57 protein-coding genes and 1 other RNA gene (2 of these 58 running past the window's edge) are annotated in these 55356 nt (G+C 58.4%); 18 read left to right on the top strand and 40 right to left on the bottom strand.

Annotated features, from left to right (window positions below):
* Positions 1–211: the 3' end of an ammonium transporter gene (gene amt, locus FIL88_RS00305; RefSeq protein ID WP_185960794.1), read on the top strand. Its footprint begins 1100 nt before the window's first position; 211 of the gene's 1311 nt are visible here — the last part of the coding sequence; its start codon lies off the left edge, out of view; the stop codon is at positions 209–211.
* Positions 212–374: 163 nt separating this feature from the next.
* Here the strand turns inward: amt and FIL88_RS00310 are convergent, their stop codons facing one another.
* The 10 genes from FIL88_RS00310 to mbfA form a co-directional block, all read right to left on the bottom strand.
* On the bottom strand, positions 375–683 hold the full coding sequence (locus tag FIL88_RS00310; RefSeq protein WP_142851831.1) for a hypothetical protein: 309 nt from the start codon (positions 681–683) through the stop codon (positions 375–377).
* A 175-nt stretch (positions 684–858) separates the two neighbouring features.
* Positions 859–2043, bottom strand: coding sequence for an amino acid aminotransferase (locus FIL88_RS00315; RefSeq protein WP_142851832.1), 1185 nt, complete (start codon positions 2041–2043; stop codon positions 859–861).
* A gap of 3 nt (positions 2044–2046) precedes the next feature.
* A complete protein-coding gene (gene sseA, locus FIL88_RS00320) occupies positions 2047–2901 on the bottom strand; it encodes a 3-mercaptopyruvate sulfurtransferase (RefSeq protein ID WP_142851833.1) in 855 nt (284 codons plus the stop codon).
* Positions 2902–3033: 132 nt separating this feature from the next.
* Positions 3034–3324, bottom strand: a complete 291-nt coding sequence (locus tag FIL88_RS00325; RefSeq protein WP_142851834.1) for a hypothetical protein — start codon at positions 3322–3324, stop codon at positions 3034–3036.
* A gap of 117 nt (positions 3325–3441) precedes the next feature.
* Positions 3442–3894 (bottom strand): YaiI/YqxD family protein, encoded by a 453-nt coding sequence (locus FIL88_RS00330; protein ID WP_185960795.1) that lies wholly within the window; start codon positions 3892–3894, stop codon positions 3442–3444.
* A gap of 4 nt (positions 3895–3898) precedes the next feature.
* Positions 3899–4729, bottom strand: coding sequence for an S-formylglutathione hydrolase (gene fghA, locus FIL88_RS00335; protein WP_142851835.1), 831 nt, complete (start codon positions 4727–4729; stop codon positions 3899–3901).
* A 36-nt stretch (positions 4730–4765) separates the two neighbouring features.
* Positions 4766–5878 (bottom strand): NnrS family protein, encoded by a 1113-nt coding sequence (locus tag FIL88_RS00340; RefSeq protein ID WP_142851836.1) that lies wholly within the window; start codon positions 5876–5878, stop codon positions 4766–4768.
* The gene (locus FIL88_RS00345; RefSeq protein ID WP_142851837.1) at positions 5875–6801 is read right to left on the bottom strand and encodes an AEC family transporter; all 927 of its coding nucleotides are present in this window, start codon (positions 6799–6801) and stop codon (positions 5875–5877) included. The genes FIL88_RS00340 and FIL88_RS00345 overlap by 4 nt, the downstream gene beginning before the upstream one ends.
* A 44-nt stretch (positions 6802–6845) precedes the next feature.
* Positions 6846–7160 (bottom strand): cupin domain-containing protein, encoded by a 315-nt coding sequence (locus tag FIL88_RS00350; protein ID WP_142851838.1) that lies wholly within the window; start codon positions 7158–7160, stop codon positions 6846–6848.
* A 79-nt stretch (positions 7161–7239) separates the two neighbouring features.
* Positions 7240–8217 (bottom strand): iron exporter MbfA, encoded by a 978-nt coding sequence (mbfA, locus tag FIL88_RS00355; RefSeq protein ID WP_142851839.1) that lies wholly within the window; start codon positions 8215–8217, stop codon positions 7240–7242.
* Positions 8218–8339: 122 nt separating this feature from the next.
* On the opposite strand from mbfA, the gene FIL88_RS00360 reads away from it, so the two are divergent.
* Positions 8340–9125, top strand: a complete 786-nt coding sequence (locus FIL88_RS00360) for a hypothetical protein (protein WP_142851840.1) — start codon at positions 8340–8342, stop codon at positions 9123–9125.
* A 47-nt stretch (positions 9126–9172) separates the two neighbouring features.
* Here the strand turns inward: FIL88_RS00360 and FIL88_RS00365 are convergent, their stop codons facing one another.
* Complete coding sequence (locus FIL88_RS00365; RefSeq protein WP_142851841.1) at positions 9173–10285, bottom strand: S-(hydroxymethyl)glutathione dehydrogenase/class III alcohol dehydrogenase; 1113 nt, start codon at positions 10283–10285, stop codon at positions 9173–9175.
* Between the two features lie 111 nt (positions 10286–10396).
* On the opposite strand from FIL88_RS00365, the gene FIL88_RS00370 reads away from it, so the two are divergent.
* A complete protein-coding gene (locus FIL88_RS00370; RefSeq protein WP_142851842.1) occupies positions 10397–10660 on the top strand; it encodes an I78 family peptidase inhibitor in 264 nt (87 codons plus the stop codon).
* A gap of 51 nt (positions 10661–10711) precedes the next feature.
* Here FIL88_RS00370 and FIL88_RS00375 read toward each other — a convergent pair whose 3' ends face one another.
* From FIL88_RS00375 to paaI, 4 genes are all read right to left on the bottom strand, one after another.
* On the bottom strand, positions 10712–11158 hold the full coding sequence (locus tag FIL88_RS00375) for a c-type cytochrome (protein ID WP_142851843.1): 447 nt from the start codon (positions 11156–11158) through the stop codon (positions 10712–10714).
* Positions 11159–11306: 148 nt separating this feature from the next.
* On the bottom strand, positions 11307–11885 hold the full coding sequence (locus FIL88_RS00380) for a TetR/AcrR family transcriptional regulator (protein ID WP_142851844.1): 579 nt from the start codon (positions 11883–11885) through the stop codon (positions 11307–11309).
* 3 nt (positions 11886–11888) lie between these two features.
* Positions 11889–13196: a phenylacetate--CoA ligase PaaK gene (gene paaK / locus FIL88_RS00385; protein WP_142851845.1), complete on the bottom strand. Its 1308-nt coding sequence runs from the start codon at positions 13194–13196 to the stop codon at positions 11889–11891.
* 36 nt (positions 13197–13232) lie between these two features.
* The gene (paaI, locus tag FIL88_RS00390) at positions 13233–13667 is read right to left on the bottom strand and encodes a hydroxyphenylacetyl-CoA thioesterase PaaI (RefSeq protein WP_142851846.1); all 435 of its coding nucleotides are present in this window, start codon (positions 13665–13667) and stop codon (positions 13233–13235) included.
* Between the two features lie 332 nt (positions 13668–13999).
* Here paaI and FIL88_RS00395 point away from each other — a divergent pair, with 332 nt between their 5' ends.
* Positions 14000–14347, top strand: coding sequence for a DUF2794 domain-containing protein (locus FIL88_RS00395; protein ID WP_142853397.1), 348 nt, complete (start codon positions 14000–14002; stop codon positions 14345–14347).
* A 3-nt stretch (positions 14348–14350) separates the two neighbouring features.
* Here the strand turns inward: FIL88_RS00395 and FIL88_RS00400 are convergent, their stop codons facing one another.
* The 3 genes from FIL88_RS00400 to FIL88_RS00410 form a co-directional block, all read right to left on the bottom strand.
* On the bottom strand, positions 14351–15199 hold the full coding sequence (locus tag FIL88_RS00400; RefSeq protein ID WP_142851847.1) for a C40 family peptidase: 849 nt from the start codon (positions 15197–15199) through the stop codon (positions 14351–14353).
* Positions 15200–15201: 2 nt separating this feature from the next.
* Entirely contained in the window at positions 15202–16581 is a 1380-nt protein-coding gene (locus tag FIL88_RS00405) for a leucyl aminopeptidase family protein (protein WP_142851848.1), read from the bottom strand.
* An 81-nt stretch (positions 16582–16662) separates the two neighbouring features.
* The gene (locus FIL88_RS00410) at positions 16663–17043 is read right to left on the bottom strand and encodes a hypothetical protein (RefSeq protein WP_142851849.1); all 381 of its coding nucleotides are present in this window, start codon (positions 17041–17043) and stop codon (positions 16663–16665) included.
* Positions 17044–17184: 141 nt separating this feature from the next.
* Between FIL88_RS00410 and FIL88_RS00415 the strand changes: the two genes are divergently transcribed.
* Genes FIL88_RS00415 through FIL88_RS00430 form a run of 4 tightly spaced genes read left to right on the top strand, consistent with a single transcriptional unit; the run spans position 17185 to position 20056 of the window.
* On the top strand, positions 17185–17832 hold the full coding sequence (locus tag FIL88_RS00415) for a carbonic anhydrase (RefSeq protein WP_142851850.1): 648 nt from the start codon (positions 17185–17187) through the stop codon (positions 17830–17832).
* A 17-nt stretch (positions 17833–17849) separates the two neighbouring features.
* Positions 17850–18488, top strand: a complete 639-nt coding sequence (locus tag FIL88_RS00420; RefSeq protein WP_142851851.1) for a lysophospholipid acyltransferase family protein — start codon at positions 17850–17852, stop codon at positions 18486–18488.
* Positions 18485–19423 carry a phosphatidate cytidylyltransferase gene (locus tag FIL88_RS00425; RefSeq protein WP_142851852.1) on the top strand — a complete coding sequence of 313 codons (939 nt, stop codon included), beginning with the start codon at positions 18485–18487 and terminating at the stop codon, positions 19421–19423. The genes FIL88_RS00420 and FIL88_RS00425 overlap by 4 nt, the downstream gene beginning before the upstream one ends.
* Before the next feature lie 9 nt (positions 19424–19432).
* The gene (locus FIL88_RS00430) at positions 19433–20056 is read left to right on the top strand and encodes a CDP-alcohol phosphatidyltransferase family protein (RefSeq protein ID WP_142851853.1); all 624 of its coding nucleotides are present in this window, start codon (positions 19433–19435) and stop codon (positions 20054–20056) included.
* A gap of 3 nt (positions 20057–20059) precedes the next feature.
* Here the strand turns inward: FIL88_RS00430 and FIL88_RS00435 are convergent, their stop codons facing one another.
* The 3 genes from FIL88_RS00435 to FIL88_RS00450 all read right to left on the bottom strand — a co-directional run bounded on the left by FIL88_RS00435 (position 20060) and on the right by FIL88_RS00450 (position 23990).
* Positions 20060–21700 (bottom strand): mucoidy inhibitor MuiA family protein, encoded by a 1641-nt coding sequence (locus FIL88_RS00435; RefSeq protein ID WP_142851854.1) that lies wholly within the window; start codon positions 21698–21700, stop codon positions 20060–20062.
* A 355-nt stretch (positions 21701–22055) separates the two neighbouring features.
* On the bottom strand, positions 22056–22817 hold the full coding sequence (locus FIL88_RS00445) for a Stf0 family sulfotransferase (protein ID WP_142851856.1): 762 nt from the start codon (positions 22815–22817) through the stop codon (positions 22056–22058).
* Positions 22818–22967: 150 nt separating this feature from the next.
* On the bottom strand, positions 22968–23990 hold the full coding sequence (locus FIL88_RS00450) for an aspartate-semialdehyde dehydrogenase (protein WP_142851857.1): 1023 nt from the start codon (positions 23988–23990) through the stop codon (positions 22968–22970).
* Between the two features lie 356 nt (positions 23991–24346).
* On the opposite strand from FIL88_RS00450, the gene FIL88_RS00455 reads away from it, so the two are divergent.
* Positions 24347–25660, top strand: coding sequence for a DEAD/DEAH box helicase (locus FIL88_RS00455; protein ID WP_142851858.1), 1314 nt, complete (start codon positions 24347–24349; stop codon positions 25658–25660).
* On the opposite strand, the gene FIL88_RS00460 is transcribed toward FIL88_RS00455, so the two are convergent.
* Together FIL88_RS00460 and hemE are read right to left on the bottom strand one after the other, a co-directional pair.
* On the bottom strand, positions 25657–26844 hold the full coding sequence (locus FIL88_RS00460) for an MFS transporter (RefSeq protein WP_142851859.1): 1188 nt from the start codon (positions 26842–26844) through the stop codon (positions 25657–25659). The genes FIL88_RS00455 and FIL88_RS00460 overlap by 4 nt on opposite strands.
* A gap of 117 nt (positions 26845–26961) precedes the next feature.
* Entirely contained in the window at positions 26962–27999 is a 1038-nt protein-coding gene (gene hemE, locus FIL88_RS00465) for a uroporphyrinogen decarboxylase (protein WP_142851860.1), read from the bottom strand.
* 114 nt (positions 28000–28113) lie between these two features.
* Here hemE and hemC point away from each other — a divergent pair, with 114 nt between their 5' ends.
* Positions 28114–29070, top strand: a complete 957-nt coding sequence (gene hemC, locus FIL88_RS00470; RefSeq protein WP_142851861.1) for a hydroxymethylbilane synthase — start codon at positions 28114–28116, stop codon at positions 29068–29070.
* 44 nt (positions 29071–29114) lie between these two features.
* Here hemC and FIL88_RS00475 read toward each other — a convergent pair whose 3' ends face one another.
* The 6 genes from FIL88_RS00475 to clpS all read right to left on the bottom strand — a co-directional run bounded on the left by FIL88_RS00475 (position 29115) and on the right by clpS (position 34198).
* A complete protein-coding gene (locus FIL88_RS00475; protein WP_142851862.1) occupies positions 29115–30290 on the bottom strand; it encodes an acetyl-CoA C-acyltransferase family protein in 1176 nt (391 codons plus the stop codon).
* Between the two features lie 87 nt (positions 30291–30377).
* Positions 30378–30827, bottom strand: coding sequence for a MarR family winged helix-turn-helix transcriptional regulator (locus FIL88_RS00480; protein ID WP_142851863.1), 450 nt, complete (start codon positions 30825–30827; stop codon positions 30378–30380).
* A gap of 158 nt (positions 30828–30985) precedes the next feature.
* Positions 30986–31876 (bottom strand): oxygen-dependent coproporphyrinogen oxidase, encoded by an 891-nt coding sequence (gene hemF / locus FIL88_RS00485; protein WP_142851864.1) that lies wholly within the window; start codon positions 31874–31876, stop codon positions 30986–30988.
* A 95-nt stretch (positions 31877–31971) separates the two neighbouring features.
* Positions 31972–32799: an SDR family NAD(P)-dependent oxidoreductase gene (locus tag FIL88_RS00490; RefSeq protein ID WP_142851865.1), complete on the bottom strand. Its 828-nt coding sequence runs from the start codon at positions 32797–32799 to the stop codon at positions 31972–31974.
* Between the two features lie 46 nt (positions 32800–32845).
* Positions 32846–33835 (bottom strand): class I SAM-dependent methyltransferase, encoded by a 990-nt coding sequence (locus FIL88_RS00495; protein WP_142851866.1) that lies wholly within the window; start codon positions 33833–33835, stop codon positions 32846–32848.
* Between the two features lie 21 nt (positions 33836–33856).
* On the bottom strand, positions 33857–34198 hold the full coding sequence (clpS, locus tag FIL88_RS00500) for an ATP-dependent Clp protease adapter ClpS (RefSeq protein WP_142851867.1): 342 nt from the start codon (positions 34196–34198) through the stop codon (positions 33857–33859).
* Positions 34199–34595: 397 nt separating this feature from the next.
* On the opposite strand from clpS, the gene FIL88_RS00505 reads away from it, so the two are divergent.
* Entirely contained in the window at positions 34596–36125 is a 1530-nt protein-coding gene (locus FIL88_RS00505) for a D-alanyl-D-alanine carboxypeptidase family protein (protein WP_142851868.1), read from the top strand.
* A gap of 9 nt (positions 36126–36134) precedes the next feature.
* Here FIL88_RS00505 and FIL88_RS00510 read toward each other — a convergent pair whose 3' ends face one another.
* The 5 genes from FIL88_RS00510 to FIL88_RS00530 all read right to left on the bottom strand — a co-directional run bounded on the left by FIL88_RS00510 (position 36135) and on the right by FIL88_RS00530 (position 42599).
* The gene (locus FIL88_RS00510; protein ID WP_142851869.1) at positions 36135–37742 is read right to left on the bottom strand and encodes an ABC transporter ATP-binding protein; all 1608 of its coding nucleotides are present in this window, start codon (positions 37740–37742) and stop codon (positions 36135–36137) included.
* Positions 37739–38845, bottom strand: coding sequence for an ABC transporter permease (locus FIL88_RS00515; protein WP_142851870.1), 1107 nt, complete (start codon positions 38843–38845; stop codon positions 37739–37741). The genes FIL88_RS00510 and FIL88_RS00515 overlap by 4 nt, the downstream gene beginning before the upstream one ends.
* A 2-nt stretch (positions 38846–38847) precedes the next feature.
* The gene (locus tag FIL88_RS00520) at positions 38848–39933 is read right to left on the bottom strand and encodes a microcin C ABC transporter permease YejB (RefSeq protein WP_142851871.1); all 1086 of its coding nucleotides are present in this window, start codon (positions 39931–39933) and stop codon (positions 38848–38850) included.
* Positions 39934–39973: 40 nt separating this feature from the next.
* Positions 39974–41872: an extracellular solute-binding protein gene (locus FIL88_RS00525; RefSeq protein WP_142851872.1), complete on the bottom strand. Its 1899-nt coding sequence runs from the start codon at positions 41870–41872 to the stop codon at positions 39974–39976.
* 178 nt (positions 41873–42050) lie between these two features.
* A complete protein-coding gene (locus tag FIL88_RS00530) occupies positions 42051–42599 on the bottom strand; it encodes a c-type cytochrome (protein WP_142851873.1) in 549 nt (182 codons plus the stop codon).
* Positions 42600–42718: 119 nt separating this feature from the next.
* Here FIL88_RS00530 and FIL88_RS00535 point away from each other — a divergent pair, with 119 nt between their 5' ends.
* Complete coding sequence (locus tag FIL88_RS00535; RefSeq protein WP_142851874.1) at positions 42719–43552, top strand: prephenate dehydratase; 834 nt, start codon at positions 42719–42721, stop codon at positions 43550–43552.
* Positions 43553–43571: 19 nt separating this feature from the next.
* Here the strand turns inward: FIL88_RS00535 and FIL88_RS00540 are convergent, their stop codons facing one another.
* Together FIL88_RS00540 and nudC are read right to left on the bottom strand one after the other, a co-directional pair.
* The gene (locus FIL88_RS00540; protein WP_142851875.1) at positions 43572–44033 is read right to left on the bottom strand and encodes an SRPBCC family protein; all 462 of its coding nucleotides are present in this window, start codon (positions 44031–44033) and stop codon (positions 43572–43574) included.
* Positions 44034–44072: 39 nt separating this feature from the next.
* On the bottom strand, positions 44073–45035 hold the full coding sequence (gene nudC, locus FIL88_RS00545) for an NAD(+) diphosphatase (protein ID WP_142851876.1): 963 nt from the start codon (positions 45033–45035) through the stop codon (positions 44073–44075).
* A gap of 200 nt (positions 45036–45235) precedes the next feature.
* Between nudC and FIL88_RS00550 the strand changes: the two genes are divergently transcribed.
* The 3 genes from FIL88_RS00550 (at position 45236) to rsgA (ending at position 48524) form a co-directional block, all read left to right on the top strand.
* On the top strand, positions 45236–47074 hold the full coding sequence (locus FIL88_RS00550; RefSeq protein ID WP_142851877.1) for a bifunctional 2',3'-cyclic-nucleotide 2'-phosphodiesterase/3'-nucleotidase: 1839 nt from the start codon (positions 45236–45238) through the stop codon (positions 47072–47074).
* Between the two features lie 37 nt (positions 47075–47111).
* An RNA gene (gene ffs, locus FIL88_RS00555) (signal recognition particle sRNA small type) lies at positions 47112–47209 on the top strand.
* Between the two features lie 283 nt (positions 47210–47492).
* Positions 47493–48524, top strand: coding sequence for a ribosome small subunit-dependent GTPase A (rsgA, locus tag FIL88_RS00560; RefSeq protein WP_142851878.1), 1032 nt, complete (start codon positions 47493–47495; stop codon positions 48522–48524).
* A gap of 87 nt (positions 48525–48611) precedes the next feature.
* Here the strand turns inward: rsgA and FIL88_RS00565 are convergent, their stop codons facing one another.
* On the bottom strand, positions 48612–49097 hold the full coding sequence (locus FIL88_RS00565; protein WP_142851879.1) for a phosphatase domain-containing putative toxin: 486 nt from the start codon (positions 49095–49097) through the stop codon (positions 48612–48614).
* Between the two features lie 108 nt (positions 49098–49205).
* Between FIL88_RS00565 and FIL88_RS00570 the strand changes: the two genes are divergently transcribed.
* The 3 genes from FIL88_RS00570 (at position 49206) to recR (ending at position 51987) form a co-directional block, all read left to right on the top strand.
* The gene (locus FIL88_RS00570) at positions 49206–50975 is read left to right on the top strand and encodes a DNA polymerase III subunit gamma/tau (protein WP_142851880.1); all 1770 of its coding nucleotides are present in this window, start codon (positions 49206–49208) and stop codon (positions 50973–50975) included.
* Between the two features lie 67 nt (positions 50976–51042).
* Positions 51043–51387 carry a YbaB/EbfC family nucleoid-associated protein gene (locus tag FIL88_RS00575; RefSeq protein ID WP_142851881.1) on the top strand — a complete coding sequence of 115 codons (345 nt, stop codon included), beginning with the start codon at positions 51043–51045 and terminating at the stop codon, positions 51385–51387.
* A 3-nt stretch (positions 51388–51390) separates the two neighbouring features.
* Positions 51391–51987, top strand: coding sequence for a recombination mediator RecR (gene recR, locus FIL88_RS00580; RefSeq protein WP_142851882.1), 597 nt, complete (start codon positions 51391–51393; stop codon positions 51985–51987).
* A gap of 12 nt (positions 51988–51999) precedes the next feature.
* Here recR and FIL88_RS00585 read toward each other — a convergent pair whose 3' ends face one another.
* The 3 genes in view from FIL88_RS00585 to lysA are tightly spaced (at most 53 nt apart) and all read right to left on the bottom strand, a layout consistent with a single transcriptional unit that may run on beyond the window.
* Entirely contained in the window at positions 52000–52569 is a 570-nt protein-coding gene (locus tag FIL88_RS00585; RefSeq protein WP_142851883.1) for a DJ-1/PfpI family protein, read from the bottom strand.
* Between the two features lie 53 nt (positions 52570–52622).
* On the bottom strand, positions 52623–55256 hold the full coding sequence (locus FIL88_RS00590) for a TIGR02302 family protein (RefSeq protein WP_142851884.1): 2634 nt from the start codon (positions 55254–55256) through the stop codon (positions 52623–52625).
* Positions 55186–55356, bottom strand: partial view of a diaminopimelate decarboxylase gene (gene lysA, locus FIL88_RS00595; RefSeq protein WP_142851885.1) — the 3' portion only. The gene runs 1095 nt beyond the window's last position; the window shows 171 of its 1266 coding nt (coding positions 1096–1266); its start codon lies off the right edge, out of view; the stop codon is at positions 55186–55188. Before lysA ends, FIL88_RS00590 begins: the two co-directional genes overlap by 71 nt.

Raw genomic sequence — 55356 nt, forward strand, 5'->3', positions numbered from 1 at the left:
CATCGTCGCATGGACCAACACCGACGCCAGCTTTGGCACCCAGATCATGGGCTTCCTGGCAATCGGCATCTTCGTCTTCGTCGTAAGCTTCATCTTCTTCGCGATCATCAAGGCCACCATGGGTCTGCGTGTCAGCGAAGAGGAAGAGGTGAACGGTCTGGACACCGCCGAGCTGGGCATGGAAGCCTACCCGGAATTCACCAACGGGTAAGACATAAAAGCCGGGGGACTAACCCCCGGCACACGCTGGCCGCGCAAATGCCAAGGCCAACAGGGTGGAAAAGGGGGCTGGAAGGCTCCCTTTTCTTGTCCTGACTAATTCGGGTTAGTATTGCCGGTCATCTTTAAGCCAATCGAATATAAAGGTAACTTAATCATCTTAACCTGACGACACCTACACCAAAATGCTTCCGAAAAATCTCTTCAACTCCTCTGAAAACTCGACCCTTGTCAAAGTTGTATTTAGCGATTGTTGGACGAATGTTTGCCGGGTTGACCGCTTCATGGCCTTCAAAATCATCCAGCATTTGATCTGTTGCGTACATGACGTTCGCGAATGTAGTCGCGTCGATTTCTTCGAATGCTTGTGCTATGCCACGCGTCCTGACGAAACCGCCCACTCCTAAGGTCACGATTGTGTCATCTATTGCCGCCTCAAGTTTTGCGACGAGTATGTCATCCATTTATTTTCGCCTCGAAACAGGCGTAACTTATTGTGATAGTGTGAGGAATCTACATCAAGGCCGCCAAGGCCGCAAGCCTAGGAAGGCACACAGGGTCTCACGTCACCGAAATGTTGTTCAGAGCTGTGCAACTAGACTGGATTCCAGAGAAGCTATTCCATGAAGTGGTTGGGGCCTAAACCCCAACCTTCGCAATCGCTTCTGCCAAGATCGGCACGGTCTCTTCGTTCAAACCCGCGATGTTCATGCGCGAGTCTCCGACCATGTAGATGCCGTGATCAACGCGCAGGGCTTCGACCTGTTCGGGCGTGGCGCCGAGGCGCGAGAACATGCCGCGGTGGTCGGCGATGAAGCCGAAGCGGTCGGACCCGGTGCGGGCGCGCAACTCGCCAGCCAATTTTTCGCGCAGGCCCAGCATGCCGGTGCGAACCTCTTCCAGCTCGGCCATCCAGTCGGCCTTAAGCCCCTCATCCTCAAGGATCATCGTCACCAGACGGGCGCCGTGATCGGGCGGGAAGCTGAAGTTCTGACGGTTCAGGTGGGTCAGGTTCTGCTGGGTGATCCCGGCCTGCTCGGCGTTGTCCGAGATGCAGGTCAGCAGACCGGTACGCTCACGATAGATGCCGAAGTTTTTCGAGCAGCTGGCCGCGATCATTGCTTCCGGCACAGCTTGCGCGATCAGGCGCACGCCAGCGGCATCCTCTTCCAGACCGTCGCCAAAGCCCTGATAGGCAATGTCGATCAGGGGCGTTGCGCCTTTTTCGACGATCAACGCGGTGACCTCTTTCCACTGAGGCAGGGTCAGGTTCGCGCCGGTCGGGTTGTGGCAGCAGCCGTGCAGCAGCACTGCGTCGCCCGCCTTGATGCCCTTCAGGTCTTCCATCATCCCGTCGAAGTCAACCGCACGGCTTTCATTGTCGAAGTACCGGTACTCGGCCATGTTCATGCCAAGGTGCTTGATGATCGACGGGTGGTTCGGCCAAGTCGGCGCGGACAGCCAGATCGTGGCATCGGGCGAGGCCATCTTGATCAGTTCCACCGCTTGGTGGATCGCGCCAGTGCCGCCGGGTTGGGCCGCCAACGACAGGCGTTCGGACGGGACAACGTCACCCAGAACCAGCTTCGTCAGCGCGTTGCCATAGGCGGGATCGCCGGCCAGACCGGTATAGGCTTTGGTGCTTTCGACGTCCCACAGAACCTTTTCGGCCGCTTTCACGGCGCGCATCACGGGGGTGACGCCCTGCGCGTTCTTGTACACGCCAACGCCGAGGTCAATTTTGCCTTCGCGCGGGTCTTCGCGGTACTGCTGCATCAGCGCCATGATCTTGTCTTTGGGCTGGGCTTTCAGGTTGGTGAACATCGTCTACTCTCCGGTTTCGACTTTCAGGTCGGAATACATGCCCCATTCGGACCAGCTGCCGTCATAGACCGCGTGGCGGTCATGGCCCATACGCTCCAGCGCCAAGGCGAGGATGGCGGCTGTCACGCCCGAGCCGCAGCTGAGGATGGCGGGTTTGTCCATGTTGACATTCGCTGCCCCAAAAATGGCGCGCATGTCTTCGGGGGGTTTCATCGTGCCGTCCGCGTTCAGAAGCGTCGCAAAAGGCACGTTTTTCGAGTTCGGGATATGACCGGCACGCAGGCCCTCGCGGGGTTCCGGCACCTCACCGCGGAAACGTTCAGCGCCGCGGGCGTCGATGATTTCGTAATCGCCAAGCTTCGAGGCCGCAGCCACCTGCGTTACGTCCTTGATCATATGCGCCTGACGGCTGACGGTCATGTGACGGTCACGAATGACCGGGGGGAGATCCTCGACGGGATGACCCTCGGCTTGCCATTTGGGCAGGCCGCCATCCAGCACGGCAATGTCCTTGTGCCCCATCAGGCGGAACATCCACCAGACACGGGCGGCGGAAAACAGGCCCATGCCGTCGTAGACCACGATCTGGTGGCCGTCGCCCACGCCCATAGCGCGCACGCGGGACATGAATTTTTCTACGGGGGGCATCATATGCGGCAGGTCCGAGCGCAGGTCGGCAATTTCGTCAATGTCGAAATGACGTGCGCCGGGAATATGCGCGGCGTCATATTCCGCCTTCGCATCCCGTCCCATGTCCGGCATGTACCAACTGGCATCAAGGATGCGCAGATCCGGGTCTTTCAGATGTTTCGCCAGCCAATCGGTCGATACCAGCGTTTTTGGGTCGCTATGCGGCATGGCTTGCCCTCCGGTCAGTGTCTATGACTGCCTAGTCCCGGATGGCCAGATAGGCAAGGGATTGCGACCATCAGCGCATGAAAAAAGGGGAGGCCGAAGCCTCCCCACCACTCGCTAAAATAACTTTGGTGCTTATTTCGCCAGCATGTTGCGCACAACGCCTACCACAGCAAGCAACACGCCTCCGCCAACACCACCCGAGGCCACTTGGCCCAAGATGGATGCGATGTCCAAGCCACCGGCACCGGCCGCGTCAGCAACGCCACCAGCCCCCAGCATCGACAGGATCGAGCCGCCAAGCCCACCGCCGACAATGCCTGCGATCGAGTTGATCAAAGTGCCTTGGTTTAGGTTTTTCAGAAGACCGCCAGCGACGTTACCGCCAACTGCGCCCGAAACTAGATTGATAAGAAGAGATTCCATTTCGCGTCCCTTTTCCACTACGGGGCAACGCCCCTGTCCTGTCTTGCGCCGACTGAACCATGGGCGTGATCTGTACTTAAGGGGAAAGAACGCGAAGAACAGACGCTTACGTCTAGGTCAATCTGACGGTTTGGACCGGCGAAGCGCGGTGTCCAGTGCTTGGCGGAAACGGGCACGGTCGGCTTTGGAGAACGCCTTGCCCCCGCCTTGGCGAAACGGGTCAGCGGCGCGTAGATCGGTCATCAGATCCCGCATCGCAAGCTGTTCGCGGACATTGGCTTGGGTGAAGCGCTCGCCGTTATGGCGCAGCACCTCGGCCCCCGCTTCAACGCATTTCGCCGCAAGTGGGATATCCCCGGTCACCACGACGTCGCCGGGGCCAGCACGATCCGCGATCCACATATCGGCCACGTCCGGCCCGTCGGGGACATAGATCATTTCAACCAGCGGGTTTTGCGACGGACGCAACCCACCGTTCGAGACCAGAAACATCTGGGTCTTATAGCGGGTCGTGACGGCCTCAGCCTCGGCCTTTACCGGGCAGGCGTCTGCGTCGATGTATAGCGCCATCAGATTACGCCCACAAAGCCTCGGCATGGAAGCTGACGTGGTCTTCCATGAAGGACGAGACGAAGAAATAACTGTGGTCATAGCCTGGCTGCATGCGGAACGTGGCCTCTTGCCGGCGGGTCGCGATGGCGGCGGCCAGCGTTTCGGGTCTCAGCAGGTCAATGAACTGGTCCTTGGTGCCTGTGTCGATCAGCATTGGACCGTCAAACCCTACATTCTTCATCAGCAGGCTGGCATCATGCGCGACCCATTTGGTCGTGTCGTCACCCAGATATGCGCCCAGCTGCTTCTTACCCCAATCCGATCCCGTCGGGTTGCAAATCGGCGAGAAGGCCGAGGCGGACCGGAAGCGGTCAGGCAGAGACATCGCGATAGTCAGCGCGCCATGTCCGCCCATGGAATGGCCAGTAATGCCCTGGCGTTCGGCGTCCAGTGGGAATTTGCTGAAGACGAGCTCGGGCAGGTCTTCGGTGATATAGTCCCACATCTGGAAATGCGGTGCCCACGGGTCTTGCGTCGCGTTCACATAGAAACCCGCCCCTTGTCCCAGATCATAGGCGTCGTCATCCGCTACCCCCGGCCCGCGCGGGCTGGTATCCGGGAATATCAGCGCGATACCTTGTTCGGCTGCCCATGCTTGTGCGCCCGCTTTGGTCATCGCGTTTTCATGGGTGCAGGTCAGCCCTGACAGGAACCACAATACCGGAACCGGGCCGTCATCAGCTTCGGCAGGTTGAAACAGACCAAAAGTCATGTCTGTACCGGTTACATCAGAGGTATGTTTGTACACCCCCTGCGTACCGCCAAAACAGGCGTTTTCCGAAATCATGTCCATGGCGCGTTCCTTTCGACAGATGGTATCCCGACCTAATTAAAGCCGGGGTGCTATGGCAATAGGGAATGCACGCAGAGCAAGCGCGATCATGCCCCCCGCCCACAGAATGCCACCAGCATGATACAGAAATGTCGGATCCGCCATCCAATCCGCAGAGACGCGCAGGCCGGCGCCGATATGCAAAGCGGAAAGAAGAAGGGTATCGGCGCGAGTCGCCTCGATCGGAAGACCGGAATGGCCCAAAAGCGCGCGCAGCATGACGATGGCGGTCATGCTGCCGATCGCCCCGGCCCCCAGCGCGTGAAAGGCCTGCCCGACGCTGGCCTTGTCACCAAGGCTGGCGATCGCCAGAAGTGCAAGCCCCACCGCAAGCCACGCATAGGCAGCGTGTTGCGCAAATAACAGCGGCTCTTTCCAAACAGATAGTCCACACCACCGGGTCAGACGCAGGGCCTGGGCCAAAGCGGCTAGGCCAGCAGTGATCCCGGTCAGGGTACTGGTATCGGTGATGACCCAGCTTACAACCGCCAAGATGGTCAGGCCGATGGTTGCCTTATCGACCACGCCAAACCCGGCCGGTATTCGGCTTACCCCGCGTTTTTTCAACCAGTTTCGGCTGAAGGCAGGCGTAACGCGGCCCCCGATCAACGTCATCAGCAGAAGCGAGATGGCAAAACCCAGTGTCACGCCCAGTTGTGCGTCCCACCACAGGAATACCATCTGCGCCACCCAAAGGATCGAAATCATAACAGCGACCACGACATTGCGCGTATTGCCGGCTGCCAAGATCTCGCGCAGGGCCAGCGCAGCAATCACCGGCAGGAAGCAGGCAGTCAGAAGTTGTGCGCCCAACGCGTCAGATGCCGCGAACATTGCGCCGCGCCCAGAAAACCAAAGCGTGAAAAGAGCCAGCAGCGCAGCCGAAGACAGGGCAGGGCGGCCCGTCCAATTGGGAAGCGCGGTAAACAAAAATCCGGCAATCGCGGCGGGCAAGTATCCCCACAGCATTTCGTGCTGGTGCCACAAATAGGGATCAGCGGTTGCCGTATCGATCCCCATTCGTGCCAGAAGCCAAAGGGGAATGGACAGCCCTGCGAACAGGGCGGCGGCAGGGAAAAACAGGCGATAGGCGCCGGTCAAAAGGATCATGATGTCACCCAAGCGATAATGGCGGACACGGTCAAAACAGAGGCAAGCGTCGACAAGAGGATCGCTGACGATACGCGCTGCGGTGCAACGCCATAATGCTGTGCCAGAATATAGACATTGCCCGCGACCGGCAGACCCGCCGCGGCCACCATGACGCCTGCCATGAAGGGGTCAACGTCGAAAACCAGGAAGGCCAGAACGCCCACAGCCAGCGGATGCAGGATGAGTTTGGCAAAGCTAAGCCAGCCCGCGACGGTCAAACGCTCTGCCGATTTCGCGGCAAGCGATGCCCCGATGGCGAAAAGTGCCCCCGGGGTCGACGCCCCTGCCAGAAGGTCCAGAAAACGCTGCACCGGTTCGGCCAAGCCCCACCCGGTGGACGACCACGTAAACCCCAGCGCCATCGAAACGATCATCGGGTTAGAGATCAGCCCCTTGCCAACTGTTCCCAACACCGCGGGGCTGACACGTCCGTCGCGAGTGCCGGTGATGATGATCACGATCAAACTGCTGAACAGGAACAGATCGACCGCAAGCACCAGCATGACAGCGGGGATTGCGGTCTCTCCCAACAGAAGCGCCAGCATCGGGACGCCCAGAAATCCGGTGTTTCCGATCACCGCGCATTGCGCTTCGACGGCGGCCTCCTGTGCACCGCGTTTGCGGAGAAGGGCGACGATGGTTGCAAGGATATAGATCCCCAATCCGCCAAGTGCATAGGCCCAGATGAAAGGCCAGCTGATCACCTCGGACAGCGACAGATTGGCCGAGAACCGAAACAACATGGCCGACAGGGCGAAATAGAACACGAAGCGGGTCAAATAGGCCGTGGCTTCGGGCGGGAAAAAGCCGCGCGCAGCGGCGCCAAAGCCCAGCCCGATCAAGGCGAAAAATGGAAGGGTCTGCAAAAGCACGTCGATCATGCGCCAAGCCCTAGCATGGGGGATTTCAGTTGACCATGCGGCGCTTAGGCAGGCCGGGGATCCTCAAGTAACTCGACCTCGATAAAGGCGCATTCGAAGTCATTTCCGCTGATGACGTCATGTTCCACACCGGCCTTGCGCTCATAAGGGATGCCGTTGCGAAGTGTCGCCTCGGCCCGCGTTCCGTCGGGAAGATCGATATGAAGCACGCCGTCAAACCTTGGGATGACAAGATAGTCGTGGGTATGCCGGTGCCAGCCGGTGTTGTCGCCCATCTTGGCAAACCGCCATTCCGTGACGCGCATCCGGTCGTTTTCCAAGAGCACCGTTCCCACGGCGGTTCCATTAGCGTCACACATGATCGCCTCCTCGCTGGGGCATCCTGCGATTGGTATGGGGTTTCAGCTATCGCCAGTCGCGATGAAACATCGGACCAGCCTAGCCGCCGCCAATAATAGCACCTGCCGCAAAAACCAGTGCCCCGCCCACGACGACTTGCAATGTCGCCCGCATGAACGGGGTCTGCATAAAGCGGTTCTGGATCCAGACGATGGCCCACAGTTCGACGAAAACGACGATGATTGCGATGGTCGTGGCGGTCCAGAAATCGGTGATCAGATAGGGCATGGCATGCCCCAATCCGCCCAGTGTCGTCATGATGCCCGAGGCAAAGCCACGCTTCACGGGGCTGCCGCGCCCCGACAGTTCGCCGTCATCGGATGCGGCTTCGGTGAACCCCATCGAAATCCCCGCACCAACACTGGCGGCCAGACCCACCAGAAATGTCGTGTGCGTGTCTTGCGTGGCAAAGGCCGTCGCGAAAATCGGCGCGAGGGTTGAGACCGAGCCGTCCATGAGCCCCGCCAGCCCCGGCTGTACCCATGTCAGGATAAACTGCCGGTGGGCGGCCTCGTCTTCGGTTTCGCGCGCGTTGTCGTCCAGATGCTGCGCTTCCAAGTCGCCTGCGACATGGGCGTGGTCGGCCTCGGCTGCTGCCAAGTCACCCAACAGCTTTCGGGTGTTGGCGTCCGCAGTGCGGTCGGCTGCTTTACGATAGAATTGCTCGGCCTGGCGTTCCATCTCGCGCGCTTCGGCACGGATGGTTTCCAGCCCCAGATTTTCGACCAGCCAAATGGGGCGGCGGGCATAGAACCCGGCCACATGTTCGCGCCGGATCAACGGGATCACATCGCCAAACCGCGCTTTGTGAGCTTCGATCAGTATCCGGCGGTGCTCGTCTTCTTCTTCGGCCATGCCATCAAACACTTTCGCAGATGATGGAAATTCCTCGCGCAGATGTTCCGCATACTGCCGATAAATCCGCGCATCGTCTTCCTCGTTCGAGATGGCCAGTGCGAGGATTTCCTGTTCAGACAGATCCGAGAAGCGGCGGCGATGGAGGGTAGCGGACAGCATGGAAAGCCTCTGAGTTAGAATGATTCTAATTTAGGGGTTTGAAGCGGGAAGGCAAGATCGTTTTGTCATGCGAAACAACCTTTGATAGAGGGGGTGAGCGTGATTCACCAAGGAGAGATGAAGTGAAGAACGACTATCAGAGTTTGCTGAAGCAAAATCTTCTGAATCTGCCGCTTGGCATATTCATCGGGGTCGAGCTGGTATTGGCTATGATCCTATTCACCGAGACCTATTTTTCACATGAAGGACATCCGATTTCAGTGCTGAGTTTGGCAATGCCAATAACATTGTTGACCGCGGTCGTGGCAGTGGCTGGAATTCTCGCCAATATTGAGGCGCAGCAAGGACGGGATGAGGAAGCGCGGCGGCGGAAGCTGATGGCGGCGAAGGCGGTGTTCGCACTACATTTAGCAGAGTTTTCGGAGATGTGTCAGCGAATGGCAGAGGAGGCGATGAGGGTTGGTCGAATCCACGGAGAACGTGGAGGGGTTGGGAAAAAGATGACAGATGTTCACTCGCCAAGTTTGCAAGAGATCGTAAGAGCGAACTTTATGGAGATCATTGAGTTCCACGATGCTGCCAATATAGCTGCCCGCGTATCATATTTGCTTGGCCACTATCAGGTACTTGCATCTCGGTGGGAGACCATTCGCGCGACAGCTGAAGGCAGATCGCGAACCTACAGCTCGCATTGGAGTGCCGCAGTTAGTTGGATGTATCTTAGACTGATAGCAGTTTCATTGATGCACTATGCACGCAATGATGAAGAACCGGTGGGGGTCAGCGAAGAAAGTTTGCAGGCCTCCTTGGAATGGTTGGGGTTAACGGAGGATGAGATGAACGTGTGTAAAACTTATGTCAGAATATATGCTCGAAAGTACACAAAGGAGCTTGGCGCGAATAGATAAGGGGGCCGAAGCCCCCTTGTTTGATGAGCACCTTTGATGCAGTTTAATCAATAAACGACAACACTCCGAATGCTCTCGCCTTTGTGCATCAAATCAAAGCCTTTGTTGATGTCGTCCAGACCCATCGTGTGGGTGATCATGGGGTCGATCTCGATTTTGCCGTCCATGTACCAGTCGACGATCTGAGGGACGTCGGTGCGTCCACGTGCGCCGCCGAAAGCCGTACCACGCCAGACGCGGCCGGTGACCAGTTGGAAGGGGCGGGTCGAGATCTCGGCACCCGCGGGCGCCACGCCGATGATGATGCTTTCGCCCCAGCCCTTATGGGCCGATTCCAAAGCGGTGCGCATCACGTCCACGTTGCCGGTTGCATCGAATGTGTAATCCGCGCCGCCGCCCGTCAGTTCAACCAGATGGCCGACCAGATCGCCCTTGACCTCGGTCGGGTTTACGAAGTCGGTCATGCCAAAGCGTTTGGCCATCTCGACCTTCGACGGGTTCAGGTCCACGCCCACGATCTGATCCGCACCTGCCATGCGCAGGCCTTGGATGACGTTCAGGCCAATGCCGCCCAGACCAAACACGATCGAGCGGTTGCCGATCTCGGCCTTGGCGGTGTTGATCACAGCGCCGATGCCGGTGGTTACGCCGCAGCCGATATAACAGATCTTTTCAAACGGAGCGTCCTTGCGCACTTTCGCCAGCGCGATTTCAGGCAGAACCGTGTGATTGGCGAAGGTTGAGCAGCCCATATAGTGTAGGATCGGCGTGCCATCCAGCATCGAGAAACGGCTGGTCCCGTCGGGCATCAAACCTTGGCCTTGGGTCGAGCGAATTGACTGGCACAGGTTTGTCTTCGGGTTCAGACAGTAGTCACACTCGCGACATTCGGGGGTGTAAAGAGGGATCACGTGATCGCCTACTTCCAACGAGGTGACACCGGGGCCAACCTCGACCACGACGCCTGCACCTTCGTGGCCCAGAATGGCGGGAAACATGCCTTCGGGATCCGCGCCGGACAGGGTGAATTCGTCGGTGTGGCAAATGCCGGTGGCCTTGATTTCTACCAGAACCTCGCCCGCTTTCGGGCCTTCAAGGTTCACTTCCATAATCTCGAGCGGTTTGCCGGCTTCAAGGGCTACGGCGGCACGGGTGCGCATGGCGATCCTCCTGTTCGTGTGTTGTCCTAAGGGTGGGGGAAACCCGCGTGTTTTTCAACAACGCAGCGACCTTGGCTTGTCTCAGGGCGACATTGGCGAGAAAATAAGCTTATGAAACAGCTTTTTATGATTGCGACACTGACAGGGTTGGCCGGATGTATGGCCGATGGGGCGGATGCCGCTGATGATCTGTGCGGAGCCAGCCAGCTTGCGTATCTGGTGGGGCAGACCGCCGAGATTCTGACCGGCCTTGACCTGCCAGAGAACCGCCGCGTTATGCAGCCAGACATGGCCTATACGATGGATTATCAGCCTAACCGACTTAATATCAGCATTGATGAGAACAAGGTGATCGACCGCGTCTGGTGCGGTTGATCCAAGAAAAAAGGCGCGCCCTGCCGGGTACGCCCTTGATCAGTGCACGTGTTACTTCTTGCGGTAATCGTCATGGCAGGCTTTGCAGGTGCCACCAATCTGGCCCAGGGCCGCACCAATTGCGCCTTGGTCGGCAATCTCGGGAACGCCTTTTGCGGCCATGACCATGTCATCTGATTTCTTGACGAAATCGTCCCAGTTTTCCCAAATCGCGGGCAGGGCTTCGGTTTCTGGGTCAGTTTCGTTTGCTTCGAACAGGGCAGGGACCATCATGCCTTGCTCAGAGATAGTAGCGACAGCCGCGTTGGCCTTTGCCGCATCAAAGGCCATTTCACCTTTGGCCATCCCTGCAAGCGTTTTCATGGATCCCCCAATGGCCTTCATGGCTTCCATCCGTTTGATGACGGCGGGATTTGTGGCGTCTGCATGTGCAATAGCCCCCGCGACCGAGGTCGACAGGGCAATAGCGGCGATAGCAAAGGGTTTGATAACTTTCATCTGGCATCCTCTCTGGGGCTGGAATCGCTGATCCCAACTTAGCTCAATCTAACGGAAAGAGAACTGACAGGATCGTGATTGGCGGGAAATCCGCCGACCAATGCGTTTTCAGGTCATGCCGCGCAGTGTGATCTGGGCGCGCCTTAGGTCACAGATTGTGAATGCCGCCCACCACCAGATCGGTCACCAAGTCGGCATAGTCTTCGCGGTTCAGCCCTTTGCCGGGACGGTTCCACATATAGTACCAGTTCAGGATGCCGAAGACCGACATTGTGACAGCCCGTAAGTTTGCACCATTTTCAAAGCGCTCTGGGGCTTCAGCTTTCAAGGCGGCGCCCATCATATCGATCAGGCGGCGCTGAAGATCAACAAGCGGCGCTTGTTGGGCGGGTTCCAGCACAGTCAGGCTGTCCAGCTGCAATTTATGCTCGGCATCCGCACCCTTATAGGCCACCAGAATGGCGCGCACCAAACCACGCAATCCGTCGGTTTCGGGCGCTGCTTCGACCTCGGCCACCAGCTTGGACAGGTGGTGATCCAGAATGTCGTAAAGCAGGGCCTCTTTGCTGTCATAATAGTGATAGATCAGCGCCTTCGAGACCCCACAATGCTTGGCCGCCGCCGTCATCGAGGCGCGGTCAAACCCGTGTTCAGCAAAATAGGCTGCTGCCCCTTTTCGGATGGCAGCGCGTTTTTCTTCATGATCACGGGCGATCCCACGTGGCATGGGTTACTCCTTCGGACGGTTATCGACGACCCTTACAGCCTTACCCTCGCTTCGTGCAACCTTGCCGCCATCGGCAACGTGCACTTTGGCGCTGACGCCCACATTGGACTTGATTTTTCCAGACAGGGCGCGGGCGGCGGCTTCGGCACCTTCCTGCGACTGGCCTTCGGCCATTTCCACATGCACATGCATTTCGTCCATACGACCCGGACGCACCAGCTCGATCTGGAAGTGAGGGCTCAGCGCGGGCACATCCATCAGCTGTTCTTCGATCTGGGTCGGGAAGACGTTCACGCCGCGCAGGATGATCATGTCGTCCGAACGGCCGGTGATCTTCTCCATCCGGCGCATGGACCGCGCGGTGCCCGGAAGCAGACGCGTAAGGTCGCGGGTGCGATAGCGGATGATCGGGAAGCCTTCTTTGGTCAAGGACGTGAAGACCAGTTCACCCAGTTCTCCGTCCTCACAGACCTCGCCGGTCTCGGGATTGATGATCTCGGGATAGAAGTGGTCTTCCCAAATGTGCAGGCCGTCCTTGGTTTCCACACATTCATTTGCCACGCCCGGTCCAATCACTTCCGACAGGCCGTAGATGTCGACCGCGTGCATGTCGAACGCCTCTTCTATTTCGCGGCGCATGTTGTTGGTCCACGGCTCGGCCCCAAAGATCCCGACTTTCAGCGGGCTTTTGCGCGGATCCATACCCTGCTTGGCGTATTCGTCCAGAATGGACAGAGCATAAGATGGGGTCACAGTGATGCCATCGGCACGGAAATCCTCGATCAAACGCACCTGGCGCTGGGTCATACCACCCGAGACCGGAACCACGGTCAGGCCAGCAGCTTCCGCACCACCATGCACGCCCAGACCGCCCGTAAACAGGCCATAGCCATAGGCGTTGTGCAGCACGTCACCCGGACGCAAACCCGAGGCACGCATGCAGCGGGCCACAACACTCGACCACATTGTCAGGTCATTCTTGGTATAGCCCACAACGGTCGGCTGACCGGTCGTGCCCGAGCTGGCATGGATGCGCGAGATTTGCTCGCGCGGGACGGCAAACAGACCGAACGGATAGTTGTCACGCAGATCTTGTTTGACGGTGAAAGGGAACTTGGCCAGATCCGCCAACGTCTTCAGATCGTCGGGGTGTACACCTGCATCGTCAAAGCTTTTGCGATAGAATGGTACGTTGTCATAGGCGTGTTTCAACGACCACTTCATACGCTCCAGCTGCGTGGCGGCGATTTCATCGCGCGATGCGATTTCGATCGGTTCAAGGTCTTCCTTGCGGGGTGTCAGATCTTTCATGTCTCTCCTCCGACAGGGGCGTGTGCCCCAGTACTTTTATCCGTCTTGTTCGTCAAAATGTGTGCCGCTGACCTGCCGCGAATGTCCGCGAAACAGAACCACAGTGCGTCCGTCTTCGCCGGTTACGGTCACATCATAGATGCCCGAGCGGCCGGCGCGGCTGACCTCGGTTGCGGTGGCTGTCAAGCGTTCGCCCAGATTTCCGGGGCTGATATAGGTGACCGAACAGTGCTGCCCGACCACGCGATCGTTGTAACTGTTGCAGGCGAAGGCAAAGGCGCTGTCTGCCAGTGTATAGGAAAAGCCCCCATGGCAGGACCCGTGCCCGTTCACCATGTCGCGGCGGATTTCCATCGACAGAACCGCGCAGCCGGGCGCAACGCTTTCGATCCGCATGCCCAGTTCCTGACTGGCCGGATCATCTGCCCACATCGCGTCGGCGCTTTTTTCTGCGATTTCCTGCGGTGTCATTTGGCCTCCCCCAAAGATCCCTTCATGGCAGGATGCACAAAACCGACCGCTTGGTCAATAATGTGTTTTGGGTTTCCATAGGACGCAATGCCGCAACACGTATCGACGCGTTGCATTTAGGCGCAGAAATATGTGGGGGATTGGTAGCTCCGACGCCGCATACTGGGTGGGGGCTGTTCATGCGACGCCGGAAGAGCTCTCGCTCGCTACGTGTTAACTATTTTCCCGGAAGAGGGCGCTAAAACGGTCGCTCAAAGGAAACAAGCCGGTCATTTCTGGGCGAAATCAGGGCAGGTATTGATTTGTTTACCATGACAGTCCACTCTGATTTTATGAACTGGCAGACAACGACGCCCTTTCAAGGGGCAGGTAAACCGGCCGAGCAGGTCGCCTTCAACCGCCTTGAACTTGGCGCCATCATGGGGCTTTACGGCCAAATGGTCGCGGCAGGAGAGTGGCGTGATTACGGGATGAGCTTCCTAAGCGACGTCGCCATCTTCTCGATCTTTCGGCGCACGGCGGAACACCCAATCTATCGCATCGAAAAACGCCCCAAACTGCGCGGCAAGCAGGGGCAATATTCCGTGATCGGTATGGATGGGCGCATTCTGAAGCGCGGAAATGACCTGCGCACCGTGTTGCGCGTGCTTGAGCGAAAACTGATCCGCGCGGTCGAGTAGATCCTATAACCGCTTGCGAGAGGTGACCGGGCCATCACCCTGCGCCTCGATCCGCGCAATGGCTGCTGCCGTGTTTTCGTACACCACTGACATATCGTGCGCGTTGGCGTGAATAATCCGTGTGTCATCCACCACCAAAGCCACGTGACCTTTCCAGAACACAAGATCGCCGCGTTGAAGCGGTGTGCCGTCTGGGATGTCCTGTCCCAATGCAGCCTCTTGCAGGTCGCTATCTGCCGGGCAGTCGATCCCGCAGGCCAGCAGTGCGGCTTGCACAAGGCCAGAGCAATCGATGCCGAAGCCCGAGTTTCCCGCCCAGACATAGGGGGTATCCAGAAATTGTTCTGCAATCGCGACGGGGTCTGACGCATAATCGTCGATCGCACACAAATGCGACACCGGGATATAGCCGTGCTTTGGGGCGGACATAGGAGTTTTTGGGATTTTGACCTCGGCCCATTTGCCCTGTGTGCCCACCACTTTCACGCGGCTGTTCATATGAAACACGTGACTGTGGGGCGTTTTGAAGTTCGGTTCGCGGTACATATGCGTGGTGCGATGGGTTACGCGATGGGTCAGGGTCTGAGGGTCGCCCAGACTCCACGCCTCAAGATAACCGACATAGCCGTCTTTCAGCGACTGGCCGAAAACCATGTGATCGTCGCCGTCCAGAATGTTGAACTGGTCGCCAGACAGGACCTGACGGTCGCGGTTGCCGCTTGGGGCATCCAGGAGAAAACTGTCACCGACGACTTGTTTTAGCACGCCATCAGTAAAGCGCAGGGATTGGACCCTGCCGCGCAGACTTGAATGCGCGACTTGGTCATTGGCGGGGGTCAATCGACGGTCCATGATCACAACTCCAACATTTCGGGCAGGGCATCCAACAGGGCACGCGCGCCCATGCCGACACCACCTTTCGGGCGGCCGGGTGCTGCGGTTGGATTCCAGCCATAGATGTCAAAATGCATATAGCGCGGGGTATCGGTGACGAAACGGCGCAGGAACAAAGCCGCGGTGATTGACCCCGCAAACCCGCCTTTGGGGGCGTTGTCCAGATCCGCAATGCCGGGTTCGATCATCGCCTCGTATGGGTCCCAGAAGGGCAGCTCCCACACCGGGTCGGCGCTGGATGCGGCTCCTTTGCGCAGCGCATCCGCATCTTCGGTATTGGTTGCATAGAAGGGGGACAGGTCTGGCCCAACCGCCACGCGCGCGGCCCCTGTAAGCGTCGCCATCGACACGATCAGGTCCGGTTTATCCTCATCCGCCAGCGCCAATGCGTCGGCCAGAACAAGACGCCCTTCGGCATCGGTATTGTTGATCTCGACCGTTAGCCCCTTGCGCGAGGTCAGGATGTCGCCCGGTCGAAACGCGTTGCCCGCGACGGCGTTTTCAACCGCTGGGATCAGGACGCGCAGCCGCAGTTTCAAGCCAAGCGACATGATCATCTGTGCCAGCCCCAGAACGGTAGCCGCACCCCCCATATCTTTCTTCATCAATCCCATCGAGGCGCCGGGTTTCAGGTTCAACCCGCCCGTATCAAAACACACACCTTTACCAATCAGGGTCAAAGATGGGCCTTCGCTGCCCCAGCGCAGATCGATCAGACGGGGCGCGCGGGTGGCCGCGCGACCGACCGTGTGGACCATGGGGAAATTCTGATCAAGCAACGCCTTACCCAAAATGGTCGCGATCTCGGCCCCATGTGCCTCGGCCAGTTTTCGAGTGGCAAGTTCCAGCTCATCCGGCCCCATATCTTCTGCTGGGGTGTTAATCAGGTCGCGTGTGGCGGCTTCGCCAGCGGCGATCGCTTCGATACGTGTGGCATCTAAGCCGCTTGGGGCGACAAGCTGTGCCTTTGGTGCGGGTTGCTCGGCATAGCGATCAAATCGATACCCCGCCAGAAGCCAACCCAACGCAAATTCCTGCGCAAGCGCGTCTGTTTGCTGACTGGCCAGATGATAGACACCTTCGGGCAGTTTTGCCCGTGCGGCGGCAGCGCCGAACCGCTTGCGTTTGCGCGCGGCCTTGTTGCCCAGCCCGACCAACGCCATGGCGATCCCGCCATCTGGCGCGGGAACAACAAGGCTTTGCCCCAATCCAGCGGTAAACCCATTTATGTCCGCCCAGTCCCGCGCGGCTGGCGGCAAATCCGACAGTGCATCGCCCCCGTTTTCCAATAGGTAAAGTGGCGTGGCTGAATCGGTCTGTGGGGCGAAAGTCAGGGTCATCTGGGCCTCGGTCAATATCTGTGCCGTTTGGCATGCAGAGTAACGTGCCCGAGCGTGGGAGCAATCCCTGATCTGCCCACCCTACAGCGACATGTCCTGAAGATCCCAAACCGCAATCAAACTGTGTTCCCCCACGCGCCCCAAACGCGCAAGTGTCGCTGGCAGGGCTGCGGGATCTTGCCGCACACTTTGTTCGGCCACATCGCGGGCCACCCGTGCCAGCGTGGTCATGCCCAGACGTTGCGCGATGCGTTTCAGATCACCAGCCCCCTGCCGGATTTCGTCATACCGACCGGATTTCCGTGCCTTTTGCAGCCGAGCCAGCCAAATCGCCAGATCTTCCAACGATTGGTTCAGGTTCCGATCTGCTTGAACTGGTCCAAATCGGACATAGAGCGCATGCAGCTGGTCCCGGTCCAATTGAACGTCTTCAGTATAGGTCAAACTTGTAATGTCGGTCATGGCAGCACCCCGGTTTTCATATGTCCCTCGGGGGCAGCATGACGGTCGAGCCTCAAGATTTCGTATATGGATATTGCAAATTTCTCTCGAATTTCTCGCAATCTCAGCGTATTACTTCGTGAACTCTGACAGGAGACGTCCATGAAAAATGTCCGCCCCCTTCCCACATATCTTGCACAGCGCTATCACGGCTGGAACGCAACCACGTTTTCCGACAACAAATCTTGGTATCGTCGGCTTGCAGACGAAGGTCAGCGCCCCCGTGCCATGATCATTTCGTGCTGTGACAGCCGCGTTCACGTGACGCAGATGTTCGGGGCGGATCAGGGCGAAATATTCTTGCATCGTAACATTGCAAACCTCGTCCCCCCGTGCGAGCCGGATGGCGACTATCACGGGACATCGGCTGCGGTCGAATACGCGGTGACTGCATTGAAAGTGTCGCACCTGATCGTGCTGGGGCATTCGAAATGCGGCGGCGTTAAGGGGTTCCACGAAAAGTGCTTGGGCAACGCGCTGGAATTGGCCGAGAATACTTCGTTCGTGGGGCGCTGGATCGACATTCTGAAGCCAGGCTATGAACGACTTGGTGGAAACGACGCTGAGATTGCTGATGATGAGCTTGAAAAAGAGGGCGTGTTGGTGTCGCTGGAAAACCTGATGACTTTCCCGTTCGTGCGTGATGCTGTAGAAGCAGAACAGCTGTCCTTGCACGGTCTCTGGACCGATATTGGTGCTGGCGGGTTGGAATTCTACGACGCGGAAACCGGGAAATTCGCCCCGGTCTGATTGGTGCAAATGTGGATATGCTAAGGTCAATCGCAGCTCAGTTTGCCGCCAGCGCCATCGTGCTGTTCGCGCGTCTGGTCACTGCCGTGCGCGGGATCTGGTTTGGGGCTGACCCGGTCAATCGCCAGCGCGTCTATTTTGCCAATCACGGTTCGAACGGCGATTTCGTTCTGATTTGGACAGTGCTGCCTCCGGTTTTACGTGCGAAGACGCGGCCGGTGGCAGGGTCGGATTACTGGCTGACCTCGAAGCTAAAAACCTTCATCGGGCGCGACGTGTTTAACGCGGTCCTGATTGACCGAAATCCGGACACGCGCACCGAAGATCCCATCGCACAGATGGTTGAGGCATTGGATGGCGGTGCCAGCCTGATCCTGTTTCCTGAAGGCACGCGCAATTTGACCGACGACCCGCTGTTGCCGTTCAAACCTGGCCTGTTCCATCTGGCCGAGGCCCGCCCCGAGGTCGAGCTGGTGCCCACATGGATCGACAACCTGACCTCGGTCATGCCGAAGGGCGAGGTCATCCCGGTGCCGCTTCTATGCTCGGTCACGTTTGGAACGCCTTTGACCATTCAAAAAGGCGAAAACAAAGCCACATTCCTGACACGTGCCCAATCCGCCTTGGCTGAACTAGCAGAGGAGGCGGCGACATGAGCGCTCCATCCGAGTTTTCGACCCTGATGCTGGCGGTGCTGTCCATTTTGATTGTGGCCACTGCCATTGCCCAACTTCTGAAACGCAAAATGGGCGCGGACAATGATGTGATCGAAAACCTGATCGCGCGGATCAATGCGTGGTGGGGGATGGTTGCGCTGTTGGCGCTGGCAATGCTTGGCGGCAAGGCGGGTGTGGTGATCTTGTTTGCACTGCTCAGCTTCGCGGGCCTGCGCGAATTTCTGACGCTGACGGCCAAACGCCGCGCCGATCACTGGGCGCTGGTGATCAGCTTCTTTGTCATTCTGCCGGTGCAGTACCTGCTCATCTGGGATGACTGGTACGGGATGTATTCGATCTTTATCCCGGTCTATGCCTTCTTGTTTTTGCCCATCATTGCGGCCTTGCGGGGCGACACCGACGGGTATCTGTCCCGCGTGGCGGAAACCCAATGGGGGCTGATGATTTGTGTCTTTGCCGCCAGCCACGTCCCCGCGCTGTTGTCGCTGAACATCCCCGGATACGAAGGCAAGAATGTCCTTTTGGTCGCCTTCCTTGTGGTGGTGGTGCAGCTGTCCGATGTGCTGCAATACGTCTGGGGTAAGCTGATGGGCAAGCGCAAGATCGCGCCCCGCCTGTCTCCGTCAAAGACGTGGGAAGGCTTTGTGGGCGGTGTCGCCTCGGCTTGTCTGGTCGGGGCAGGGCTGTGGTGGCTGACGCCGTTCACCCCGCTTGAGGCCGCGGGCATGGCACTGGTCATCACCTTGATGGGCTTTTTCGGAGGGCTGGTTATGTCCGCCATCAAGCGCGACAAGGGCGTTAAGGATTGGGGGCATCTGATCGCCGGGCATGGCGGCTTCATTGACCGGCTGGACAGCGTTGTCTTCTCGGCCCCGATATTCTTCCACCTGACCCGCTATTTCTGGTCCGTCTAAGAGGTTCCCATGCAACGACGTCCCATCGCCAGCCGTGACCGCAGTTGGGCCAAACGCGCCGCAAGCTGGTTGGTCACAAAGAATGTGACGCCCAATCAGATCAGCAAAGCCTCGGTGCTGTTTGCGGTGATCGCCGGGGCTGCATTCTGGCTGTCGGGTGGAACCGGGGTCGTGTGGCTGATCCTTGCCGCGCTGGGCGTGCAGGGGCGGCTTTTATGTAACCTTTTTGACGGCATGGTCGCTGTTGAAGGCGGCAAGGCCGAAGCAGACGGCCCCTTCTGGAACGAAGCCCCCGACCGCTATGCAGATATCTTGATTCTTGTCGGCATGGGGCTGGGCGCAGGGCAACCGGCGCTGGGCTGGGCTGCAGCAACAATGGCCGTCCTGACCGCCTATACGCGCGAGGCGGGGGCGGCCCAAGGGCTGGAGCCTGACTTTGGTGGCCCGATGGCGAAACAACATCGGATGGCTTTGGCAACTGTCGCCGCCGTGCTGGCGATTGTCGTGCCGGTGATCGCAGGCGTACCCACGCTGACCCTCGCCCTATGGATCATCACCCTTGGCACAGGTGGCACCGCCCTTCGCCGCGGGCGGGGAATGGTCGCGGCACTGAAAGCGCGCCACGACCCCTAAGGTTTACGGAGCCCACGACAAGGACTTGCCCTCGGGCCAGCGCAGCGTGGTTTTGATGCTGATCTCGGACTGTCCCTTTGCAGGCACATTCAGATCCCACACCGTAACACCGCGCTGGTCTTCGAAATCCATTTCACTGGGCTGAGGCGTGGCCGTGACTGTCACGTTCAGTTCTTCCTGTTCCGAATAGGTCGTCGGGAAGAAGACCCGCACATCCTCGGCCTCGCCGCTCAGGTTTTCGACCCGTACCAGCGCTTGATGGGTCCGCGAGGTGGCCGATTTGATAAATCCGCGGGCGCCAACTTGGTCGTCCTTTTCGGCATAGGTTAGGCGAATGTGTTTGACGGGGCCAAGTGGCAGGTCAAGCAGGTCACCCTCAACCACCTCACCCACATACGTTGTCCCGACCAGAACGCCATCGCGATAGATGTTGGCATCCCCTTCCAAAATGGGCTCGCCAATTGTGTTCTGGATTTTCGAAACCCAAAACGCCGTTGCGTCTTCGCGAGGAGAGGCGTGGATCTGTGTGTCACCGCTTAGGGCGATTCGATCCATTTCCAAATGCAGCTCATCATCCGGCCCAAGGTCAATTGGCGTGCCATAGGTATAGACAACGCCACCGCCTTTATTAACAGCATCATGGAAGCTGGGAATTATGATTTCTTCTTCGACGGCGGGTGCTTCCATAACTGATGACCCAAAGGACATCTGATCTTCGTGGCGTGCACCCGCCTTCTGCATAACTAGGATGTCTTCGACAACACTTGCAATGGAACCGTCGACATCACGCGGTGAAATTTGACCTGTTGGCGCGTTGGTTGAAAGCGTCACATCCACGCCGCGCCAGCTAATACCAGACGAACTCTGGATCTTGACCTTTCGGACCAATTCAATTCGATCCATTGCATCCGAGGAAACATGAATGTCGTAGGTGGGGCTCCAAGATGCGTCTCCTTGCAGCTCTTTCATCTGAAAAATCGCTTCTGTTGGCTGGCTGGCCGACACTTGAAGTGCCCAAAGATCTTGTCTCTCTTCCGGTGGTAAAAGGCGATGAAGCTTAGTTTCTGCTGCTTCAAGTGCACGCGACAGATCTGTTTGCTCCTCAGTGGCGGTCCGCAAAATAACGTTAAGCTTTCCGTAGGCGTCCCGAGCCGAGGCCACTTCTCTTTGCAGCGTGTTCGATACGTTCGCGATATCTGAAGGTGTCATGTCCAGATCCCCGGCTGTGACCGACGACAAGAAGTCGAGCCGAGTCGCAACGGCCTGCATGTCTGCCTTGATTTCGGAAATTTTGTCAGCGTGCGCTTGAACGGCTTCCTGCGCAGTCTCGACGCTTTCCAGCGCAGCCTGCTGTTCCGGGGTCAGATGTTGTTCTGGATGTTCCAATCCACCAAGCAGGCGTTTGGCGTGAACGATATTAACGCCCTCAGTCAGAGTGGTTAACCGTGGCTCTTGATTATAGCGACCAAATTCAAACGGAAATAGCACTTCATGCGTGCCAGCAGGCAGCGACAGTGCGATCTGATGCGTGACCTCGGCCACGTTTGCGTACAGCGTGGCAGACACAGCGCGCGGGGCGGTGTGGAAGGTGTCAGCGAATACGGGGCCTGCGGTGAGCAGCAGAAGGGGCAATGTGAAGCGCATGAAAAGGCCTTTGGGTTCAGTCCGGTATCACAGCGTGATCGCTGTAAGGAGGAGTGTTTCAGACACAATTCCCGTTGCCAATGGCCCAAATGAAAAAGCCCCACCAGTCGGCGGGGCTTTTCCTATTGAATTGTCAGGGGGGGTAGCCCTTTTCAGAACCTCACGGCCCAGCAGCTCGGCGATCTGGACGGCGTTCAGGGCAGCACCCTTACGCAGGTTGTCTGAAACACTCCAATTTCTATGCTGCGCTTTTGGAGACGACATTCACAGGCGCTCTCGAATCCCATGAATGGCTGTTCTGCGGGATAAAGCGGCCGCAGCTCCATGTAATTCGAGGGTCTGCTCTATTTGTCGGCTACGTAATTTCCAACTCAAACCGGGTGCGCCAATCTCGGTTGGTCTCGTCCGCCAGTTTGGCCGTTGGGGTCGGAACATCGTTCGCAATGGAAGCATCTGCGCCAAGCGCAATAAGTACATCCGCCAACACCCTTTGCGGCGCTTGCGCGAGCAAATCGTAAGAGACTTCGAGTGGTTTAATTGATTGCTCATCGAACCAAGAACGCCATTCTTTGTCGAACTCGGCAAACTCGGACAACTGGGTACGGATTGCGTCTGCATCGTAGCGGTCTTCCCGTCTAACTTCTTGTCTTTCGAGCTCCGTTCCATCGGCACCGAGGTGCCAAAGGCCGGTCTGCTCTGCACGAATACACGAGATAGCTTGGTCGAGTTTGTCTTCCCGCGTCAGGTGGATGAACAGCGTTCGTCCGAAGGCTGCCTCGACACGTTCTACGTCGGTTTGAGCGTCCGGATATAGGAAATCCAACTGATCCATGAAGAACGCAAAACTCCCTCGCTGAAGCCTTAGTCCAAAAACGTCTGTCTCACCTCTGCCACGCGCTTTAGCCGCGTCGAAGATCGCGTCAAGGGTCGCCTTTCGTGAAGGGAACGCCGTCGCTTCGAGTTTGTAATATTTGAGCCAAGCGTCAATTGAAGGCTTGTGAAAGAGTGATCCCGGATTTCCGGTAACTCTTGTGGCTGCAAGCAGTTTGCAAAGCAGTGTACTTCCGCTGCGAGGCGATGTGCAGATGACGTAGGACTCAAAGTTCAGACGGGGCATTTTGTCTCTTCAGGATTGACGTCCTGCATTAATAGCTGGCATTTGTGACAATTGCAGCATCAAGCACTTTGGGCTTCAGAGAAGACATTGATAATTCGAAAAAGCCCTACCAGTTGGCAGGGCTTTCTTTGAAACTTTTCGGCGGGCCAATCAGCCCTTTTTCAGGACCTCACGGCCAAGCAGTTCGGCGATCTGGACGGCGTTGAGCGCTGCGCCCTTGCGCAGGTTGTCTGAAACACACCACATGTTTAGGCCGTTCTCGACGGTCACGTCCTGACGGATGCGGCTGATGAAGGTGGCGAAGTCGCCAACACATTCGACCGGGGTGACATAGCCACCGTTCTCGCGCTTATCCACGACCAGAATGCCGGGGGCAGTACGCAGGATGTCGCGGGCTTCGTCTTCGTCCAGGAACTCTTCCGTTTCGATGTTGATCGATTCCGAGTGGCCAACGAAGACCGGCACGCGCACACAGGTGGCGGTGACTTTGATCGACGGGTCGACGATCTTTTTCGTCTCGGCGATCATCTTCCATTCTTCTTTCGTGTCGCCCGAGTCCATGAAGACGTCGATATGCGGGATCACGTTGAAGGCGATCTGCTTGGGGTAAACCTTCGGTTCGACTTCCTGACCGGGGACATACATGCCCTTGGTCTGGTTCCACAGTTCGTCAATCGCGTCTTTGCCCGAGCCCGAAACCGACTGGTAGGTCGACACGACAACGCGCTTGATCTTGGCGCGGTCATGCAGAGGCTTCAGCGCCACAACCATCTGCGCGGTCGAGCAGTTGGGGTTCGCGATGATGTTCTTCTTCGCGTAATTGTGGATCGCCTGAGGGTTCACCTCGGGCACGATCAGCGGGATGTCGGGGTCGTAGCGGTACAGCGACGAGTTATCGATCACCACACAACCCGCCGCAGCCGCTTTCGGCGCGTATTCTTTGGTTGCTTCCGAACCCACGGCAAACAGCGCCATGTCCCAGCCGGTGAAGTCAAAGGTGTCCAGATCCTGGGTGGTCAGGGTCTTGTCACCAAAGCTGACTTCAGTACCGAGCGAACGGCGCGATGCAAGCGCTGCAAGTTCATCTACGGGAAACTGGCGTTCCGCCAGGATGTTCAGCATTTCGCGGCCCACGTTGCCCGTGGCGCCTACGACGGCGACTTTATAGCCCATTACGGCCTCCTATAATTGGTCTGTCTTTGAACCACCCAAAGACGGAGGGTTCCTTAGAGCAATTCGGCCTTGCAGAAAAGGCCTTTCCCGCCAATTCGCCATGATTTGTCGTTGACTTGTGTGTAATTCGCTGTGATACGCGCTGCAATCTGTCGGTTGACGCGTGAGCAACCCGCCCCAGATGCGAGGCAGGCAGACCTATCCACAAGTTCCCAAATCACGCGGGGTTCTGGCGGCAAGTTCGGCGCATGGGCATTCGGCCCATTCGCGAGCATTTGCTGCAAACCTAAGCGATGGGCGAATATGCCCCACCCGCGTGACAGCGGTGCACCCTTGCGTGCACCAGAAAGACGATGATGACAAAATTTGCAGATCTCGGGCTCGACCCGAAACTGGTCGCAGCCGTGACGGAAGCAGGCTATGAGACCCCGACCCCAATTCAAATTCAGGCAATTCCGCTGGTTTTGGAAGGCCGTGACGTGATGGGGCTGGCCCAAACCGGAACAGGCAAGACGGCGGCCTTTGGCCTGCCGCTGATCCACCAGCTTCTAAGCAACCACGACAAACGGCAACCCAAATCCGTGAAAGCGCTTGTGCTTGCCCCGACCCGCGAACTGGTGAACCAAATCGCCGACAACCTGCGCCTGTATGTGCAGGGCACCCATTTGAAAGTGCGTACTGTCGTGGGCGGCGTGTCGATCAACAAGCAGGTCAGCATGCTGGCGAATGGGATCGACATTCTGGTCGCCACGCCGGGGCGTTTGATTGACCTGATGGATCGCGGCTCGATCCGTTTGGATACGGCGACTTTCCTTGTGCTGGACGAGGCGGACCAGATGCTCGACATGGGCTTTATCCATGCGCTGCGCAAAATCGCGCCTGCGCTGGGCGAGCCACGCCAGACCATGCTGTTTTCCGCGACCATGCCGAAACTGATGGCTGAGCTGTCGAAGGCCTATCTGACGAACCCTGCGCGGGTGCAGGTGTCGCCTCCGGGCAAGGCGGCCGACAAGGTCACGCAGGGTCTGTATTACTGCCCCGACCGCAACGCCAAGATCACCAGATTGATCGATCTGCTTGGCCATGATGAAGAGGCACTGTCGCTGGTCTTCTCGCGCACCAAACACGGGGCCGAGAAGCTGATGAAGCACTTGGTCACCAAGGGGTTCGCGGCGGTGTCCATCCATGGAAACAAAAGCCAAGGCCAGCGTGATCGCGCTCTTGCTGCCTTCCGCGCGGGTGAAGCGCGTATTCTGGTTGCCACCGATGTGGCTGCACGCGGGATCGACATTCCCGGCGTCAGCCATGTTTACAATTTCGACCTGCCCGAGGTCGCCGACAACTATGTCCACCGCATTGGCCGCACTGCACGTGCGGGCGCGGATGGGGATGCGATTTCCTTCGTGTCGGGCGTCGAACTGGGCCTGTTGCGCGACATCGAGAAAGTCATGAAGATCGAGATCCCGGTGCTGGGCGGCAAACGCCCGGCCGAGGAAAAACGCCCTCAGCGTGGTCAAGGTGGCGGCGGTGGCGGAGGCGGTCGTCGTGGTGGCGGAGGCGGAGCTGGCGGAGGCCGCAAACCGCGCGGCGCTTCAGGGCAGGGGCCGAAGCCTTCCGGCAATCCAGGCGCAGGAAAACGTCGTCGCCGTCGTCCTAAAAAGTCGGCTTAATCCGTTCGGTCCTGACTGAGCAGATAAAGCAGACAGCCGATCAACCCCGGCACTGCGAAAAACAGGAACACGGCCTGATATGGGGCCGTGACCGCCACATCCGGACCTTGTGCGGATTTGAAAACACTGGCCGAGGCATACTGGAATATGCCCACACCACCGATCCCGAACATGTTCAAAAGCGTGACCCCCCGGCCCACCAAGTGGGGCGGATAAAAGCTGCGCGCGTGTGCCATGATCAAAGGGAAACTCGCGGCAAACAGGCCAATGGCGGCCATGGTCAGCGATACGCGCCAGACGCCCGCGTCAGGCGCTGCCCAAAGCAGGAAGACCAATCCAACGGCGATCAGGTTGCCAAAGAAGATCACCCATTTCCGTGTCCCAAAGACGCGGTCCAAGGGACCATAGGCGAAGCTGCCAATCACCATCGCCAGGGCGATGGCCATCGTGGCCCAACCAATGCCCGTTGTGTCCAGCCCATAGACGTCGCGCAAATAAGGCCCCGCCCAGCTGCCTCGAAGGCCAGCGGCGGCGGTGTAGTTCACGAACATAATTGGGAAGATCGCCCAAAGTGCTGGCATCTTCAGAAGGTCCAGAACCGAGCCCTTCTGCGCCCCATCTTCCGCAGTGGCCTTTGGCGGGTTGTCCACCGCGATCATAATCAATGCGGCAACAACCAGCGTGACCGCAGCCAAGGCCCATAGGCATGTGCGCCAGCCGAATTGCTCGACCGCCAGTGCCATGGGCAAAGCGCCCGCGATATTGCCCAGCGATCCAATGCCGATGACCATGCCGGCCAACGTTCCAAAGACCTTTGGTGAATACATGCGGGCGAAGATGAAATAGCTGGCCATCAAAACAGGGGAACAACCAATCCCGATCAGGACCATCGCGTATAGGATATGGTCAGGGCTTGACGCCATGGCGAATAAAGCAGCCCCGCCAGCGCCTCCGACTGCCAATAAGCCTGCCGCGACTTTGCGTGGCCCGATATTGTCCAAAGCCCAACCGACCGGAATTTGCATCAACGCAAAGACAAGAAACCATGCGCCAGAAGCACGTGCCAGATCCTCGGGCGTTGCGCCAAGGTCCAGCTTCAACGCAGGTGTCATCACCGCCAGAAAAGCGCGGTAAAACTGGCTTAGAACATAAGCCGCAATCAACGTGATGATGCCTGCCCGCATGTGGACCTCCCAATCTCAACCTGCGCAGAAGACACGCGGACACTCGATTTGACAAGCCCGCATTTTCTTGTCGAAATTATCCTGGGGTGAGCCCGTCAGGGCGAGGGGCAACGCCCCTTACCCGCAGCTGCGAACCGTGTCGATCATCAGCTGCACATTCTCAGGATCCGCGTCCGGGGTGATGCCGTGGCCGAGGTTGAAAATATGCGGGCCGTTCTTGAACGCGTCGACAATGGCGCGGGCCTCATCAACCAAAGCCTGACCGCCGGTGACCATGTGGCTGGATTTCAAATTGCCCTGAACACAGCCATCCACTTGTACATTGGCCGCCGCCCATTCCGCGCTGACCGAGTTGTCCAGCGCGACGCAATCCACGCCGGTCTGTTTCGCAAACCCGATATAGCCTTCACCCGCTTCACGGGGGAAGCCGATGACCGGAATTCCAGGGTGACGCTTCTTCAGTTCGGATGTGATCACCCGCGCAGGCTCCACCGCGTATTTTTGGAAGTCTTCGCCCTTCAGAGACCCGGCCCAGCTGTCAAACAGCTTTACGACCTCGGCACCAGCCTCGATCTGCTTGGACAGGTATTCGATGGTGCCCTCGGTCAGGCGATCCATTACGGCTTCAAACAGTGGACGGTTCTCGGCTTTCAACGCATGCGCCGGTCCCTGATCCTTGGTGCCTTGGCCCGCAATCATATAGGTCGCTACGGTCCACGGCATGCCCGCGAACCCGATCAGAGTGGTCTCTTCCGGTAGTTCGCGACGCAGAATGCGGACGGTTTCGTAAATCGGGTTCAGTGTCTCGTGGATGTCTTCTTTACCTGACAGCTTGTCGAAGTCGGACTGTTCGGTGATCGTGGACAAGCGCGGGCCTTCCCCGGTCACGAACCACAGATCGGCACCGAGGGCTTGCGGCAGAAGCAGGATGTCAGCAAACAAGATCGCCGCATCAAAGCCATAGCGGCGAATGGGCTGCAATGTGACCTCGGCCGCCAGCTCTGGGTTATAGCAAAGCTTCAGAAAATCCCCGGCTTCGGCCCGCGTGGCGCGATACTCGGGCAAATAGCGCCCTGCCTGACGCATCATCCAGATCGGAGGTGTCGGAAGGGTCTCGCCTGCAAGTGCGCGCAGAATGGTCTTTTGCTGGGTCATGGGGCGGCCTTTCGATTTTTGTCCATTGCGTGGTCACTCAGCCGCGACAGGATGTCAAGCGCCGGGGGTGTCGCAGGCATGGACAGCGCCTGCCTTCCTGCGTAAACCCACCCTATGACATATGCACTTCCGACCCCCGACGCGCCCCTGAATATTGGCACACGCGGCAGCCCTTTGGCGCTGGCGCAGGCCCATGAAACGCGCCGCCGCCTGATGGACGCCTTCGACCTGCCCGAAGCGGCATTCGAGATTGTAGTGATCCATACCACGGGCGATGACCGCGCGATGATCGACGCAGACCGGGCCTTGAAGGAAATCGGCAACAAAGGCCTTTTCACCAAAGAGATTGAAGAGGCGATGTTGGACGGGCGTATCGATATCGCGGTGCATTCAATGAAGGATATGCCGGTTGAACAGCCCGAGGGGCTGTTGCTGGAGTGTTACCTGCCGCGCGAGGATACGCGCGATGCATTCGTATCGATCAACTATCGCTCTATCGCTGATCTTCCGGAGGGGGCGGTCGTTGGTACGTCGTCGCTGCGCCGTAAAGCCCAGCTGTTAAACACGCGGCCTGATCTTGATATCGTCGAGTTTCGTGGAAATGTTCAAACCCGTCTGAGAAAGCTTGAAGAGGGCGTTGCCGAGGCGACGTTCCTTGCAATGGCCGGGTTGAACCGATTGGCGATCGAAGGCGTTCCTAAGACTGCAATTCCGACCGACGTGATGCTGAACGCAGTTGCTCAGGGCGCGATTGGGATCGAGCGACGTGCCGACGATGCACGTGCAAAGGATATGCTGGATGCAATTCATGATGCCGAAACCGGCCAACGGCTGGCGGCAGAGCGGTCTTTTCTTGGCGCACTTGATGGATCATGCGAAACACCAATTGCGGCGCTTGCCACACTTGAAGGCGATACGCTGACATTGCGCGGGGAAATCTTGCGCACAGATGGGTCGGAAAGCGAAGCAGGTGAAATTTCAGGGCAGATCGCTGACGGAAAGAAACTGGGCCGTGAGCTGGCACAACAACTGCTGTCACGCGTTGACGACGACTTCTTTGACTGGAAATAGAAAAAGACCCGGCATTGCGACCGAGCCTCTCTTTTTCTGAGTGCTTACAGGCGCTCGATGGCCAGTGCGATCCCTTGACCGCCGCCGATGCACATGGTGATCAGCGCTTTCGAGCCGCCGATACGCTCCAGTTCATACAGCGCCTTCACGGTGATAATCGCGCCGGTGGCCCCAACAGGATGGCCCAGCGCAATCGCGCCACCGTTCGGGTTCACCTTAGCCGTATCCAGACCCAGGCCATTATTCACGGCAATGGCTTGGGACGCGAAGGCTTCGTTCGATTCGATCACGTCGAAATCACCAACAGACAGACCGGTTTTCGCCAACAGGTTCTCGACCGCAGGCACCGGGCCTATGCCCATGACTTCGGGCCGTACACCTGCATGGCCATAGCCGATGACGCGCGCCTTGGGTTTCAGGCCTGCGGCCTGGGCTGCGTCCGCGCGGGCCAGAACCAGCGCCGCTGCGCCATCATTGATGCCGGATGCGTTGCCCGCCGTCACGCTGCCGTCTTTCTGGAACGCCGGGCGCAGGCCAGCCAAGGCTTCGGCCGTGGTTGGCTTGGGGTGCTCGTCGCGGGCGAAGGCGACCGCCTCGTGGCGCTTTTTTACGTCGATGGGCACGATCTGGCTGTCGAAATACCCAGCCTCGATCGCGGCGGCGGCGCGGCGCTGGCTTTCCAGTGCGAACGCGTCCTGATCTTCGCGGGTCACGCTGTTCTCAGACGCGACGTTTTCCGCTGTAATGCCCATGTGTCCAGTGCCAAAGGGGCAGTTCAGCGCCCCCAGCATCATATCCTGCGCACCTGTGTCACCCATCTTCTGTCCCCACCGCGCTTGTGGCAAAATATAGGGTGACCGGCTCATGTTCTCAGCTCCACCAGCCACGGCGAAATCAGCATCGCCCAGCATCAAGTTCTGCGTCGCTGACACGATGGCTTGAAGCCCGGAGCCGCACAGGCGGTTCACGTTCATCGCAGGGGTTGCGTCGGGAATACCAGCTTCGATCGCAGCGACACGCGACAGATACATGTCGCGCGGCTCGGTGTTGATCACATGCCCAAAGACCACGTGCCCGATCTGTTCCGGGGAAACACCGGCACGGGCCATGGCCTCGCGGGTGACAGTTGCACCAAGTGTGCTGGGCGGGGTCTGGGCAAGGCAGCCGCCGAACCCACCTATTGCGGTGCGTACACCATCAAGAATGACAATATCGGACATATCAGGATCTCCTGTTTTGCGTTGGCGCCACTGTGCCGCAAAGCAGAAAGCCTGTCTTCTGTAACGCTCCGTCAGGAACGGAAGAGATCACTCATCGTTGGTATTGCCGGGGTCGAGCTTCTTCAGAAGTAACACTAAAGTCTCGCGAAAACTCTCGTCCTGTTCTTCCAGCAACGTGGTGAGATGCGTCTCATAGTCAGCCGCGATCGGGGCTAATGCGTCGATCATCGCGCGCCCCTTGTCGGTCAGGCTTAGCTCGACCAGACGCCGGTCGCTAGGGTTGATGGTCTTGGTGATATAGCCCGCCGCCTCAAGCCGGGACGCCGCCCGGCTAACTTTCGGCTTGTCCATGTCCACCCGCTTGTGGATCTCGCGCACGCTAACGCTGTCGGCCTGGCTTAGATGGGCAACGACCCGCCACTCTGACACCGAGATCCCATAGGCCTCGCGATAATGCTTGGAAAATTCTGCGCTGACACGGCTGGACAGAACAGCAATCTGGTACGGTAGGAAATCATCAAGTTTAAAGCTGGTCACGCCCTCGCCTTTCCGGTTTTCCCTCAGCTTGCCCCGACACGTGGCCCAAGGCAAGCCAAAGCCAAGTCTTGCTTTTCTTGTTTGAAATATCCCGGGGTGAGCCCGTCAGGGCGAGGGGCAGCGCCCCTCAGGCTCGCGTTAGCGAGCCATCGACCGCCTTATACCCACTTTGCCATCGGCGGCAGACTCATCAAAACGGCATCGGCGTCATGGCCCGTGGCCAGACCAAACTTGGTGCCGCGGTCATAGACAAGGTTGTATTCGGCATAGAGCCCACGATGCACCAGCTGGGTGTCTTTGTCGCTCTCATCCCACGGTGTGTTGCGGCGCTTTTCGGTTACCGGAACAAAGGCAGGCAGGAAGGCGCGGCCGATGTCTTGGGTCAGGGCAAAGTCAGCCTCCCAATCACCAGTGTTGCGGTCATCCATGAAAATCCCGCCAACCCCTCGGGCGCGGCCACGGTGGGGGACATAGAAATACTCGTCCGCCCATTCCTTTAGCTTGCCATAAAGCGTGGGGTCATGGGGATCCAGATGCTCTTTCTGAACATTGTGGAAATGCGCCGTGTCCTCGTCATATTCGATGCAGGGGTTCAGGTCAGACCCGCCCCCGAACCACCACGCACCGGGTGTCCAGAACATGCGGGTATTCATGTGTACCGCAGGGCAATGTGGGTTCTGCATATGCGCAACCAATGAAATGCCCGAGGCCCAGAAGCGCGGATCATCCTCGATCCCGGGAACACCGCGCGCGGCCATCGCCTGTTGGGCAGCTTTTCCCAGAGTGCCGTAAACAGTCGAGATATTCACGCCCACTTTTTCAAACACACGCCCGCCCCGCATGACGCTCATCAGCCCACCGCCTGCGTCCGATCCGTCATCTGATTGGCGGGTGGTTTTTGTGACGTCGAACTTTCCGGCAGGCTGATCTGCAAATGGCCCCTCGGATTGGCTGTCTTCCAGTGCCTCAAAGGTGGCAACGATCTGGTCGCGAAGCTCGTGGAACCATTGGCTGGCACGGGCTTTTTGATCTGTCATCTGGTCGGTCATTGGAGGCTCCGGTGTCAATGAGGATTGCTTTGCGCTCAGCTATCAAAGCTGCACGGGTTTGGCAAAAGGCAGGATGTCGCGCGGGGGGCACGCCGTCAGTGTGAAGGATTGCCAACGGCGTCCAGCAGGCTGCGCCCGCCGTCAACCTGCATGATGTGGCCAGTCATGAAGCTTGATCCTTCCGAGGCCAAAAACTGCACGGCCTCGGTAATTTCCGAGGCAGGGGCGATCCGTCCCAAAGGCGTTCCCTCGAGTATTTCCTCAAGGGATTCTGGGTTCTCGCGGATCGTGTTTTGTAGGCTTGCGCTCATCAATGATGCGAAGGATACGGCGTTCACGCGGATTCGATGGGGCGCGAGCGCCACAGCCAAAGAGCGGGTCATCTGATCCACGGCAGCAGAGGCGATGGAATACCCCATCAGGCCAGGCAGCGTGCGCGTCGAAGCGATTGACGAAAGATTGATGATCGTGCCAAGTGGTGTGTCTTTGTCGTCGTCCTGCAGTTCTTCGCCTTGCAAGATCATGCGTTTGGCCACCAATTGGCCAAGTCGCAGGCTGGTCATGAGGTTCTGATTTAGCAGCGTGGTGATTGATTTGTCATCTGCGTCCAGCGGATCGGCCAGCGCGACCTGACGCGAGGCGTTGACCAAGATGTCTACCCGTTCAAATGCGTCGATTGTGGCCGAAAGCAGGTTGGCAATCGTCAGCTTTTCGCGCAGGTCGCCGGCGAATATGCGCGTGTTTCCCGCCTCTTCACCGTCTTCATCAGGGTTCGGACCCCATTGATCCAAAAGACCGGCCTCGTCCATATCGGCGCAAACCACATTGGCACCGTGATCGGCAAAATGTCGGGCAATGGACAGGCCAATGCCGTTGGCAGCCCCGGTGATGATGGCGGTTTTGCCTGCGATGTTGAAGGACATAGCCTCTCCTGTCTTTGGGCGATTCCCCGCGCCAGACTAGCGGAAGTTACCGCGCCACGCGATGAGGTTTCAGCCCTGCCAGCAGCTTGAAGCCCGGCGTGCCGCCCAGATCCTCGACCACGCGGAAATGCTTGGCCAGCGTCTCTTCATAGGGCAGGTGGCGATTTGCGACCATGACGAAGCGGCCCGAAGGTTTCAGAATGCGTGCCGCCGACTGGATGAATGCCTGCCCCAGTTCCGGGCGTCCTGCGCGGCTGGTGTGAAATGGCGGGTTCGAGATCACCACGTCATAGGGTTGATCGGGTGTAAATGCGGTCGCGTCGTCCCAAAGGAACCGCACACGAGGATCGTCGAAGTTTCGGCGGGCACAATCCAGCGCCACCTTGTCGGCCTCGATCAGATCCAGAGCTTCGACACCTTCGCGCGACAGGATATGGCGCGACAGATATCCCCAACCGGCGCCCAGATCGGCGACGCGGCCGTTGATGGCGTCGGGCATGACGGCTGCCAGCACCTCGGACCCTTTGTCGATCTTCTCGGCCGAGAAGACGCCGGGGCGGGTGACGAAACCGTCGGGCAGAGTGATGTCTTGGTCCACCCAATCGGGGGCGTCCAGCCCCTGAAGCCAGACGATCTTTCCATGTGCCTTCGACAGATTTCCCAAAAGGTTCGCGCGCTTTTTGAGCGCCTTCAGATGACTGTCCATCCCGTCAGTCTTCTGTCCATCCAGAATAACCAACTTGCCGCCTGTTGCGCGGTCGGCGGCGTAAAGCCACGCCTGCGCCAACGCTTTTGACCGGGGCGCACAGACCAGCGCTGCAGCAAAGCCCGCGTCCGGCACGTCGCTGATGACGTCATATCCGCGTGCGGACCAGAATTGCACATCTGGGTGGAAGTGGCTGTAGATCGTCACGCGATCTTTTGGCAGCGCAAAGATATCTTGATCCGGTGTCGGACCGATCACCAGAAGGGCGCCATCATCAGGAAGCGAAATAAGCCCGTCATCAAGGGCAATAGACAATCGTGTTTGAAGCATGTCAGACCCCGCGCGCGGCGGTCATTCCTTTTCCATGGTGCATTGCAGCGGGTGCTGATGTTCACGCGCCAGCTGCATCACCTGAGTAACTTTGGTCTCTGCGATCTCGTAGGAAAAGACACCGGCAACGGCCAATCCCTTTTTGTGTACGGTCAGCATCAACTCGAATGCTTGAGAGTGGTTCAAGCCGAAGAAACGCTCTAGCACCATGACGACGAATTCCATCGGCGTGAAATCGTCGTTCAGCAGCAATACCTTGTACATCGGTGGGCGCTTGGTCTTGGGCTTGGTTGCAACCGCAACGCCAGCTTCGCCGTCATCGTCGGGTCCACCCGAGGACAGGATGAAGGGGGATGTTGTCATGTCGACATCGCTCCGTGGGTTGCAATCAAAGGCATCCGAGTCAATCAATATAGGGTTCGTCCCCGTGCTGAAAAGGGGCGCGGGGCAATGCACCCGGCAAAGCTCATACAAAATGAAGGCGAAAGTCTCAACAATTGGTTTTCGAACGTAGCCTCGGCGCAAGTTTGCTTAGGCGTGCTCTGGTGCTTTTGCACGTCGGCGCTGGCCAGATTTTGTAGCCTTGCGCATGTTCCGGTCTACATCTTGCGCCGCGTGTCTTGCCGTGACCTGTAGGACACGCAGCAAGCCTTTGAAAATAAGCTGTTTCCGAAACGCACTCCGCGTGCTAGCCTGAAAAAAACAAATCAGCTGGGCGAAAAAAGATCCGGCGATTGAGGCAGAAAAGGTAACCGTCGTGATGACGCGTTTGAAGCAGTTGGCCCATTTCGGGCTATTTCTTGCAGTTATTGGCTGTTTGACAGTGCTTGCCCCTGCGCGTGCGCAGGCAGCACCCTATGCAGCAATGGTAATTGATGCACGTACCGGCAAGGTGTTGCATGCCCGCAACGCGGACACGCGGTTGCACCCGGCTTCCCTGACAAAAATGATGACGCTTTATGTCGCTTTCGAGGCCATTAAACATGGCGAGATTTCGGCCGATACAGTTGTGACCATCACGGGCAAGGCCTCGGCCGAGCCTCCGTCCAAATTGGGTCTGCGCAAGGGGCAGAAGATCAAGATGCGCTATCTGATCCGCGCTGCTGCTGTGAAATCCGCAAATGATGCGGCCACGGCCATCGGTATCGCCATCTCAGGCTCCGAAGCTGCATTCGCACGTCGTATGAACCGCACGGCTAAGGCGTTGGGCATGACGCGTACCCATTTCAAGAATGCTCATGGCTTGACTGAAAGTGGTCACCTGTCCACCGCGCGCGATATGACGACGCTGGGGCGGCACCTTTTTTATGATCACCCGGAATACTATAACCTGTTTTCGCGCCGCTCGACCCATGCAGGCATCAAATCCGTGAACAACACCAACCGACGTTTCCTGAACAGTTATAAAGGTGCGGACGGGATCAAAACTGGGTTTACCAACGCTGCCGGGTTTAACCTTGTGGCGTCTGCTGAACGCGGACAGGAACGGATTATCACCACCGTGTTTGGCGGGCGATCCACCGCGTCGCGTAACGCAAAAGTGGCCGAGCTGATGGACCTTGGCTTTCGCCGTGCACCCAGCCGCGCCTCGGTTCGCAAGCCTACGCCTCCGCTTTATGCAGGGAATGTGGGCGGTGTCAGCCCTGCTGAGCCCATTGAACCCGGCGCTGCCGGTAAAACCATCCGCTTGATCACAGCGGTCAAGCGCAGCCCGCGTCCTGCCCCGCGCCCAGTTGCAGCAGAAGAACCAGTGGTCGACACTCAGCTGGCCAGCCTGACCGACAGCATCAAAGACGCTGTCGCTGCCGCTGTGTCCGAGGAAACGCCAACAGCACCCGAGGCCGAGGCAGTTGCCTTGGCCCCCGCAATCGAAACCACGCCGGTCCCTGCGCCTGCACCCGCGCAGCCTTTTGGCGGCGAAGCCGCTGTGACGACGGCCGCCATGGCATCGCCTCCGCCGCGCCCGGCAACAATCATCCTGGCGTCGCTTGATCCTGCGGACGATCCCGCCACGGCTGCGCCCGAGATCGTGACCCGTATGTCCACGTCGGGTGGGCGGCACTACGCCATCAACGTGGGTGTTCTGGGCACCCGGTATCATGCGGAGCGTCGCCTGCTGAAAACCGCCCTGCGCGAGATTGATACGCTGGACGAGGCCCTGCGTAAGGTCGTCAAGCGTTCGGATGGGTGGCACGCAAACTTCGTCAGCTTGACACAAGAGCAAGCCGATCTGGCATGCCGTCGCCTGAACGCACGCAATACGCGCTGTAAGGTTCTTGGCCCGTCCTGATCCCTACGTTTACTGAGAGACGGCGTCGCTGGCCTTCATATCGAAGGCCGCGGCCATCAATGCGCGGGTATAGTCCGTCGCGGGCGCATCAAACACCTGATCCGCGTCACCGCTTTCAACCACATCGCCTGCCCGCATCACCAGAACCTTATGGCTAAGCGCACGGACGACCCGCAGGTCGTGCGAGATGAACAGATACGCCAGTCCGTGTTTCTTTTGCAGATTGCGCAGAAGTTCGACGATCTGAACCTGTACCGTCATATCAAGGGCCGAGGTTGGTTCGTCCAGAACCACCAGCTTGGGGCGCAGGATCATCGCGCGGGCAATCGCGATGCGTTGACGTTGGCCGCCTGAAAACTCGTGCGGATAACGGTGCATTGTGTTGGGATCCAGCCCGACCTCTTCCATGATTTCGGCGACCATGTCGCGTCGGTTGCGACCCGGTTCAAGCCCGTGGACTGACAGACCTTCGGCGATGATTTCCTCGGCGGTCATACGCGGGGAAAGCGAGCCATAGGGGTCTTGGAACACGATCTGCATATCGCGACGCAGGGGCTGTAATTGACGCGACTTCAACCCCTGAATGCCATCGCCCATAAAGACAATCGGTCCGTCCGAGCTGATCAGCCGCATCACGGCCAGCGCCAGCGTCGTCTTGCCGGATCCGCTTTCACCCACAATGCCAATGGTTTCACCAGCACGCACGTTGAACGACGCGGCATTCACCGCTTTGATGTGCCCGACTGTGCGACGCATCAGGCCGCGCTGAATGGGGAACCAGATGCGCAGGTCTTTGGCGGACGCGATTTCAGGCGCGTCGGCGGGGACGGGATCGGGGCGGCCATGTGCCTCGGCGCCCAGAAGCATTTTGGTATAGTCGTGCTGGGGGTTTTCGAAGACTTCCGCGGTCGGGCCGGTCTCGACAATCTGCCCGTCTTTCATGACGCAGACGCGGTCCGCGATCTTGCGCACGATGCCAAGGTCGTGGGTGATGAACAGAAGACTCATCCCCTCGCTTTCCTTCAGATCCGCCAGCAGGTCGAGGATCTGCGCCTGAATGGTGACATCCAGAGCCGTCGTGGGTTCGTCCGCGATCAAAAGCTCCGGCCCATTGGCCAGCGCCATGGCGATCATCACACGCTGACGCTGCCCGCCAGAAAGCTGGTGAGGGTAATTGATCAACCGCGTCTCGGCATCGCGGATGCCAACCTTGTCCAGCAGTTCCAGAATGCGGGCGCGCACGGCGTCTCCGGTCAGGCCCTGATGCAGTTGGATCGACTCCGCCATCTGCTTTTCGATTGTATGCAGCGGGTTCAGCGAGGTCATCGGCTCTTGAAAGATAAAGCTGATGTCATTGCCGCGCACGTCACGTAGGTCGGACTTGGATGCGTCGATCATCTCGCGCCCGTCATAGGTGATGGAGCCGGTGACCTCGGCGCTGTCGGGTAGAAGCGATACGGTCGACAGGGCAGACACGGATTTCCCCGACCCACTTTCGCCAACCAACGCAACGGTTTCGCCCTTTTCCACGTTAAAGCTGATCCCGCGCACGGCCGGGTGGCTTTGCCCGTCCTGTCGGAACGAGACGCTTAGGTTGTTGACGGTCAGAAGGCTCATTGGAAGGTCTTTCTTGGGTCAAACGCGTCCCGCACGCCCTCGAAAATGAAGACAAGCAGCGACAGAAGGATCGAGAAGGTCATGAAGGCCGTGAAGGCTAGCCACGGGGCTTGCAGGTTCTGCTTCGCTTGCCGCGTCAGTTCGCCCAGAGATGGGGCAGATGACGGCAGGCCGAAGCCAAGGAAGTCCAGCGTTGCAAGGGTCGATATCGTGCCTGTGATGATGAAGGGCAGCATGGTCAGGGTGGCGACCATCGCGTTGGGCAGCACATGGCGGAACATGATCACGCGGTTCGAGACGCCAAGCGCGCGGGCGGCGCGGACGTATTCAAAATTGCGGGCGCGCAGGAACTCGGCGCGAACCACGCCGACCAGCGCGGGCCATCCAAACAGCACGGTGACAAAGACCAGCAGCCAGAAACTTCGTCCAAGGATCGCGAAGAGGATGATGATCACGTAAAGCGACGGGGTCGAGGCCCATATCTCGAGGATTCGCTGGAAGATCAGATCGATCCACCCACCGAAATAACCCTGAATCGCGCCGGCAGTTATCCCGATGATCGACGTAAGGGCCGTTACGACAATGGTGAAGAAGACCGACAGTCGGAAGCCATAGATCACGCGGGCCAACACATCGCGCGACGTATCATCTGTTCCCAGCAAGTTGTCCTTGCTGGGCGGGGATGGCACCGCCCCGCCGGTATCGACGATTGATGTATAGCTATAGCGAATAGGTGGCCAGATCATCCAACCTGTATTGACAGGCGCGCCATTGACTGTGCCGGTTTTGGCCTCGGCAATGACGCCGTCGGGATCGTCCCAACACGCCTCGGATCCGCCGGATGCGATCAGACATTGCACTTCGATGTCGTTATAATTGGGTTCGGTCCTGAAATCGCCGCCGAACGCGGTTTCAGGGTAGAACTTGAAGACGGGCGTGTAGAAGCCACCGTCATATTTCACCAAGATCGGTTTTTCGTTTGCCAGAAGCTCGGCGATCAACGAGAGGCCAAAGAGGATCGCAAAAATGATCAGTGACCAAAACGCACGACCATTGCGGCGGAAGTTGCGCCAGCGGCGTTGGTTCAGGGGGGAAAGCGCCATGATCAGACCTCGCGCCCTTCGAAGTCGATGCGGGGGTCGACAAAGACATACATGAGGTCCGACAGGATGCCGACCAGCAGCCCCAACAGGCCGAAGACGAAGAGCGTTCCAAAGATTACCGGATAGTCACGGGCCAGTGCGGCCTCGTATCCCAGGCGGCCAAGCCCATCGAGCGAGAAAAGCGTTTCGATGATAACCGATCCGCCGAAGAACACGCCCAGAAAGACCGAAGGGAAGCCCGCAATGATGATCAGCATCGCGTTGCGGAAGACATGGCCGTACAGAACTTTGTTTTCGGCCAGCCCCTTGGCGCGGGCGGTGACAACATACTGTTTCTTGATCTCATCTAGAAAGCTGTTCTTGGTCAGCAAAGTGAGCGTTGCGAAGCTGGCAATCGTTGTGGCCAAAACCGGCAAGGTGATGTGCCAGAAATAGTCGACGACCTTGCCCCACAGCGACAGATCCTCCCAGTTATCGGATGTCAGGCCGCGCAATGGGAACCATTGCAGATAGGACCCGCCAGCAAACAAAACCAGCAGAAGGATTGCGAACAGGAAGCCCGGAATGGCATAGGCCACGATGATCATGCCCGATGTCCATGTGTCAAATCGCGACCCATCGCGCACCGCTTTCTGAATGCCCAGCGGGATCGAGATCATGTATGCGATCACCGTTGACCACAGGCCCAGTGTGATCGACACGGGCATCTTTTCGGCCACCAATTCGAAGACGCCGATGGATCGGAAGTAACTTTCGCCGAAATCCAGTCGCATATAGTTCCAGATCATCGTGAAGAAGCGCTCAAGCGGGGGCTTGTCGAAGCCGAACTCTTTTTCCAGCTCGGCAATGAATTCTTCGGGCAGGCCGCGCGCACCAAGATAGCTTTCATCGCCGCTGCTGGCCGCCTCGATCCCGGCGTCGCCGCCGCCCGAGATGCTTTCAAACACATCCCCACCGCCCTCCATTTGGGCGATGATCTGTTCGATCGGGCCACCGGGCACGAATTGCGTGAGCGTGAAATTGATCACCATGATCCCGAACAGGGTCGGGATGATCAAAAGCAGTCTTCGCAGAATATAGGCGCCCATATGTGGTCCTTGATGTGTTGCTCGTTTTTATCAGCGCGCTTTATTTCAGCACGCCTGCCGCTTTCAGCTTGGCGGCTTTATCTGCGTCGTACCACCACCATGACATTTCTCCCAGCGCCAATGGCGGCAGTTCTTCCGGGTGGGCGAAAATGTCATAATAGGCCACGGTGTGCTTGTTTTTATACCATTGCGGAATGGTGAAGCCGATATGGCGCAAGACGCGGTCCAGCGCGTTTGTCGACGTCCGCAGCTCGTCCAGGGTTTCAGACTGCGCCACGACGGGCAGAAGAGCGTCCACCGCAGGATCGCGCAAGCGCATCAGATTGCGCGAGCTGTCTTTGGCGGTTTTCGAATGGAACCATTGCTCCAGACCCGTGCCGGGTTCGAACCCCATGCCGATGGAATGAGTCACAAGGTCGAAATCACCCGAGCGCGTGCGCTCGACATATTGTGGAATATCCACCCGCTCCAGCTTGGCATCTACCCCAAGCCGCTTCAGGTTTTCGACCAGAGGGTTAATCACGCGGTCAAACGATGGGCTATAGGCCAAGAAAGTAGCCTTCATCCGTTGGCCATCCTTCTCAAGGAAGCCACTTGATCCGATCTCCCACCCTGCCTCATCCAGAAGCTTGTTTGCTTGCCGATAGAACTTACGCGAGGGCTTGTTTTCCTTGGCATCGTGAACTGGCGGCAAGACGGCATTGTCTGAAAGAATGCTTTCAGGCAACAAGCCCTGTTCGACGAGTGGTTTCAGGATCGCAATCTCTTCGTCGCCGGGCGCGCCTGAGGCACCTAAATCAATTCCCGGCCAAAAGCTGTCTACGCGGCTGTAGAGGCCGCGGAACAACGCTTCGTTTGACCATTCGAAATTGAACATAAGACCAAAGGCTTCGCGAACCTTGGGATCTTGCCAGACTTGCTTGTCGAGGTTGAAGATGAAGCTTTGCGCGGTGCCGACTGACCCATCCGGCAGCTCGGTCTTAATAACATAGCCGTTGCGAATATTCGGGAAGTCGTAGTCTTCTGCCCAGTTTTGAGACGAGCTTTCAGTGCGGAACGTATAGGCACCCGCCTTGAAGCCTTCCATCGCGGCTGTTGTATCGGCGAAATACACCGACGTAATCTGGTCAAAATTGTTCTGCCCGACCGACATCGGATGGTCCGCCCCCCAATAGTTGGGGTCGCGTTCGTACGTTACATGGCGGCCATAGTCGAAACTGCCCAGCTTATAGGCCCCCGTCGCCATGAATGGCGCGTCCGAGCGATCATCCAGCTTGGTGCCCGTTTCTTCGAACCACTTTTTCGACAATGCCAGGCCAGACCCGGCAAAGCCGATGCGGTCGCGTTTGGGCGAATCCTCGGTAAAGGTGAATTTGACTTGCCGAGGGCCTGATACTTCGACCCCGGCAACTACATCTTTGATGATGGCGCGGTATTCCGCGATGCCTTGTTCGACAAACAGGTTGTGCGTAAAGGCAATGTCCTCGGCCGTCATCTTGGTGCCGTCCCAGAAGGTCACGTCGTCGCGCAGATTGAAGATGACCCAGGACAAATCGTCCGGATATTCCATCGTGGTGCAGAGGAAGCAGTACATGCCATAGGGATCGTCTGCCGTGCTCACCAATATGCGCTCATACCCAATGGTGGCGTTCGCTGCGGTCCGACCCTTGCGCGTGAATTGGTTAAAGCTGTCAAACGCGCCCTGTGCCCAGATCGAGATTTCGCCACCCTTTGGCGCGTCTGGGTTCACGTAATCCAGATGCGTGAAATCGGGTCCGTATTTCAGTTCGCCGAAATTTGAATAGCCGTGGCTGATCGTGGTGTCCGCTTTGGCCGCAAAAGGTGTCAACGCAAGCACAGCCCCGGTTGCCAGCCCAAGCCCAAGCGTCAGGATGCGATTGTCGGGTCGGGTAAGGGTCTTTGTTTGTGCGTTGCGCATGGCGTCACCTCCGTTGATCAGCGGACTTCGTTGAACCGAGTAAAAAGGGCTGCCCGGTAACATTCAAGGCGCGAATTGGTGAACAGCGTGTTAATTGGCCGTGCGCCGCCTGAAATGGCGCAACAAAAAAAGGCCGCCCGGTATCGGACGGCCTTTGAATTTCTTACCAGAAGCGCGCTTAGCCGCCGATGGTGGCCAGATACGCAACTAAGTTGGCGCGATCTTTGTCTTTCTTCAGGCCCGAGAATGTCATCTTGTTGCCCGGTGCAAAAGCTTTCGGGTTGGCCAGCCATTCATTCAGGGCATCGATGGTCCAGGCGTCAGCGCTCATGCCAGCCAGAACATCCGAGTAGCCAAAGCCACCAACGCTGGCGATTGGGCGATCAACCAGACCGTACAGGTGCGGGCCGGTGCCATTGGCGCCGTCTTCCAGCTTGTGGCAGGCCTTGCACTTGCCCCAAACCTTTTCGCCCTTGGCGACGTCGGCTGCGGCAACCATGTCAGCGAAAGGAACGGCTTCCTCAGCTTCTTCTTCTGCGTGGCCATCATCTGCAGTCGCGATGACATAGCCTGTGGCGGCTGCGTGTGCTTCATCGCCATGGCCAGCGCCATGCCCGCCGCCGCTGGTGTTATACAGCGCGCTGCCGGCCCAGTTGCCCAGCAGGAATACCAAGAGCGTGCCAATCACAGCCGCGCTCGCTTTCGTAAAGGTCATTGTGTCGAACATGTCGCGATCCGTCTCATCCAAAGTCAGAAGCCTTCTAGCCGCTTCCCTTGTGTGTTTTCAAGCGATATGACGCGCGACTAATCGTCCTTTAACGCTAACCCACAGTGAGGGTCCGCAAAATGACCAGCAGAATCGCCTTTCAAGGAGAGCCCGGCGCCTATTCCCATGAGGCATGTCAGGCAGCACGTCCATATATGGAAGCCATGCCCTGCGAATCCTTTGACGAGGTCATCGCCGCGGTACGGTCGGGCAAGGCGGATCAGGCCATGCTGCCCATTGAAAATACGACCTATGGACGCGTTGCTGACATTCACCGCCTGCTTCCGGAAAGCGGGCTGCATATCCTTGACGAAGCCTTTGTGCGGGTCCGCATCAGTCTGATGGGGCTGGCAGGGGGCAAGCTTGAGGACATCAATATCGTGCGTGCGCATCCGGTGTTGCTGCCTCAGTCTGCGAGTTTTCTGAAATTACACGGAATTCGCGGCATCTCGGCTGCGGATAGTGCGGGGGCGGCGGCCAAATTGGCGAAAACCAAAACCCCGGGCGAAGGCGTTCTGGCCTCGGCTTTGGCGGCGGAAATCTATGGCTTGGATCTGTTGGCCGAGGATGTCGAAGATCACGGCCACAACACCACGCGGTTTGTCATTATGGGGCGCGAACCGAATTTGGAACGCCGTGGTGAACACGGTATGATCACCACTTTCGTATTCGAAGTCCGCAACATTCCCGCCGCGTTGTATAAAGCGATGGGCGGCTTTGCCACCAACGGTGTGAACATGACCAAGCTGGAAAGCTATATGGTGGATGGCTCGTTCAATGCGACGCGCTTTTATGCAGACATTGAAGGCCATCCAGATGACCGGGGCGTGCAATTGGCGCTTGAGGAGTTGGCATACTTCACTTCGACACTGGAAATTTTGGGGGTCTATCCCCGCGATCCTGCCCGCGACTAATTGGTCTTTGCAGCCTAGATTAGGTGCGATAGCGCGCCTCGATCAACGATGCGTAGTCAGCAATTCGCTTTTTGAAGCGCTTCATCATTGTTGAACGCGCCAGCTTGAGCGATTGTAAAAGCAAGCGCGCAGGAATGGTTTTGGGGCGCATGTCGATGCTGATCTCCAAGCGTGTTCGGGTGCGCGACAGCGCCACCAAAGTGACATTCACTTCGGCGGTTAGGCCAGCAATCTTGGACCATACTTGCAGATGGTTTGGACGGTCGAACTCTTCAAGCTTGATATCAGCGACCCGCTGACGCCCACGATACGAAAATTTGGCTTGCCACCCCATGCCTGGACCCGGCTGCACCATTGTATCTGTGCGCGCAACCTCGGCCCCGCGGCGTAGTGCAGCCAGTACGAAACCCTCGAAATCTGTGACGGCCTCGAATACTTGGTCGATGGTTGCTTCAATGTCCTCGTGAGTCTTGATCTTCATCGACCGCTCCTGTTCTTAAGCCTGTCCATGAAAATGCTGTTAGTCCAGCCGATCTGCAAGCCAGTTCTGCATCAGAAAATGTGCAATTGCGCCTTTTCGGGCGGGTTTGATCTTAGGATTGCGACCAGAGAAGATATCCAGCATATCTTCGCGCGTGATCCAAAGGGCATCTGACAGCTCGGTCGGGTCCAGTTTGATTTCGGTGGACGTGGCGTGCCCCCAGGTGCCAATCATCAGGGATGAGGGATATGGCCAGGGCTGTGAGGCAAGATATCCGACTGGGCCAACGGTGACGCCAACCTCCTCAAGCACTTCGCGCCGCGTGGCGGTTTCGATGGTTTCGCCGGGTTCGACGAACCCAGCAAGCAATGAATACATGTCGTCGGGCCAGCCAACCCCACGCCCAACAAGAACCGAGTTGCCATGGGTGATCAGCATGATCACGACTGGATCTGTGCGTGGAAAATGCGACCGCCCGCAGGCATCGCAATCTCGCTGCCACCCCGCCATGGACACGTGGGTTCTAGCGCCGCAATTGGCGCAAAAGCCATGAATGCGGTGCCATTCCAGAATAGAGCGTGCCGTTGCTGCCACCTCGGCTTCATTCGGGGTCAGTCCAGCCATGGTGGCGCGTAGCTCGAAAAAGCCCCTATCCTCAGGCAGGTCGGGATGGCACTGAATGCTATTGTCTAAGAATTGTGCTGTGTCGGGCAGATTGTCCTGAGGCTCCCATTCGGACACATCCAGGGCAAACAGCGGGGTGCCGTCTTGCAGTCCCAGATATACCTGAGACGCCGTCGCAAAGTCGGCGGGCAGCGTGTCTTGGGACAAATAACTCAAATCCCAGCCGTCCGCAGCGGGCTGCATCAGGATCTTTCCCTGCCACAGCGGCAAAAGCTTTGCGTTTTTTGTCAATACCGCCTGCGTTTCGGTATTCCCACGGCTTTCTGCATCTCGATTCAACGAGCCGGCGGCAAAGGTGACCTGTTCGGCGATTTTCATTGGCTGATCCTGCTTTGGTTTGGCGCTGCACACGCTAACAGAGGCCGTGGAGCTGTCCAGAACGCATTTTTTTCAGGAGCTTGCCGTTATCGGGCCATTAAAATGACATCATGCAACAGTAGGTAGAGTTTAGTTGGGAATTTGTAGCTGAAAACGGGTGAAACCTGCGGTCGGCTACGGGGAAAAGAAGATGGTAGGGGATGAGACACTTCCTTCAAGAGCGCACATTGGGGCCATGTGTGCGCGTGAATTTGCGGATCTTGGCTACGACAGATCTGCACATGAATATCTTGCCCTATGACTACCACACTGATCGTTCAGTCGACGGTTGGGGACTATCTCGGACGGCTGATCTGATTGATGCCGCGCGCAAAGAGGCATCGAACGTCATTCTGCTGGATAACGGAGATTGCCTGTTCGGGTCGGCGCTTGGCGAAGGTGGATCATCGGATGCGAATGAGGGGACGCATCCGATGATCCATGCCATGAACCATTTGAATTATGATGCCATGAATCTTGGCAATCATGATTTTGATCAGGGTCGCGACACATTGTTTCGGGCCATCGAACCAGCAGGTTTTCCGGTTTTGACGGCAAATGCTGATTTGCCGGACACTGCAGAACGGGCCGGGGTTCAACCTTATGTTTTGTTACGCCGTCAGGTTCAGGATGACTGTGGCGAGCGGCACGAGTTAACCATTGGCGTGATTGGCTTCTTGCCTCCGAACTCGCTGCATCAGGCGCAGATTCGTACCTCGGATATTCTCGAGGCGGCGCATCGCTACGTGCCGCAGATGCGTGAAGAAGGCGCAGATGTGATTGTTGCATTGGCCCATAGCGGTATGGGTGACGAAGCGCACTCTCCTGATATGGAAAATGTTCTGAAGCCCCTGTCTCAGGTTGCGGGTATTGATGCTTTGATCGGCGGCCATACACATCAGATCTATCCAGCGTCATGTGCCCGGAAAGGAGGGCTTCTGAACGGTATTCCTACGGTGATGCCAGGCTTTTGGGGGTCGCATTTGGGTGTGATCGATTTGGCCGTAGACCGGAGCGAGGGTCAGTGGTCCGTGTCTCATGGATTTGGCAACCTACGGGCCGTCAGTCCAAGGCGGAAAGATGAGGTCCCGGCGACAGATGCGCTCGAAAGTCTGTTCGCAGACCTTCACGATCGCACACGCGAGGCGATGAAAGAGCGGGTTGGAGAGGCGATCCAGCCCTTGAATAACTATTTCAATTTGGTTGGCGCAGATAGTGCCACGCAGATAGTGCAACATGCCATGCTGGATCACGCACGTATGTGCCAAGAGGCGCTCGGCCTGGAAGATCTTCCAATACTGGCCGCCAGTGCGGCATTCAAATCCGGTGGTTTCGGCGGCCCTGACTACTACACTGCGCTTCCCGCCGGGCCACTGACCCAGCGATCCTTATCGGACCTCTATATGTTCCCCAATAGTTTCGCGCTGATGCGCGTGACGGGCGCGTTTTTGCGTAACTGGCTGGAGCGGTCATGTAGTATCTTCAATCAAGTCTTGCCGGGCCAGAAAGCCGTTCAGTTGAAGGATGATGGCGTGCCTGGCTACATTCACGAATGCGTGTTGGGTCTGACCTATGAGGTCGACCTGACCCAACCCGCACGGTTCTCCCCGGCGGGTGAGATACAGTTTCGCGACGCAAGCCGCGTATGTGCACTTCGACATAACGGCCGACCTGTCTATGATGACGATTGCTTTCTTATGGCGACGACCGACTATCGTGTTCTAGGTGGCGGAAATTATCCAATCCCCGATCAAAACGACATTATTCCGGTGGCACCGATCGAAATCCGCGACCTGCTAGCGGACTATGTTGCCAATCAACACCGGGTGGATTTCGATACATCTCCGTTGTGGCGGTTCCAGCCGATCAAGGATGCGTCAGTCTGGTTCAGATCGTCTCCGGAAGGTCGCTATGTGCTGCCTGACTATCCATGGTTGGATGTGGACGTGCTCCAGTGCCGCGACTCGCGTGGATTTACCTGCTACGAGTTACCGCTCTGAGGCTTGCATCCCCGTACGCAGCCTCATATATGAGGGGCGAGAGGTTGGCGCGGGTAGGCGCCTCGCCAATCTGGTCAGGTCCGGAAGGAAGCAGCCACAACGAGCCCCGTCTGGGTCGTGTTCAGCCTCTCACCAAGGTTCAAATCCACAGGATTTGAACCCCCGGCAGGCGAAACTTGTTTCGCCGAGAGGGGTAAAACGTCTCCGACGCGCGAAACACCGTTTCCGATGTCGGATCCAAGCCCGCGCGGCGATCCCTTACATCCGCCACGCAACTGAACGGAGGGATTTTATGAGTGTCGTCACCGCCTTTCAGGCAGGTTGTCGCCCGTCGGAGTGATCCGGCCCTGCCTGAACCCATGCACCCAACGCCGCGCCTGCGCGACGGGTGATCCTTTGTGCTAAATCAGGCAGATCAATGACATTGACACTTATGGACCTTGGATGGTCCGCATCCTTCGAACAGGCGCGCGCCGAACACCCGGGCGCGCTGACCCCTTACCGACTGACCGAAATCCACCGCGCGCAGATGAATGCGCTTGGCGCAGATGGACCCGTGGTTCTGACCACGCCGAAGTTCTCGGCGGGTGAGCTTGCCGTGGGGGACTGGGTTCTGGCGGACCCGGAAATGCGCATTCAGCATATCCTTGAACGCCGGTCGTTGCTTCAGCGACGTGGCGCGGGGACTGATGCGCATGTGCAGCTGATTGCGGCGAATGTGGATACGTTGTTCATCGTGACTTCGTGCAATGATGACTTCAACATCGCGCGGCTGGAACGTTTTTTGGCGCTCGCGCACGAGGCCGGGTGCTATCCGGTTCTTGTGCTGACCAAAGCAGACATGTGCGAAGACCCGCGCGAATATGAGCGCGAGGCGCAGGTGTTGGATCCGATGCTGACGATCCTGACGGTGAACGCACGTGACCCTGAAAGCGCGGCCGAGGTCGCGGCATGGTGCAAATCACCGCAAACCGCTGCCTTTATTGGCTCGTCCGGTGTTGGGAAAACCACCCTGACAAACGCGCTGACTGGCGGGGATGCAGCGACCGGAGCGATCCGCGAGGATGACGCCAGAGGGCGTCACGTGACCACCGCGCGGTCCATGCGGCCGATGTTGAAGGGCGGCTGGATCATCGATATGCCGGGCATGCGCGCGTTGCGTTTGATCGATACGCGCGAAGGGATCGACAACGTGTTTGACGACCTGGCCGAACTGGAAGCGAAGTGTCGGTTTTCCGACTGCGCCCATGAAAGCGAGCCGGGCTGCGCTGTGCAGGCCGCCATCGCGGCAGGGGATCTGGATCTGGAACGTCTGGACCGCTGGTTGAAGCTGCGCAAGGGCGAGAAGAAGAACTCGGAAACTGTGGCGCAGTCGCGGTCGCGGGAAAAGAAGTTCTCGAAGATGGTGAAAGGTGTCGTAAAGGGCGCAAAGCACCGCAAGGGTCGGTAGCTCGCTTCGCGAGCCTGAGGGGCGTTGCCCCAGAGGGAAAGCGGGTGCTTTCCCTCTTCCCCAGGATATTTGTCACAAGAAAAAGGGTTAGGGGCCGCTGGCCCACTGGAATTGCGCGTCTGTTTCAACCGCGCAGGGGCGGGCATTGCGCAGGCGTGCCAATGCCGTGGTCGGATCTTCACCAATCTCGGCCAGCATGCGCAACAGCATCATGCCGGACCGTCCGCAACCACCTTTGCAGTGGGCCAGTACCTTGCCGCCGCCAGCGAGGATGTCGTGAGCTTTGGGTGAAATCGCCTGCCAGTTTGTGATGATCTTGGCCGTGGGCGCGCCGAAATCTTGGATCGGCAGGTGGTGCCAAATGATATTTTCGCGTTCCAGGTCTTCGCCCAGATCAGAGGCGCCAAAGCTGCCCATTTCACGCGCGGTGGTCATGCTAAGGACCATGTCAGGCGCCCACTGGATCAACGTCTGCACGTCTTCGCGGTAATCTCCGCTGCGGCCGGGTAGAGGGCAGATGCCTAGCGTGCCGTTGCCTGCCTGCAGACTTGCGATCGGGAAAAGTGGTTCCATGGGATTGGCGTAGCATGCGGAATACCAATCGCCAATTGGCTTTCGGTGGACGGGGCGGCTTTGGCCGCATAGTCTAGCCCGGATACGAATCCGGCCCGAAGGCAATCCATGACCGACACGCAATCCGACGCCCCCGCCTATCAGGTTCTGGCGCGTAAATACCGCCCCGAAACCTTCGCCGATCTCGTTGGGCAAGAGGCCATGGTCCGCACGTTGAAAAACGCGTTCGAGGCGGACCGTATCGCGCAAGCTTTTGTGATGACGGGTATTCGCGGGGTCGGCAAGACGACGACGGCGCGGATTATCGCCAAGGGGATGAACTGTATCGGTGCGGATGGGCAGGGTGGCCCTACGGTCGAGCCGTGTGGCGAGTGTGAGCATTGCGTGGCGATTGCCGAAGGGCGGCACGTTGACGTGATGGAGATGGACGCCGCATCCCGAACTGGCGTTGGCGACATCCGAGAAATCATTGAAAGCGTGCATTACCGGGCGGCCTCGGCGCGCTACAAGATCTACATCATCGATGAGGTTCACATGCTGTCGACCAGTGCGTTCAACGCGCTGTTGAAGACGCTGGAAGAACCCCCCGCGCACGTGAAATTCATCTTCGCGACGACTGAAATCCGTAAAGTTCCTGTGACCGTTCTGTCACGGTGTCAGCGCTTTGATTTGCGCCGGATTGAGCCCGAAGATATGTTGGCCATGCTGCGCCGGATTGCCGATGCCGAGGGCGCCGCGATTGCCGATGATGCGTTGGCCTTGATCACGCGGGCGGCGGAAGGCTCGGCCCGTGATGCGCAGTCTTTGCTGGATCAGGCGATTTCCCACGGCGCGGGTGAAACCACTGCCGATCAAGTGCGGGCAATGCTGGGTTTGGCGGACCGTGGCCGGGTTTTGGACCTGTTCGACATGATCCTGAACGGCGACGCCGCTGGCGCGTTGACCGAGTTGGGCGCGCAATATGCCGATGGGGCGGACCCGATGGCGGTCCTGCGCGATTTGGCCGAGGTTTCGCACTGGGTGAGTGTCATCAAGATCACGCCGGAAGCGGTCGAGGATCCGACCGTGTCGCCTGACGAACGCACCCGCGGACAGCGAATGGCGCAGGCCTTGCCGATGCGGGTTCTTGCCCGGATGTGGCAGATGCTTTTGTCGTCGATCGAGGAAGTTGGCCGCGCACCCAATGCGATGATGGCGGCTGAGATGGCGGTTATTCGCCTGACCCACGTGGCGGATTTGCCTTCGCCCGAGGAACTGGTGCGCAAGTTGAAGGATACACCGACACCACCTGCGGGTCCCTCGGGACCGGGTGGTGGAGGCGGGATGCCCGCTGGCGGTGGGTCGACGATGGGCGCACCCGCCATGTCGACGCAATCCATGCCTTCGGGGTCATCTGGCGGAGCGACTGCTTTGGCCGTGGCGGCGGACGCCGAACACTCGCTTGCGCGGTATGCGCGGTTCGAAGATGTGGTCGAACTGATCCGCATCAATCGCGACGTGAAGCTGCTGGTCGAGGTCGAGGGCGGGGTGCGACTGGCATCCTATCAGCCCGGGCGGATTGAATTCACACCGTCTGACGATGCTCCGCAGGATCTGGCGGCGCGACTTGCGCAACGTCTGCATGGCTGGACCGGCGTGCGTTGGGGCGTGACGTTGGTAAATGGCTGCGAGGCCGCGACCATCACAGAAACCCGCGACGGCGAGAAGCTGGCGCTGGAAGAAGAGGCCCGTGCGCATCCGTTGGTGCAAGCCGTGGTTGCGGCCTTCCCCAAGGCACGGATCACGGAAATCAGGTCTGCCGAAGATATGGTGCAGGAAGCTGCCGAAGAAGGTCTGGCCGAGGTTGAAGACGAATGGGATCCCTTCGAGGAAGACTAAGCCAGACCTTGTATCATGTGGCTGCCATCCGTATCTAATTCCCAAGTTGAAACAGTAGGAGCATCACATGTTCAAGGGTTTGGGTGGTCTTGGCGATATGGCCGGGATGATGAAAAAAGCGCAGGAAATGCAGACCAAGATGGCCGAGCTTCAGGAAAGCTTAGAGACCATGACCGTGGTCGGTGAAAGCGGCGCTGGTCTGGTGAAGGCGACCGCTACGGCCAAGGGTGTTCTGACCGGCCTGGACATCGACCCCACCATCTTTAACCCCGATGAAAAGGAAGTGGCCGAGGATCTGATCCTTGCCGCGATCAAAGATGCGCAAGCCAAAGCCGCACAGCGTTCGGAAAGCGAAATGTCGCGTCTGACGGAAGAGCTGGGCCTGCCCAAAGACATGAACCTTCCGTTCTAAAGAATGTCAGAAGCACCGCGCGATATCGAGAACCTGATCGAGCTGATGGCGAAACTGCCGGGGCTTGGTCCGCGTTCGGCCCGTCGGGCGGTGCTGTATCTGATCCGCAAGCGTGCGCTGGTGCTGACGCCTTTGGCGGATGCAATGCAGGCCGTGGCGGAAACCGCGCGCGAATGCGTGACGTGTGGCAATGTTTCGACGTCGGATCGTTGCGACATCTGTATGTCAGAAAAGCGCGGCACGGGCGAGATCTGCGTGGTCGAGGACGTGGCGGACCTGTGGGCGATGGAACGCGCGGGTCTGTTCAAAGGCCGCTATCACGTGCTGGGTGGAACCCTGTCCGCGCTGGATGCCGTCGGGCCCGAGGATCTGGGCATCCCGCGTCTGGTTCAGCGGGTCGTAGACGACAATATCAGCGAGGTCATCTTGGCCCTAAACGCCACTGTCGACGGCCAGACCACCGCGCATTATATCGCGGACGAGCTGGAAGGTCGCTGTCTGGTGTCATCCTTGGCCCAAGGCGTCCCAATTGGGGGCGAGTTGGACTATCTGGACGAAGGCACGATTTCTGCCGCCTTGTCCGCACGCAAGCGGATGTAGCGCAGGCTTCCCCTACTGGCCGTGCTCGGCTGTTAGCATTGTCTGAAAATGCTGGATGGCCTCTTCCGGGACAGACGCTGCTTTGAACATCTCGATGGCAAAGGTGACAGGTGCAGTGCCCGGTGCGGTGGTGATGCGATTGTCCGATACGGCCGCCGGGCTGTCGACATAGTGCGATGCTCCGGAATAACCGACGGCATGTTCTGACAAATAGCCCGCAGCATTTGACGTATGCGCAGCCGCGTTCAGCAGCCCGGCACGTGCCAGCGCCAAAGTCCCCCCGCAGATGCCCGCGATATGAGCGCCGCGAGCGTGTTCCTGTTGCAGCAGGGCGGCAATATCTGGTGCGTCTTGCTCCCACTTTGCGCTTCCGATCACGGCGATCACATCAGGTTGCCAGTCCGCGAGGGTCTGCAAGCCATCCTCGACCATAGCGATCAATCCGCCCTGAGATCTGACTTGCCCGTGTTTTGGCGTGAAATAACGCAGATCCAGCGCGTAAAAGGGGCCAGCGGTGCCGCCGACCAGCCCGTATTCCCAATCTGCAAACCCGTCGATCAATAGAATGGCGATCTTTGTCATCTGTATGCTCCTGCTGAATGCAAAGAGAACATAATGTGAACACAATCCAGCGTCTAGAACCGATCCAGCAGGCGCTTCAGATAGTCGCGTTCCAGCTCGGGGCGATCTGTGTCGCCCGAGCGTTTGCGCAATTCCTGCATCAGTTCTTGCGCACGGCGATAGGTTTCTTCCGTATCCCCCAAAGGATTGTCAGTCTGATTGGCGCCCCCTTGCCCGGTGGGGCTGCGACCCAGCGGATCCTGACTGGACGCGCTGTCGCTTTCGCCGGGATTGCCACCTTGTTGCCCGTCCTGCTCTGCCTGCTGATTGGCCATAGCCTGATCAAACTGGCGCAACCCTTCGCGCAAGGCCTCCATCGCATCGGCCTGTTGATCCAACGCTTCGGGGATGTCACCTTGTTCCAATGCATCGGCCGCGCGTCCCATGGCGCGGCCAGCCTTGTCCAGAGTATTTCGGGCTGCGCGTCCAGCCGGATCACCCGCGCCGGGCAGGCTGCGGCGTTGCGAATCTAGCTGTTGTTGCAATGCGCGTTGCTGATCAGCAAGGCTGTTACCGGGGTCGCCACCACCTTGGCTTTCCGGGCCTTCCTGACCGCCGCCGTCACCGTTCTGTCCTTGCTCTCCGCCTGCGCCATCGTGGCTTTGTCCGCGCCCCTGACCGCCATCGCGCCCTTCGTTGTCTTGGTTTTCGCCTGCTTGGGACCCTTGGCCCTGTTCTTGCAAATCGCGGAATGCCTGATCGGACAGGCCTTGTTGCTGGCGCATGGTTTCGCGCAGGTCCTCGCGGGCCCCGTCGCCTTGGCCTTGCCCCTCGCCACCCTGTGCGACTTGCATGTTTTCCATCATTTCCTGCATCTGCTGAAGCAACTGCATTGCTTCATCGGCGCGGCCTTCGCGCATCAGCTCTTCGATACGGTCCATCATGGCGTCAAGGTCGGCCTGGCTCAGCTCTATCGCGTTATCGGGCTGGGGGGCGTTCGGGTCTTGATCCGGCGCTTGTTGGGCCAACTGGTTTACATAGTCGCGCATGGCGTCGCGATAGTCCTCCATCAGCTCGGCCAGTTCTTCGGCCGATGCCCCGTCACGCATGGCTTGCTCTAGCCGCTTCAGGGCTTCCTCCATGCGGGCGCGGGCGTCGCCCAGTTGTCCGTCGTCCAGCTGAACCGCGACATCCCACAGGACCTGTGCCACCTCATCGCGCAGATCGTTGGGCACACCTTGTGCAACATCTGTAAAGGCAATCCCGGCCTCGAGCCGGCGAATCACGCTGCGCAGTTGCAGATAAAGCCCCTCGGGCAGGTGCAGATCTTCGGGATAGGTTAGCGTTGCACGCAGCACCTGAGAGGCGCGGCGCGCATTCGCGCGATTCCACAAAAGATCGCGACGCTGTTCGATCAGCGCCTTGGCAACCGGGTTCAGAAAACGACGGGTGGGCAGGATCATCGCATAGGGCTGGCTTTCGCCCGTCTGATCAGCCCCATCATGTGCTTGAAACGTCAGGGTGACCGGCAAGCCTGCAAAAGGATGCTCGATCAAGTTTTCCTGCAACGTGCCGTCGATCTGCGTACGCAAACCGCGATAGGGAAGCGGCAGATCCACCGAAACGCCGGTGCGTGGTTCAGGGTCAATGCTCAGCCCGTGGTCGCGGGTCACCTCGTCCAAAGCCAGGCTGATAATCACCTCGCCCCCGGTGATGCCATAATCATCCTCAGCCTCGAAGTTCAGTGTGAAATCGCCGCTCAACTGCCGGGTCAAGGGGCCTACCGGACGGATCTCTGGTGGGGAGTCGGGCATGGCCGTCAGGGACCATCGGCGCGGTACGGGGCCGTCGATGATCAACGTACCGTCGCGCGTGATCTGTTGGGTCAGGCTGGTGACTGCGCTTGCCGCAGTGTCCAAAGCGGTGCCTTGGAACGCCAGCGCCAGAGGGTCGCCATAGCGACGCAAGGTCAGGCGGCTGCCCGTGGGGATGTGCAGCGTGCCGTCAGATTGATCGTCCAAATAAAGGCTGGGCTTTCCGGTATAGGAGGGGGGCTCTATCCAACCCTCCCAACTTGCCGAAATCGTTGCGGTGGTTTCCGCCCCAGAGGTTGGCGCGGACGTCCACGGGCCAAATATGATTGCCATGCCAGCACCCGTCGCGGCGATCAGGCGCAGCGCCAACGGATCCTTTGCGGCCACACGCAGATCCGGGGATATGGCTTGGACATTTTCGATCTGCCCAAGCATCCGAGATTGGTGCGCCTGCCATAACCGGGCCGAGGCCGCATCATCCACGCCAGTGGCCTGTTCATCGCGCAAGGTGGCAATGGGGTGACCCTTCAGGCTGTTATCAAGGCGCCGGACCGTTTGATCGGCTGTGGGCCAAATAAAACGACGCGCCGCCAGAACAAGGCAGATCAGCGCAGCCAGTCCCATCAATATGATCGAAACCCAGCCCTGCATCCCGCCGAACCCCGCCAGCGCAATCGCGGCCAGCGCGACGGTTGCCAAAGGCCAAGCTGCCTGCCACAGGCGTTCCACAATCATCCCGCCCCTTGTCAAAGCCAAGGGCCAACGCAGACGCTTTTGCGCCTTGGGGGGAAGAACGGGGCGGGTCACCGGACCCGTGGGAACATCACAACCATTCTGGAATGGTATCGCGTCCCAGCATCTCTTCATAGGTGGGACGTGCACGAATGACGGCATATTGATCGCCCATCACCAGAACTTCCGGGATCAGCGGGCGCGAGTTGTACTCGGACGCCATCACCGCGCCATAAGCACCAGCCGAGCGGAAGGCGATCAG

Source organism: Aliiroseovarius halocynthiae, from assembly GCF_007004645.1.
Classification (GTDB): Bacteria; Pseudomonadota; Alphaproteobacteria; order Rhodobacterales; family Rhodobacteraceae; genus Aliiroseovarius; species Aliiroseovarius halocynthiae.

What these genes read in the sequence shown, in the direction of transcription:
- clpS (WP_142851867.1), bottom strand. Translation starts at nt 34,198, where the DNA reads ATGACAACATCCCCCTTCATCCTGTCCTCGGGTGGACCCGACGATGAC.
- FIL88_RS00405 (WP_142851848.1), bottom strand. Translation starts at nt 16,581, where the DNA reads ATGACCCTGACTTTCGCCCCACAGACCGATTCAGCCACGCCACTTTAC.
- FIL88_RS00495 (WP_142851866.1), bottom strand. Translation starts at nt 33,835, where the DNA reads ATGCTTCAAACACGATTGTCTATTGCCCTTGATGACGGGCTTATTTCG.
- FIL88_RS00455 (WP_142851858.1), top strand. Translation starts at nt 24,347, where the DNA reads ATGACAAAATTTGCAGATCTCGGGCTCGACCCGAAACTGGTCGCAGCC.
- FIL88_RS00525 (WP_142851872.1), bottom strand. Translation starts at nt 41,872, where the DNA reads ATGCGCAACGCACAAACAAAGACCCTTACCCGACCCGACAATCGCATC.
- FIL88_RS00325 (WP_142851834.1), bottom strand. Translation starts at nt 3,324, where the DNA reads ATGGAATCTCTTCTTATCAATCTAGTTTCGGGCGCAGTTGGCGGTAAC.
- recR (WP_142851882.1), top strand. Translation starts at nt 51,391, where the DNA reads ATGTCAGAAGCACCGCGCGATATCGAGAACCTGATCGAGCTGATGGCG.
- FIL88_RS00370 (WP_142851842.1), top strand. Translation starts at nt 10,397, where the DNA reads ATGAAACAGCTTTTTATGATTGCGACACTGACAGGGTTGGCCGGATGT.
- fghA (WP_142851835.1), bottom strand. Translation starts at nt 4,729, where the DNA reads ATGGACATGATTTCGGAAAACGCCTGTTTTGGCGGTACGCAGGGGGTG.
- FIL88_RS00510 (WP_142851869.1), bottom strand. Translation starts at nt 37,742, where the DNA reads ATGAGCCTTCTGACCGTCAACAACCTAAGCGTCTCGTTCCGACAGGAC.
- FIL88_RS00410 (WP_142851849.1), bottom strand. Translation starts at nt 17,043, where the DNA reads ATGACCGACATTACAAGTTTGACCTATACTGAAGACGTTCAATTGGAC.
- hemC (WP_142851861.1), top strand. Translation starts at nt 28,114, where the DNA reads ATGACATATGCACTTCCGACCCCCGACGCGCCCCTGAATATTGGCACA.
- hemF (WP_142851864.1), bottom strand. Translation starts at nt 31,876, where the DNA reads ATGACCGACCAGATGACAGATCAAAAAGCCCGTGCCAGCCAATGGTTC.
- paaI (WP_142851846.1), bottom strand. Translation starts at nt 13,667, where the DNA reads ATGACACCGCAGGAAATCGCAGAAAAAAGCGCCGACGCGATGTGGGCA.
- FIL88_RS00515 (WP_142851870.1), bottom strand. Translation starts at nt 38,845, where the DNA reads ATGGCGCTTTCCCCCCTGAACCAACGCCGCTGGCGCAACTTCCGCCGC.
- FIL88_RS00375 (WP_142851843.1), bottom strand. Translation starts at nt 11,158, where the DNA reads ATGAAAGTTATCAAACCCTTTGCTATCGCCGCTATTGCCCTGTCGACC.
- paaK (WP_142851845.1), bottom strand. Translation starts at nt 13,196, where the DNA reads ATGAAAGATCTGACACCCCGCAAGGAAGACCTTGAACCGATCGAAATC.
- hemE (WP_142851860.1), bottom strand. Translation starts at nt 27,999, where the DNA reads ATGACCCAGCAAAAGACCATTCTGCGCGCACTTGCAGGCGAGACCCTT.
- FIL88_RS00570 (WP_142851880.1), top strand. Translation starts at nt 49,206, where the DNA reads ATGACCGACACGCAATCCGACGCCCCCGCCTATCAGGTTCTGGCGCGT.
- FIL88_RS00460 (WP_142851859.1), bottom strand. Translation starts at nt 26,844, where the DNA reads ATGCGGGCAGGCATCATCACGTTGATTGCGGCTTATGTTCTAAGCCAG.
- FIL88_RS00310 (WP_142851831.1), bottom strand. Translation starts at nt 683, where the DNA reads ATGGATGACATACTCGTCGCAAAACTTGAGGCGGCAATAGATGACACA.
- nudC (WP_142851876.1), bottom strand. Translation starts at nt 45,035, where the DNA reads ATGAAAATCGCCGAACAGGTCACCTTTGCCGCCGGCTCGTTGAATCGA.
- FIL88_RS00535 (WP_142851874.1), top strand. Translation starts at nt 42,719, where the DNA reads ATGACCAGCAGAATCGCCTTTCAAGGAGAGCCCGGCGCCTATTCCCAT.
- FIL88_RS00315 (WP_142851832.1), bottom strand. Translation starts at nt 2,043, where the DNA reads ATGTTCACCAACCTGAAAGCCCAGCCCAAAGACAAGATCATGGCGCTG.
- FIL88_RS00380 (WP_142851844.1), bottom strand. Translation starts at nt 11,885, where the DNA reads ATGCCACGTGGGATCGCCCGTGATCATGAAGAAAAACGCGCTGCCATC.
- FIL88_RS00365 (WP_142851841.1), bottom strand. Translation starts at nt 10,285, where the DNA reads ATGCGCACCCGTGCCGCCGTAGCCCTTGAAGCCGGCAAACCGCTCGAG.
- FIL88_RS00575 (WP_142851881.1), top strand. Translation starts at nt 51,043, where the DNA reads ATGTTCAAGGGTTTGGGTGGTCTTGGCGATATGGCCGGGATGATGAAA.
- FIL88_RS00530 (WP_142851873.1), bottom strand. Translation starts at nt 42,599, where the DNA reads ATGTTCGACACAATGACCTTTACGAAAGCGAGCGCGGCTGTGATTGGC.
- FIL88_RS00345 (WP_142851837.1), bottom strand. Translation starts at nt 6,801, where the DNA reads ATGATCGACGTGCTTTTGCAGACCCTTCCATTTTTCGCCTTGATCGGG.
- mbfA (WP_142851839.1), bottom strand. Translation starts at nt 8,217, where the DNA reads ATGCTGTCCGCTACCCTCCATCGCCGCCGCTTCTCGGATCTGTCTGAA.
- FIL88_RS00330 (WP_185960795.1), bottom strand. Translation starts at nt 3,894, where the DNA reads ATGGCGCTATACATCGACGCAGACGCCTGCCCGGTAAAGGCCGAGGCT.
- FIL88_RS00505 (WP_142851868.1), top strand. Translation starts at nt 34,596, where the DNA reads ATGACGCGTTTGAAGCAGTTGGCCCATTTCGGGCTATTTCTTGCAGTT.
- rsgA (WP_142851878.1), top strand. Translation starts at nt 47,493, where the DNA reads ATGACATTGACACTTATGGACCTTGGATGGTCCGCATCCTTCGAACAG.
- FIL88_RS00430 (WP_142851853.1), top strand. Translation starts at nt 19,433, where the DNA reads ATGCAACGACGTCCCATCGCCAGCCGTGACCGCAGTTGGGCCAAACGC.
- FIL88_RS00425 (WP_142851852.1), top strand. Translation starts at nt 18,485, where the DNA reads ATGAGCGCTCCATCCGAGTTTTCGACCCTGATGCTGGCGGTGCTGTCC.
- sseA (WP_142851833.1), bottom strand. Translation starts at nt 2,901, where the DNA reads ATGCCGCATAGCGACCCAAAAACGCTGGTATCGACCGATTGGCTGGCG.
- FIL88_RS00550 (WP_142851877.1), top strand. Translation starts at nt 45,236, where the DNA reads ATGAGACACTTCCTTCAAGAGCGCACATTGGGGCCATGTGTGCGCGTG.
- FIL88_RS00420 (WP_142851851.1), top strand. Translation starts at nt 17,850, where the DNA reads ATGCTAAGGTCAATCGCAGCTCAGTTTGCCGCCAGCGCCATCGTGCTG.
- FIL88_RS00395 (WP_142853397.1), top strand. Translation starts at nt 14,000, where the DNA reads ATGAACTGGCAGACAACGACGCCCTTTCAAGGGGCAGGTAAACCGGCC.
- FIL88_RS00520 (WP_142851871.1), bottom strand. Translation starts at nt 39,933, where the DNA reads ATGGGCGCCTATATTCTGCGAAGACTGCTTTTGATCATCCCGACCCTG.
- FIL88_RS00450 (WP_142851857.1), bottom strand. Translation starts at nt 23,990, where the DNA reads ATGGGCTATAAAGTCGCCGTCGTAGGCGCCACGGGCAACGTGGGCCGC.
- FIL88_RS00565 (WP_142851879.1), bottom strand. Translation starts at nt 49,097, where the DNA reads ATGGAACCACTTTTCCCGATCGCAAGTCTGCAGGCAGGCAACGGCACG.
- FIL88_RS00435 (WP_142851854.1), bottom strand. Translation starts at nt 21,700, where the DNA reads ATGCGCTTCACATTGCCCCTTCTGCTGCTCACCGCAGGCCCCGTATTC.
- FIL88_RS00400 (WP_142851847.1), bottom strand. Translation starts at nt 15,199, where the DNA reads ATGGACCGTCGATTGACCCCCGCCAATGACCAAGTCGCGCATTCAAGT.
- FIL88_RS00475 (WP_142851862.1), bottom strand. Translation starts at nt 30,290, where the DNA reads ATGTCCGATATTGTCATTCTTGATGGTGTACGCACCGCAATAGGTGGG.
- FIL88_RS00340 (WP_142851836.1), bottom strand. Translation starts at nt 5,878, where the DNA reads ATGATCCTTTTGACCGGCGCCTATCGCCTGTTTTTCCCTGCCGCCGCC.
- FIL88_RS00490 (WP_142851865.1), bottom strand. Translation starts at nt 32,799, where the DNA reads ATGTCCTTCAACATCGCAGGCAAAACCGCCATCATCACCGGGGCTGCC.
- FIL88_RS00415 (WP_142851850.1), top strand. Translation starts at nt 17,185, where the DNA reads ATGAAAAATGTCCGCCCCCTTCCCACATATCTTGCACAGCGCTATCAC.
- FIL88_RS00350 (WP_142851838.1), bottom strand. Translation starts at nt 7,160, where the DNA reads ATGTGTGACGCTAATGGAACCGCCGTGGGAACGGTGCTCTTGGAAAAC.
- FIL88_RS00445 (WP_142851856.1), bottom strand. Translation starts at nt 22,817, where the DNA reads ATGCCCCGTCTGAACTTTGAGTCCTACGTCATCTGCACATCGCCTCGC.
- FIL88_RS00585 (WP_142851883.1), bottom strand. Translation starts at nt 52,569, where the DNA reads ATGACAAAGATCGCCATTCTATTGATCGACGGGTTTGCAGATTGGGAA.
- FIL88_RS00590 (WP_142851884.1), bottom strand. Translation starts at nt 55,256, where the DNA reads ATGCCGTCATTCGTGCACGTCCCACCTATGAAGAGATGCTGGGACGCG.
- FIL88_RS00540 (WP_142851875.1), bottom strand. Translation starts at nt 44,033, where the DNA reads ATGAAGATCAAGACTCACGAGGACATTGAAGCAACCATCGACCAAGTA.